We start from the raw sequence: 57,527 nt of genomic DNA, 5'->3' as shown, positions 1-57,527 counted from the left end.
AAAGGCTGAAAATACTCCGACACTGAAACCACCTTCTTTTGGGTTTGGTTTCGGAGATCAGCCAATGCCTACGCAATCTCGCAAAACAATCCTGTTAGCAACGGATCAGCAAAATTCGGCATTGAATGCGCTTGACCCGACCAGAAACCACGCCATTGCGTACACGCCCTACGGTGATACCCCACCAAGAGATCAATTGCAGAGTCAACTTCGATACAACGGCGAATTACAGGAATTACTGACGCACACTTATGCGTTAGGTAAAGGTTATCGAATGTACAATCCGGTATTGATGCGGTTTATCAGTCCTGACAGTTGGAGCCCGTTTGGGAAGGGCGGGCTGAATGCTTATATGTATTGTGCGGGGGATCCGGTGAATAGAACTGATCCGACAGGGCATATGTTCAAATTTTTGAAAACGCTGAGAAGTCCATCGTCTCCACCTATAGCACGGGCGCCTTCTACCGAAGCTGTATCGCTGCCAAGTAGTAAGGCAGCGACACTCAAGCCCTCACTGGAGCCGAGCGACAAGAAAATAGTGGATATTTTCAAGAGTGGCAAAGGCAAACGCACGGTGGTGTATCAAAAGCCCAACGGTGAAGAACTGGTTGCTCCAAATGTTCCAAAAAACAAGCCTGGCATCGAAGGCCTACGTAAAGCCTGGGAAAGAAATCCCGAACTGAAACCCACCCGAAAACCACCACCCACCGTTTCTGAGCCAGGCCCACCAATCTTTCCGTATCCGTTGAACATTGACCTGAGGCGACCAGTGGCAGAGGGTTCTGCTAGAGCCTTTCACAACGAAAATGCGCTGAATGAGGTCATTGCTCATGTCCGCGGTTTGCCTGATTAAACACTTGTGCGGACCGTGTTCAACAATCCGGCTTATCCGCCGTAAACCGCCGAGCAGGATTCACCGCCGCCCCAAACTCACGCAAGGCCTTGGCACCGATCAACAATGGATAGTTGAAGCTGCTGCGGTCGGTCAGGTTGACCTCGACCGTGCGCTTGACGTTGCCCAGGCACAATTCCAGATCAACCACCGGCCGCTTGGTGGGTGCTGCCGCTTCGTCATCCTCTTCCTCTTCGGAGCGGGTCTTGATCTTGCTGATCCGCGCGATCTTGTGCTCGTAGACCTTATTGCTCGCATCCTTGGTAGCGAGGCGGAAACGCACCCAGTCCTCGCCGTCACGCTTGAAGGTTTCAATGTCCTTGGCCGACAGCGACGCGGTCAGGGCGCCGGTGTCCATTTTCGCCTTGAGGACCTGCCCGCCGATTTCCGGCAGGGCGATGTATTCGTAACGCCCATAGAGGGTGGGTTCGGCGGCCAAGACCGGCAGGGCGATGAGGGAGAGCACTGCAAGGAGGGATTTCACGTGATGGGCTTCCATGAGAGTGAACAGCGGGAATTTAGACCGTCGTTCGCTTGATCGTTCCCACAAGGTTACCGGCCCAAAGGTGAAACATTCGTCACCGCCGATTTGGCCTGTCGCCCGAAGCTGCTTATCATTGCGCGCCCAAATGCTGCCAAGAGTTTTTTATGCGCCGCCTGCTCACCGGCTGTTTCGTCACATTGCTGTTGTTGCTCAACACCCTGGTCCTGATCGGACCCTTGCTGGTGTTTGCCCTGCTCAAACTAGTCCTGCGCGGCCGCTTTCGCGATTACGCCTCATGGTCGGTGATGTGGATTGCCGAGACCTGGTCCGAAATCGACAAGCTGATCTTCCGCCTGTGCATCCCCACCCAATGGGATATCCGCGGCGGTGACGATCTGCGCCGTGACACCTCGTACCTGGTGATCAGCAACCATCAATCCTGGGTCGACATCCCGGCGCTGATCCAGACGCTGAACCGGCGTACGCCGTTCTTCAAATTCTTCCTCAAGAAAGAACTGATCTGGGTGCCCTTCCTGGGCCTGGCGTGGTGGGCGCTGGATTATCCGTTCATGAAGCGCTACAGCAAGGCGTTCCTGGCCAAACACCCGGAACTGGCGGGCAAGGATCTGGAGATCACCAAACAGGCCTGCGAACTGTTCAAGCGCCAACCGGTGACGGTGGTCAACTACCTCGAAGGCACTCGCTTCACGGCGGCCAAACGTGCCCAGCAACAGTCACCGTTCAATCACTTGCTCAAGCCCAAGGCCGGTGGAGTGGCCTTTGTGCTGGCGGCGATGGGTGAGCAACTGGACGCGATCCTCGATGTGACGGTGGTTTACCCGCAGCCGAATATTCCGGGGTTCTGGGACCTGATCAGCGGCAATGTGCCAAGGGTCATCATCGATATCCAGACCCGCGAACTCGACCCGGCGCTGTGGCAGGGCGATTACGAAAACGATCCGCTGTTTCGCGAAAAAACCCAGAACTGGGTCAACCAGCTCTGGATCGAGAAGGACCGGCGCATCGACACCTTGCGCACCGAGCGCCGCTGAATCAGCTGCCGTCGCCGATGCCCGTGCCCGTGCCCGTGCCCGTGCCCCAGATGCTGCCCAGACTGCTCAGCAGCGAACCGCCGACGCCCTGCTGACCGAGGTATTGCAGGAGCACCGGGGTAAACAACCCGATCATGCCGTTGTCCATGCCCAGGGCGCTGAACGCATTGTTCAGGTCATTGGTGTTCTTGACGTTACCCAGGGCGTTATTCAGGCCTGCGGCCTTGCCGGTGGAGCCGAGCAATCCGGCGAGCATACCCAGCTCGCCACCGCCGGACAGCATGTCGATACCCGGCACGCTTTTGGCCAGTTCCGAGTAGTCGGTCGAACTCAACTGGTTCTTCGCCAGCCCCAGCATCGCCCCGGCACCGCCGATGGCTTGCTGTGGGGTGATGTTCAACTCAGTGAGCGCGCCCAGCAGGTCCGCCGCTTCCGGGGTCGGCGCGGTATCGGTCGCGGCATTGCCGCCCTTCATGCCAGAAATGGCATTGGCCGCATCGCTCAGGTTGAACTGGGCAAAGGCCGGGCTGACCACCAGGGTCAAGAGCGATGCCAGGACAAAACCGCGTGAAATCTTCATTCAGACATCCTCTATGAACGCCGCCCGCAATGGACGGCGAAAAACTGTGCGTTGGACTGGATTCCCCGGACATTGTTCCCAGCCACCCATCCCCTGTAGGAGCGAGCTCGCTCGCGATGGACGTCAACGATGACGCGGGCTGTCTGGCGAAATGCGGTGCCCTTGCGTCCATCGCGAGCAAGCTCGCTCCTACGGGGATCAGGTTCATCAGAATATTTTCCCGGTGCTGCATCCAGTCCTGCCCCACGCCCGTATATCAAGCACGGACAGACATTCCTGGCCGATTCCCCACCAAAGGATCATCACCATGAAACGCACTACGATCAAAACACCGTTGATTGCCAGCCTGCTGACCCTGGCCCTTGGCGGTGCTTTCGCCCTGAATACCGTGCAAGCGGCAACCATGAGCCATGACAGCGTGACCGTCGGCGGCCAGGCCATGCTGCCGAGCAAGGACATCGTCGATAACGCGGTGAACTCCGCCGATCACACCACTCTGGTAGCCGCCGTGAAAGCCGCTGGCCTGGTCGATACCCTCAAGGGCAAAGGCCCGTTCACCGTATTCGCCCCGGTCAATTCAGCCTTCACCGCCCTGCCTGCTGGCACCGTCGATACCCTGCTGAAGCCGGAAAACAAAGCCACCTTGAGCAAAATCCTCACCTACCACGTGGTCGCCGGAAAACTCGACATGGCAACCCTGGCCGAGAAGATCAAGACTGGGGGTGGCAAGACCGAGCTCACCACCGTCGCCGGCGGCAAGCTATGGGCGATGATGAACGGCCCGCACAACATCACCATCAAGGATGAAAAAGGTGACGTCGCCGATATCACCACCTATGACGTGTACCAGTCCAATGGGGTGATTCAGGTCATCGACAAAGTGTTGATGCCGAAAAGCTGAACCGTGTCGCCGGCCCCGTGCATCGGGGTCGGCGGGTTTGCCGAGGTGTCCGCCTGTGAATGGAACAACTGCGCGCCGTGAACTAACCTCTGCCTGCAACCGGCCCCCTGCTCTGCTTTCCGGGAGAACCGCTATTCCCATCACCGACACCGATCAGCTCAGGCAACTGCTGGCCCAGTGTTCATTGGGTGACCGCCGCGCGTTCGAGACGCTGTACCGCAGTGTCGGACCGCGTCTGCACGGGGTAGCACTGCGCTTCATGAGCCGTCCGGACCTGGCCGAAGAGGTGCTGCAAGAGAGCTTCGTGCGTATCTGGAACAACGCCTCGCGCTACGAAGCACATCTGTCAGCGCCGTTGACCTGGATGATCAACATCACCCGAAATCAAGCCATCGACCAGTTGCGCAAACACCGTGATCGGCCCTTGAGTGATCTCGAAGAACAGATGCTTGTGGATGAAAGTCCATCGGCCCACGAGCAACTGGACAGTGCCCGTGAGGCCAGTGCCTTGAGCCGCTGCCTGGACAGCCTCGAAGGCATGCAGCGCCAGTCGATTACCGTCGCTTATTTCCAGGGGCTGTCGTGCTCCGAGTTGGCCGAACACCTGGCCGCGCCGCTGGGCTCGGTGAAGTCCTGGATCCGCCGCGGCATGGAGCGCCTGCGCAGGTGCCTTGAATCATGAACTATAAAACCCCGACCCTGCGCCGCGCCCTCGCCGCCGACTATGCTATTGGCCTGATGCCCGCCACCGCGCGTCGGCGTTTCGAACAGCTGTTGCTGGAAGATGCGACCTTGCGCGCAGAACTGGCGCAGTGGCAGGAAAGCCTGGTCAGCCTGACCGAAGCCCTGCCGGAGCAGCCGGTGCCGGATCGCGTCTGGCAAGGCATTACCGAACGGATCGAACCACAAGTACTGCACGTGCCGGAGAAGCGTCCGTTCTGGAACTGGCTGCGAGTGACGGCGGCGGTTTGCTCACTGCTGATTGCAGTGATTATCGGAGTTCACTACATCTCCGACGATGCCCGTTACAGTGCCACGCTGGTCAGTGCCGACGCGAAACCAGCGTTGCATGTGCAGGCCCACGAGAATTACCTGCAAGTCGAGCCGCTGACGCTGGCGGCTGTCGAACCCGGGCAAAGTCTGGAGTTGTGGGCGATTCCAGCGGACGGTAAACCGATCTCCCTCGGCGTCATTCCGGCTGGCGGAAAAGGCAAAGTTGAATTGAGCGATACGCAGAAAGCGCTGATCGGCAAGCCGATTGCACTGGCGGTCAGTCTTGAACCCAAGGGTGGCTCACCGACCGGACAACCGACGGGACCGGTGTTGTATCAAGGCGCATTGGCGGCGTTGTGACACTAACAGTTCTGCTAGTAGGCAGGCTTGGTTGATTGCGCGACAGTGAATCCCTGAACTCAAGGATTTTTCAGGGAGTCCTGCCCATGCAACCCAACCGCGAAACCGTACTCTGCCGCTACCACTATGATCCGCTGGACCGCTTGGTCGATTGCACCCCCTCGGCGCAATCCAGTACCCGGCGCTTCTACCTGAAAGATCGCCTGGCCACCGAGGTACAGGGCACGGAGCAGCGATCGATCATGCAGCACGAAGATCAGTTGCTGGCGCAGCAACAACGCCAGAACGGCAACGTGGAAACCCGCTTGCTCACCACTGACCAACAGCGCTCTGTGTTGAATGTGCTCGACACGACCCGGCCTCATCCACTCGCCTACACAGCCTACGGCCACCGCCCTGCGGAAAACGGCTTGCTCAGCCTGCTCGGGTTCAACGGCGAACGACCGGATCCGGTGACGGGGTGGTATTTGCTGGGGAATGGATATCGGGCGTTTAACCCGGTGTTGATGCGGTTTAACAGTCCGGACAGTTGGAGTCCGTTTGGGAGGGGTGGATTGAATGCCTATGCGTATTGTGTAGGGGACCCGGTGAATCGAGCGGATCCAAAGGGTCATACTCCAACGTTCATAAAACCACTCTTAAGATCGTTGAGAATTATAAAAAAGCCAGCACAAACGGTGAGCCTCAACACTCCCATCCCCATGAGCCGATCAACCCCAAACCTGACAGAATCTTCCGGGCTCACTCGGTCCCCCTCGTTTTCCAAGGAGAAATTCGAACTAGCATCAGAAAAACAACGCCTGAACAAAGCAGAGAATAAAATGAAAGAGATAGACAAGCACTTTACAAATAAAGAACAGAAAATAAGAGAACTCAATGAAACAGTAACAACACTTGAATCCAATGGATACGAAATAGGAACAGCCATCCCCGACACAATAAAAATGCATACAGCAGAACTAAATGATCTGCGCACACTAGGAATAAAATATCAAAACAAAATAACATCGCATCAAAAAAATATAACTAACCTCAACAATCGTATCTCGGGACTCCCAGAGTACGAATCCTTGCCGCCACCGTATACACCAGCAACAGCTCAAGCATCCATAAGAAACCGCCCTTAACAAAGTTTTCAGGTCAACGCTGAGCCCATTAACTATGGGAGCGTTTTGATCAATAAATATAAATGATAAAAAACGGCGACCTCAGATCGCCGTTTTTTGTCAAACGCTTACGCCGCACTAAACATCTTATGCGGGTCAATCACAAACTTCTTCGGCACGCCCGCATCAAACTCGCCGTAACCTTCCGGCGCCTGATCCAGGCTGATCACCTGTACGCCCACCACTTCAGCGATGTTGATGCGGTCCCACATGATCGCCTGCATCAGCTGGCGGTTGTACTTCATCACCGGGGTCTGGCCGGTGTGGAAGCTGTGGGACTTGGCCCAGCCCAGGCCGAAACGGATGCTCAGGCTGCCCATTTTCGCGGCGGCGTCCACGGCACCTGGATCTTCGGTCACATAGAGGCCAGGGATACCGATCTTGCCGGCAACCCGCACCACGCCCATCAGCGAGTTGAGCACGGTGGCCGGGGCTTCGTGCTTCACGCCGTCGTGGCCATGACCACGGGCTTCGAAGCCGACGGCGTCGATGGCGCAATCCACTTCGGGCTCGCCCAGCAGCGCGGCGATTTGCTCGTGCAACGGGGTGTCGAGGGACAGGTCGGCGATTTCGAAGCCCTGGGCCTTGGCGTGGGCCAGGCGCACGGTGTTGACGTCACCGACGATGACCACTGCCGCACCCAGCAGGCGAGCGGAAGCCGCAGCGGCCAAACCGACCGGACCGGCACCGGCGATGTACACGCTGCTGCCCGGGCCAACGCCGGCAGTCACGGCACCGTGGTAGCCGGTCGGCAGGATGTCGGAGAGGCAGGTCAGGTCGCGGATTTTTGCCATGGCGCGATCGCGATCCGGCAGTTTCAGCAGGTTGAAGTCCGCGTAAGGCACCATCGCGTATTCAGCCTGACCACCGGTCCAGTCGCCCATGTCGACATAACCATAAGCACCGCCCGGACGCGCCGGGTTAACGCTCAGGCACACGCCGGTGTGCATTTCCTTGCAGGAACGGCAGCGCCCGCAAGCCACGTTGAACGGTACGGACACCAGATCGCCGATTTGCAGGTTTTCGACGTCGCGGCCCTTCTCGATCACTTCACCGGTGATCTCGTGACCCAACACCAGACCGGTTTGTGCGGTGGTACGACCGCGCACCATGTGCTGGTCGGAACCACAGATGTTGGTGGAAACCACACGCAGGATGACCGCGTGTTCAATCTTCCTGCCGCGCGGGTCCTGCATTTTCGGATAGTCGATTTTCTGTACTTCGACCTTGCCCGCGCCGAGATATACCACACCACGATTGCCAGACATGCTTTCACCTCGATGTTGTTTTTATGGAACCGCGTTGCCCAGGCAGGCAGCGCGTTAAGTGCTCGGGTACAGATGCTGTTTCTTGTGTTGCCGGTTATGGCCTCTTCGCTGGCAAGCCAGCTCCTGCAGGAGCTGGCTTGCCAGCGATGGCGATCTAAAGAACGACCGTACGATTGGCGTTCAAAAACACTCTTCTCTCAATGTGATAACCCACGGCCCTCGCCAGGGTCAGCCCTTCAATGTCCCGCCCCTTGGCGATCAGGTCTTCCGGGTAATGGCTGTGGTCCACCGCCTCGACACCCTGGGCGATGATCGGACCTTCATCCAGATCGTTGTTGATGTAGTGCGCCGTGGCGCCCACCAGTTTCACGCCCTTGTTGTAGGCCTGGTGATAGGGCTTGGCACCCTTGAAACCGGGCAACAGGGAGTGGTGGATGTTGATCGCCTTGCCATCGAGCTTGCGGCACAACTCCGGCGACAGCACTTGCATGTAACGCGCAAGGATCACCAGTTCCGCACCGGACTCTTCAATGACCTGCCATACCTGACGTTCTTGCGCCGGCTTGTCGTTCGGGTCCAGCGGGAAGTGGTAGTACGGAATCTGGTGCCAGTCGGCCAGTGGCTTGAGGTCCGGATGGTTGGAAATTACCGCGGCCACGTCCATCGACAACTGACCGATGCGCTGGCGGTAGAGCAAATCGTTGAGGCAGTGATCGGCCTTGGAAACCATGATCACCACTTTCGGCCGATAGTTCGGCGCGATCAGTTCGAAGTTCATGCCAAAGGTGTCACCACGCTCGGCCAGCCCCGCACGGAACGACTGCTCGTCGAAGCCATCCGGCTGGCGGAACTCCACACGAATGAAGAAACGCCCCGAAAGGCGGTCATCGAAGGAGTGGTGTTCAGTGACGTAGCAGCCCTGCTCGAACAGAAAGCGGGTCACCACATCCACCGTGCCGAGCAGGCTTGGGCAGTCGGCGGTCAGAATCCATGTGTCTGGGGCGCGGCTCATGGTGCGGTGACTCCTGTTCGTTTATTGGCAACCGCTTCGCGGTTGATCGCTGGCAAGCCAGTTCCTACAGGGATCGCGGTCAATTGTAGGAGCTGGCTTGCCAGCGAAAACAATCTCAAGCCTGAACGCTGAGGCCGAATTCCGCAGAAGCATCCTGCAACCACAACCACCAGTAATCCGAGAAACTGCGACGAATCAGCAGTTCCCAGGTGTCTTCGGCGGTGTGACGGATCATCAGCTGCGACTTGGCGAACACCGTGCCGACGGCTTTGCCCACCGGGAAGTTGTTCGGGTGCACGTCGTAGCTGGTGGACTTCATCAGTACCTGGCGCACGTTCGGGCCGCTCAATTCGAGGAGTTGCTGGCCGCCGCTGACGTTGACGATTGCAATGTGCAGATCGCCCAGCGCCTTGCGCAGCTTTTGCTCGGCGGCAAGCTCTTCACCGGTCGGCACGATCAGCAGCCACTCATCCGGCCCCATCCATTGCAAACTGGTTTCGCCTTTGACGATGACGCTCAGCGCGCCCGGCAGCTCGATGCCCAGGGCCTTGTGCACGCCCGCGGCGAACGCGGCGTCGTGGCCATCGCCGCGGATGGTCAGGTGGCCGAGGAGTTTTTTCTCACGCACGGTCACGCCGGCGTTCTTGCGGCCCTTGCCCACCAGGCTGGCGAGGTCGGCGTGATGCAGCGACGACTCGGCCTTGGCCCCGGAGGTTGGGCGTTGTTGGTAAACATTGGCTGCGGTCATAAAGCACCTGTCCTGAATTCTGTTGAGAGTGTGGTTGTCATCTGCAGGAGCCGGCTCGCTGGCGATCCAGACGACGCGGTGAATCAGGTGCACCGCGTTATCGTTCATCGCCAGCAAGCCGGCTCCTACAAGCAATCACACGTTCTGCCGTTCGCCTTTCGGATCGAAGAACACCGAAGAAACGATTTCCGCCTCGATCACGCTGCCGTCCGCCAGTGGCGCAAAGACACGCTCGCCCATACGGTTCAGGCCGCCCTTGACCACGCCCATGGCAAACGAATAGCCCAGGGAGTTATGCAGGTAACTGGACGTCACGTGACCCACCATGGTCATCGGGATGGCTTGCTTGGTGTTGAACACCAGTTGCGCACCTTCCGGCAGCCATTTGGTCGGATCGATCGGCTTGAGGCCAACCAGCTGTTTGCGCTGATCACGCACACAGTCTTCGCGGTTCATGCCACGCCAGCCGATCCACGAGAACGGCTTGGTGCGACCGACACACCAGCCCATGTTCAGGTCGTCCGGGGTCATCGAGCTGTCAGTGTCCTGACCGACGATGATGAAGCCCTTCTCGGCCCGCAGCACGTGCATGGTTTCGGTGCCGTACGGCGTCAGGTTGTACTTCTTGCCGGCGTCGACGATTTTCTCGAGCACGCCCATGGCGTAATCGGCCTGCACGTTGACTTCGTACGACAGCTCACCGGTAAACGAGATCCGGAACACCCGCGCCGGCACACCGCCGACCAGGCCTTCTTTCCAGGTCATGAACGGGAAGGCTTCGTTGGCCAGGTCGATGTCGGTGACTTCGCTGAGCAGCTTGCGGCTGTTCGGCCCGGACAGGGTCATGGTCGCCCAGTGGTCGGTCACGGAGGTGAAGTACACCTTCATGTCCGGCCATTCGGTCTGGTGGTACAGCTCCAGCCACTGAAGCACGCGTGCCGCGCCGCCGGTGGTGGTGGTCATGACGAAATGGTTGTCGGCAAGGCATGCCGTCACGCCGTCGTCGAACACCATGCCGTCTTCTTTGCACATCAGGCCGTAACGCGCCTTGCCCACGTCGAGCTTGGTCCAGGCGTTGGTGTAGACGCGGTTGAGGAACTCGCGTGCGTCCGGGCCCTGGATGTCGATCTTGCCCAGGGTCGAAGCGTCCAGCAGGCCGACGCTGTCGCGCACGGCTTTGCATTCGCGCTTGACCGCGGCGTGCATGTCTTCACCGGATTTAGGGAAGTACCACGGACGTTTCCACTGGCCAACATCTTCGAACTCGGCGCCGTTTTTCAGGTGCCACTGATGCAATGCGGTGTAGCGTACCGGCTCGAAGATGTGCCCACAGTGACGACCGGCCACAGCGCCAAAGGTCACTGGCGTGTAGTTCGGACGGAACATGGTGGTGCCCATCTGCGGGATGGTCACATTCAGCGAGCGGGCAGCGATGGCCAGGCCGTTGACGTTACCGAGCTTGCCCTGATCGGTGCCGAAGCCCAGTGCGGTGTAGCGCTTGACGTGCTCGACCGACTCGAAGCCTTCGCGGGTCGCCAGTTCGATGGCGGCGGCGGTGACATCGTTTTGCAGGTCGACGAATTGCTTCGGTGCCCGTGCGGTGTTCTTTTCATGAGGCACCTGGAACAGCGCCAGCGTCGGCTCTTCGAGACGGCTCAGGGCTTTCGGCAGTACGCCTTCGGCTGTCTGGAACCCGGCTTCAGCAGCGGCGCGGGCGCCACCTTCAAAACCGTCGGCCAGAGAATCGCCAAGGCCGTAGACGCCGTTGATGCCACCGACACACACGCGTTTCTGCGGTGCTTCACCCGGTACGAAACCGAGGATGTCTTCGCGCCAGATCGGCTTGCCACCCAGGTGCGAAGCCAGGTGAACCACCGGGCTGTAACCACCGGAACTGGCCACCACGTCGCACTCAAGCCATTCGCCTGGGCTGGTCACGGTGTGGGCTTTGACATCGATGGCGGCCACACGGGCAGCGGTCACACGCTTGCTGCCACGGGCCTCGATCACGGCGCTGCCGGTGAGGATGCGGATACCTTTGGCGCGCGCTTCTTCCACCAGCGCACCACGCGGGTTGCTGCGGGCGTCGGCGATGGCCACCACTTGCAGGCTGGCATCGAGCCAGTCCAGGGCAACGCGGTAGGCGTGGTCATTGTTGGTCGACAGCACCAGCTTCTTGCCCGGCGCCACACCATAACGGCGTACGTAAGTGGAGACAGCGCCGGCCAGCATGTTGCCCGGCACGTCGTTGTTGCCGTAGACCAGTGGACGCTCGTGAGCGCCGGTCGCCAGGACCACGCGCTTGGCGCGAACCCGGTGGATGCGCTGACGCACCTGGCCAATCGGAGCGCGGTCGCCGAGGTGATCGGTCAAGCGTTCGTGAATGGTCAGGAAGTTGTGGTCGTGGTAGCCGTTGACCGTGGCGCGCGGCAACAGCAGCACGTCCGGGGTGTTCTTCAGCTCGGCGATGACGCTGGCGACCCACTCGGTGGCCGGCTTGCCGTCGAGGCTTTCGCGGGAATCGAGCAGGCTGCCGCCGAACTCTTCCTGTTCATCGGCGAGGATCACCCGGGCACCGCTGCGCGCAGCCGCCAGGGCAGCCGCCAGACCGGCAGGGCCAGCGCCGACGATCAGCACGTCGCAGTGCTGGTTCATGTAGTCGTAGGTGTCCGGATCGTTCTCGGTCGGCGAGCGGCCAAGGCCGGCAGCCTTGCGGATGTACTTCTCGTAGGTCATCCAGAACGATTGCGGGTACATGAAGGTTTTGTAGTAGAAGCCCGGTGGCATCAGCTTGCCGCCGACCTTGCCGAGAATCCCCATCATGTCGTTGTTCACGCTCGGCCAGCCGTTGGTGCTGGTAGCGACCAGGCCCTGATACAGCGCCTGTTGCGTAGCACGCACGTTCGGGATCTGCGTGGCTTCGGTGGCGCCGATCTGCAGCACCGCGTTCGGCTCTTCTGCACCGGCGGCGAAGATGCCGCGCGGACGGGAATACTTGAAGCTGCGACCGATGATGTCGACGCCGTTGGCCAGCAGTGCAGCGGCCAGGGAGTCGCCTTCAAAGCCTTTGTAAACCTGGCCGTTGAAGGTGAAGGTCAAGACTTTGTTGCGGTCGATCCGTCCGCCATTGGACAGGCGATTGATCTGGCTCATACCTTCTCTCCCAGAGCCGTGCTGGCCGCTTTCGGGCTATCGGTCTTGTCGGTGAATTGTGGCTTGGTGCCGATCTTGTAGGTTTCGAGAATCTCGTAGGTCACGGTGTCGCGGGTGACGTTGAAGTACTGGCGGCAACCGGCAACGTGATCCCACAGCTCGTGGTGCAGGCCGCGAGGGTTGTCGCGGAAGAACATGTAGTCGCCCCACTCCTCGTCGGTGCAGCTGTTCGGGTCCAGTGGGCGCGGGATGTGCGCCTGGCCGGATGCATGGAATTCCTCTTCGGAGCGCAGTTCGCCGCAGTGAGGACAGAAGATATGCAACATAGGGATTTCTCCTGTTAGTGGGCGACTGCTGCAGCGCCGTGTTCGTCGATCAACGCACCGCTGTGGAAGCGGTCGATGGAGAAAGGTGCAGCCAACGGGTGCATTTCACCCTTGGCCAGGCTTGCGGCAAACACGTTGCCCGAGCCAGGTGTTGCTTTGAAGCCACCGGTGCCCCAACCGCAGTTGAAGAACATGTTCGGTACCGGGGTTTTCGAGATGATCGGGCAAGCATCCGGCGTGGTGTCGACGATGCCGCCCCACTGACGGTTCATGCGTACGCGGGACAGTACGGGGAACATCTCGACGATGGCCTGGATGGTGTGCTCGATCACCGGATAGGAACCGCGCTGACCATAGCCGTTGTAGCCGTCGATACCGGCGCCGATCACCAGGTCGCCCTTGTCGGACTGGCTGATGTAGCCGTGCACGGCGTTGGACATGATCACGCTGTCGATAATCGGTTTGATCGGCTCGGACACCAGCGCTTGCAGCGGGTGCGATTCGATCGGCAGACGGAAACCGGCGAGTTTGGCCATGTGCCCGGAGTTACCGGCAGTCACTACGCCGACGCGCTTGGCGCCGATGAAACCCTTGTTGGTTTCCACGCCGATGCACACACCGTTTTCCTTGCGGAAACCAATCACTTCGGTCTGCTGGATCAGGTCCACGCCCAAGGCATCGGCGGCCCGGGCAAAGCCCCAGGCCACGGCATCGTGACGGGCCACGCCGCCGCGACGCTGGACGGTAGCGCCCATCACCGGGTAGCGAGTGTTCTTCGAGCAGTCGAGATACGGGATCTCGTCGGCAACCTGCTTGGCATCGAGCAGTTCGCCATCCACGCCATTGAGGCGGTTGGCGCTGACCCGACGCTCGGAATCACGGATGTCCTGCAGGGTGTGGCACAGGTTGTAGACGCCGCGCTGGGAGAACATCACGTTGTAGTTGAGGTCCTGGGACAGGCCTTCCCACAGTTTCATCGCGTGTTCGTACAGGTGCGCCGACTCGTCCCACAGGTAGTTGGAACGCACGATGGTGGTGTTGCGCGCGGTGTTACCGCCGCCCAGCCAGCCTTTCTCGACCACGGCCACGTTGGTGATGCCGTGTTCCTTGGCCAGGTAGTAGGCGGTCGCCAGACCATGCCCGCCACCGCCGACGATGACCACGTCGTAGACCTTTTTAGGGGTCGGCGTGCGCCACATGCGCTGCCAGTTTTCATGGTGGCTGAGGGAGTGTTTGAAGAGGCCGAAGCCCGAGTAGCGTTGCATAGTCATTTACTCCAAAACCGCACTCAGCGATAAACCGGGAAGTCCGCGCACAGGGCCGATACCTGCTGGGCGACATTGGCCTCGACATCGGCGTCGCCGAGGTTGTCGAGGATGTCGCAGATCCAGCCGGCCAGTTCGACGCACTGGGTCACCTTGAAGCCGCGCGTGGTCACCGCCGGGGTGCCGATACGCAGGCCGGAGGTCACGAACGGCGACTGTGGATCGTTCGGGACAGCGTTCTTGTTCACAGTGATATGGGCGCGACCGAGTGCTGCGTCCGCCTCTTTGCCGGTCAGGCCCTGACGAATCAGGCTGACCAGGAACAGGTGGTTGTCGGTACCGCCGGACACTACATCGTAGCCGCGTTTGATAAATACGCCGGCCATCGCCTGGGCGTTGTCGATCACTTGTTGCTGGTAGGCCTTGAAGCCTGGCTCCAGCGCTTCCTTGAAGCACACCGCCTTACCGGCAATGACGTGCATCAGCGGGCCGCCCTGGGCACCGGGGAACACGGCAGCGTTGAGCTTCTTCTCGATTTCTTCGTTGGACTTGGCCAGGATCAGCCCGCCACGTGGACCGCGCAGGGTCTTGTGGGTGGTGGTGGTGACCACGTCGGCGTAAGGCAGCGGGTTCGGGTACAGGCCGGCAGCGACCAGACCGGCCACGTGGGCCATGTCGACGAACAGCAGCGCACCGACTTTGTCAGCGATCTGACGGAAGCGTGGGAAGTCGAGGGTCTTGGAGTAGGCCGAGAAACCGGCAACGATCATCTTCGGCTTGTGCTCGACGGCCAGGCGCTCGACTTCGTCGTAGTCGATCAGGCCGGTCTTGGTGTCGATGCCGTACTGCACGGCGTTGTACAGCTTGCCCGAGGACGACACCTTGGCGCCGTGGGTCAGGTGACCGCCATGGGCCAGGCTCATGCCGAGGATGGTGTCGCCGGCTTGCAGCAGCGCCAGGTACACGGCGCTGTTGGCCGAAGAGCCGGAGTGTGGTTGCACGTTGGCGTAATCGGCGCCGAACAGCTGCTTGGCGCGTTCGATGGCCAGGGCTTCAACCTTGTCGACGTGTTCGCAGCCACCGTAGTAGCGCTTGCCCGGATAACCTTCAGCGTACTTGTTGGTCAGGCCACTGCCCTGCGCTTCCATCACGCGCTTGCTGGTGTAGTTCTCCGACGCGATCAGCTCGATGTGATCTTCCTGACGTTGCTCCTCGGCATTCATCGCCGCCAGCAGTGCATCGTCGTAACCCTGGATCTTGTCTTGCTTGCTGAACATCGCGTCTCTCCCAGCGGCGGCGGTGCGCCATTCGTCTCGGTGAGGCACTGGCTTTTCGGCAGTGCCCTTTGATAGCGATGGTATGACCGAGGCAGACAGGTCAAATGCCTAAGGGCGCCACGCAAAGGTGCGTTTACGACATGACGGGAAATGGACAGGCGGAACGCGCCGGCAGGATCGCCACGATCCCCTGTGGGAGCGGGCTTGCCCGCGATAGCGGTGGGTCAGCCACCCTCTCTGTTGGATGTGGCGCCGTCATCGCTGGCAAGCCAGCTCCCACAGGGTCAGCCGATTGCCTGGCGAACAGCGAGCAGCATCAAGAAATGCGCGGGATACAGGGCGTACGCCCAGCGGCGCATCGGTAGTGGTTTTACGCCCCCGGCGTGTCGCAACAAGAACAGCCCGAGCCATGGCGCAATCAGACACGTGACGATGGCCGGAATCGCCGCGATATTGCCCAGGCGAGCGGCGTGATACAGCACCTGCCATTGATTGGCCGCCAGACAGACCAGCCCCGCCAATAACGCGAAATACCAGGGTCGCCGGAGTACTAGCAGCAAGACCAACGGCAACAGAACGCCAAAAAAACCGAACATCAAGCGCTGGGAGAAAAACGCTGCCAGCAGTACTGCACCGACCGCCAGCAGTCGCGATGCAAGCGCCGGTTGCTGCCAGCCACGAACCACCAGCAAACCCAGGGCAAGGGTGGGCAGCACATTCAAGGTGTCGGGATTGGCAATGAACATTCTGTAAGGAACTTCACTCACCGCGCTGAACAGCAACAGCCAAGCCAGATAGCGCCACTGGCCACCGGTCGTCGTAATCCGCACGCGCGCCAGATTGGCCGCCATCGCCAGGCAGAACCACGGAAACGCCAGGCGTCCCGGCACATACAGCAAATCGGCGGAATAACCGACATATCGCAAGTGATCGAGCACCATACTCAAAAGCGCCAGCCACTTGAGCAGATCCAGTGCCCCGTCGCGCTGCTTTAAGTGCATGGCCTTGTGCATGGTCTTGTGCATTGTCGCGTGCATAATTGCCCTTCGACACTGTATTTTCCAAACAGCGACATCCTGTGCGCTCCACCTGACGATCTTAGGTACAGTGCGCACCCTCATTGACCACGGGACGCTTCACCATAGGCATCTCGACCACGGAAGCAGGCCATGACCGACAAGAGCCAACAATTCGCCAGCGACAACTATTCCGGCATCTGCCCTGAAGCCTGGGCTGCCATGGAGCAGGCCAACCATGGCCACCAGCGCGCTTACGGCGACGACGAGTGGACCGCCCGCGCCTCCGACGATTTCCGCAAACTGTTTGAAACCGACTGCGAAGTGTTTTTCGCCTTCAACGGCACCGCCGCCAACTCGCTGGCACTGTCGTCGCTGTGCCAGAGTTACCACAGCGTGATCTGCTCGGAAACCGCCCACGTCGAAACCGACGAATGCGGCGCCCCGGAATTCTTCTCCAACGGTTCCAAACTGCTGATCGCCCGCACTGAAAACGGCAAGTTGACCCCGGACTCGATCCGCGAGGTCGCGCTCAAGCGCCAGGATATCCACTACCCCAAACCCCGCGTCGTGACCCTGACCCAGGCCACTGAAGTCGGCAGCGTCTACACCCCGGACGAAATCCGCGCCATCAGCGCCACCTGCAAGGAACTGGGCCTGAACCTGCACATGGACGGCGCGCGCTTCTCCAACGCCTGCGCCTTCCTCGGCTGCACCCCGGCCGACCTGACCTGGAAGGCCGGCGTTGACGTGCTGTGCTTTGGCGGCACGAAAAACGGCATGGCCGTGGGCGAAGCAATCCTCTTCTTCAACCACAAACTCGCCGAAGACTTCGATTACCGCTGCAAACAGGCCGGGCAGCTTGCTTCAAAGATGCGCTTCCTGTCGGCACCATGGGTCGGCATCCTCGAAAACGACGCCTGGCTCAAATACGCCAACCACGCCAACCGCTGCGCGCAATTGCTGGCCGAACTGGTCAGCGACATTCCCGGCGTGGAACTGATGTTCCCGGTTCAGGCCAACGGCGTGTTCCTGCAACTGTCGGAACCGGCCATCGCCGCACTGACCGCCAGGGGCTGGCGTTTCTACACCTTCATCGGCAACGGCGGCGCACGCTTCATGTGCTCGTGGGATACCGAGGAAGAGCGCGTGCGCGAGCTGGCCAAAGACATCCGCGAAGTGATGTCTCACTAACCTCCCCCTGTAGGAGCGAGCTCGCGATGGACTTGAAGGCGCCGTGTTCATTCTGAAATCACGCGTTTTCGTTAACGTCCATCGTCGGAGCGCCGCCCGGAGCAAGCTCGCCCCTACAAAAAGCCCCTACCCTCCGCTCGTTCGCACCTGAAGTCTTGGTCTACATTGTCTGTCGATCCGTACAGATAACAACAATCAGGAGCGTACGCATGTCATTGCAAGGAAAAACCCTGTTCATCACCGGCGCCAGCCGCGGGATCGGTCGCGAGATCGCTTTGCGGGCCGCGCGTGATGGCGCCAACATTGTGATCGCCGCCAAAAGCGCCGAGCCCCACGCCAAGCTGCCGGGGACGATTTTCAGCGTGGCGCAGGAAGTGGAAGCGGCAGGCGGCAAGGCGCTGGCCTTGCAGGTGGATGTACGTGAAGAGGATGCCGTACGTGAGGCGCTGGCCCGGGCCAACGAACATTTCGGCAATATCGATGCACTGATCAACAATGCCGGGGCGATCAAGCTGACCGGGGTCCAGCACCTTGAACTCAAGCGCTTTGACCTGATGCACCAGATCAACACCCGCGCCGTATTGCTGTGCAGCCAGGCTGCGTTACCCTATCTGAAGAAGTCCGCCGGGCACATCCTCAACCTGTCGCCACCGCTGAACCTGGCCACCAAGTGGTTCGCCCAATACAGCCCCTACACCGTCACCAAGTACGGCATGAGCATGCTGACCCTGGGCATGAGTGAGGAATTCAGGAATTACGGGATCAGCGTCAACTCGCTGTGGCCGCAAACCATGATTGCCACGGCAGCTATCGAATTTCAGCTGGGATCACGGGAGTCGTTCAAGCATGCACGCACGCCTGCGATCATGGCCGATGCCGCCCATGTGATTCTAAGCAGCGCAAATCGCAGCCTGACCGGGCGTTTGCTGATCGATGAGGAAATACTGCGGGAAAACGGTGTGACTGAGTTCGAACACTATCGGTTCGCGCCCGACAGCAGCGACAAGCTGATGACGGACCTGTTTATCGATTGATCACCCCACCCTGCAGGAGCGAGCTTGCTCGCAATGGACGACAGAACAACGCGGGGCATCAGGACGCCAGCGTTACCGTTGACGTCCATCGCGAGCAGGCTCGCTCCTACAGGGGTCGTCGGCGTGGATCAGTACTCGATGCGCACGTCGCCTTTCGGCACGCTGCAGCACGACAGGATGAACCCTTCGGCTTCGTCTTCCTCGGTGATCCCGCCGTTGTGCTCCATCTCCACTTCACCGCCCAGCTTCAACACCTTGCAGGTGCCACAGATTCCCATGCCGCACGCTTTCGGAATCATCAGGCCGACCTTGGCCGCCGCTGCATGCACGGTCTCGCCCGGGGCCACGCGGATGCTCTTGCCGGAGGAGGTGAACTCCACTTGATGCAGATCCGCGGCGTCCACTTCCGGTGCATCAGCCGCTTGTTCGGCATGCTCCTCGGCGTCGGCGCGGGCCTCGGGCGGGGTCGCTCCGAAGGATTCTTCGTGGTAGCGCTTCATGTCGAAGCCGGCATTTTCCAGCAGGCGCTTGACCGCATTCATGTAAGGTGTCGGGCCGCAGCAGAAGACCTCCCGCTCAAGGAAGTCCGGAACCATCAGCTCCAGCATCTTGTGGTTCAGGTAACCGCGATACCCGGCCCAAGGCTCACCGAAACCGTGCTTCTCGCAAATCAGGTGCAGGCTGAAGTTTTCGATCCGCGACGCCATATGCTCCAGCTCGCGGTGATAAATGATGTCTTTCGGTGACCGGGCGCTGTGGATAAACGCCATATCGACTTTGCCGTTGGTGTCGAAGAACCAGCGCGCCATGGACATGCACGGTGTGATCCCCACGCCGCCGCTGAGGTACAGCACTTTCGGGTTCGGGAAGTCGATGGCGTTGAACAGGCCGACCGGGCCGTGCACCGCCAGTTCGTAGCCTTCATGCAGGGTGTCGTGCAACCAGTTCGACACCTTGCCGCCCGGAACCCGCTTGATGGTCACCGAAAAGCTGTAAGGCACCGACGGCGAACTGGAAATGGTGTAGGAGCGCATGATCGGCTGACCTTCGATTTCCAGCTCCAGGGTGACAAACTGCCCCGGCTTGAAGAAGAACATGATCGGCTGGTCAGCCATGAAGCAGAAGGTACGCACATCCCAGGTTTCCTGGATGACTTTGACGCAACGGACGATATGCCGACCATTGGCCCAGGTCTGGGTGGTTACCGGGTTCAGGAAGTTGTTGGACATGCTGATCTCCACGGCCGACTGTCGGCCTTCATGTTGGCGATTCTGCGTATAGCGCGGATCACCCATTTACCTATCTGCGACATTCACATGCTTATCGCGACCAGCCCCCAACTGCCGGGGCTTGCGCGTCGGGAACAGATTGCACCATGTCGCCCATGGATAAGGTTCTGGCCGGCGCCGGCCCCACACTCGCCCCATACCAAGACATAACCTTTACACCTTGCGTAGCAACCCTGAACAGCACACCTGATTAGCCACTTTTCGCCGGCCACACAGAATGGCCTTGAGGATTAAATGATGGAAGTCACCACTACCCTGAGCCTGGGCGATCCGCTGGAACCCGCACGCAAGGCCACCGCGCAGATGCTGCAAGAACGCGAGCGCACGTTTTCGCTGCCGCAGCCTTTTTACTCTGACGAGCGGCTGTTTGATATCGACATGCAGGAAATCTTCCAGAAAGAGTGGTTGATCGCCGGCATGACCTGCGAGATCCCGACCAAGGGCAACTACCTGACCCTGCAAGTCGGCAAAAACCCGATCATCGTGATCCGTGGTGCCGACGGCGTGGTGCATGCGTTCCACAACGTCTGCCGCCACCGCGGTTCACGCCTGTGCACCAGTGAAAAAGGCAAAGTCGCAAAACTGGTCTGCCACTACCACCAGTGGACGTACGAGCTGGACGGTCGCCTGCTGTTCGCCGGCACCGAAATGGGCGCCGACTTCGACATGAAGCAATACGGCCTCAAACCGGTGAACGTGAAGACCGCCGGTGGTTACATCTTCATCAGCCTGGCGGAAAACCCACCCGCCATCGATGACTTCCTGTCGACCCTCAGCCATTACATGGAACCGTACGACATGGAGAACACCAAGGTGGCGGTGCAAACCACCTTGATGGAGAAGGCCAACTGGAAACTGGTGCTGGAAAACAACCGCGAGTGCTACCACTGCGGCGGTTCACACCCGGAATTGCTGAAAACCCTGCTGGAATGGGACGACGTCACCGACCCGCGCGCCGACCAGGCGTTCAAGGACCACGTCGCCGCCTCCGCCGCTGCCTGGGAAGCCGAGAAGATCCCTTACGCCCACGCCAGCTTCGGCCTGCGTAACCGCATCGTGCGCATGCCGCTGCTCAAGGGCACCGTGTCGATGACCATGGACGGCAAACAGGGCTGTGCCAAGCTGATGGGCCGCATCAAGAACCCGGACCTGGGCTCGATGCGCATCCTGCACCTGCCGCACTCCTGGAACCACTGCATGGGCGACCACATCATCGTGTTCACCGTGTGGCCGATCAGCGCCCAGGAAACCATGGTCACCACCAAGTGGATCGTGCACAAGGACGCCGTCGAAGGCGTGGACTACGACGTGGAGCGCATGCGCCAGGTCTGGGACGCCACCAACGACCAGGACCGTCGCCTGGCCGAAGAGAACCAGCGCGGGATCAACTCCACTGCGTACCAGCCTGGCCCGTACTCCAAGACTTATGAGTTCGGCGTAGTGAACTTCGTGGACTGGTACAGCGAGCGCCTGCTGAGCAACCTGGGGGCCGAGCCTGCGCCGTACCTCAAAGGGGTTCCTGTTCAAGGCTAAATGCCCCCTGTAGGAGCGAGCCTGCTCGCGATGGACGCCTGAACACCGCGGATTGCCTGATACCCCGCGTTATCGTTCACGACCTTCGCGAGCAAGCTCGCTCCTACAGGAGTTTGCCCTCTCCTTAAAACTGTACGAAATATGATCTATTCCGTTCAGAGCCATACCCGCCGCACCTCCCAGCCTTCCGCGAACAAGTTATCCACATCTCCACCCACAGCTATTGGGGACAACTGTGGAAATGTCACCCATTTTCTTCGCTGAAACCAAAGAAAAACCGTGACTTATCCAGAAGCATGCCTCCACGGGCGAGCTGGTCGTTTTTTAATCAACAACCTGAAAGCCACGGATTTCATGGCGCTCAGAGGATGGCAAACACCTTATCCACAGAAGCGCCAACAGACTTTGGGGTTAACTTCGCAGGCTCTGTGGAAAACCGCTGAAGCCCGCGGAAATCCGGCGTTTACGTGAAGGCTGACGGCATAAAAACGTCTCTTGATCATTTTTTGATCAAAACCATGCGCGCCGCGGTCTATAAGGCCTACAGACGATAGCAAACATCTTATCCACAGAAGCGCCAACAGAGATTGGGGGCAAGTTACTGTCCACCAAGGCACTTATCCTCAGGAAAAAGCCTTGGGAAACCGCAAGTTAAGCTGATCATTTTTTGATCTTGAGCCTGTAAGCCTTGATTCACATGGTCTTCAGCAAGGGGCAAACATGTTATCCACAGATGCACCAACAGGGATTGTGGGTAAACCTTCTCACCCTGCGACTTATCCAACTTTGTTCAAGCACGACCGCCCCGCCCCGATATCCAGGTACAGCTCGAAGTCATCGAATGCGTGCCACCCCAGCAGGATCGAAGGCACGTAGTGTCCTGATACCCACGACGGGGGAATGGTGAAGCCCGGGTAGTATTTGTAGGTGATGGACAGGCTGTGGCCTGGCAATTTGAGCAGGCCATTGAAAGTTTGATAGCGCGGCTGGCTGCTGGCCTTCGAACTTGAGTGACCGGGCGCCAGGGAGGTCGCGCCATTGACCTGGCTACCCGGTGCTCCCGATGTCAGGTAATCGACATTGCCGGTGTCGAGAATCGCCTGTGTTGCCCGTTTATCCAGCCGTGCGGCGATGACCAGCCGCTGGTTGATGTCCAGGCGAGAATAAACAACCGGCGACTCACAGCGCACGACGGGGGCGGGGTTGAGTTCCAGGGCCCCACGACTGATCTTCAGCCGCCCCAACTTGCTGATCAGATCGAGCCCCAGCAGGTTATCCCGATCACTGACAAACACCAGCACGTTGCGAAATTCGCTGCTGCCTACCTTTATGGAATCGAGAACTCCCAGTCTGGCGGACAGTTCGCTCTCGCCATAAAACGTGCTGTAGGCATAGCGGGAGTCAGTCAACAACCTGATTCCCATCAGCTTCGCGGTTCGGTAATTGACCCGGGTCTGCGGGGCGCCGGTGTCGAGAACGAAACGCGCAGAATGACCGTTGGCGGCGTCGACATCGATGAAAGGCAATACCTCGTCGGCAACGAAAGCGTCACTGGAATAGGGATGTAACTTGAGCACTTCACGGCGCGAACTTGTCTTCACCGTGAAATCACCGGTCGCCCTCAGGGTCGCGAGCGACTGGTCGCCGAACATCGAGAACAACAGTTTCAGCTCGGGATCGGCCTCTATGGCACGAGCGTGTTTGCGCTTGATCGTCAGGTAGTAATCAGGAAGTTGATTGGCAGCTTTGAGTTCGAACATGCGGGCGACCACCGAGACCGAACAGCTCAGGTTGCTGCCGGCATCCTGTACGCGGTCGCAGCGCTGGCGCATTTGCGCCAGGGAAGCTTTCTGTCCTTCCTTCGAATCCAGCCATTGGTAGAAGTCCTGCTCGGACTCATAGCTCTGTTTAACAACGTTCAGCTCCGACGCAGCCATCACTCCCGTCGACACGGCTGTACACCACGCGAGAAGCAATAGAGACCGCATTACAGGTTGCATGGCCAACCCATTCATAAAAACCAGGTGTCATAAGCAAGCGCTGACCGCCCCAGGACCCCGTATACCTTTCTCCCTCCACAGCGCACCGTAGAAAAATGTAGTTCAACGACATCAAGATCGCCTGATATTCACTGCATCAACCTCAGGTGGGACGGGAGCATCAGTACGGATATTCGTGGAGGAAGGAGGTGAAGGTTGCCGATGGGAAATCACAGCGAGGGGAACGTCTGGTTCAATAACCTTTTTTGGTACGGACCAACCCAGAATATTTTTGGCGTTATCTCTGACGGTTTTCCAAAGTACGCCTTTCTGGATGGCAGCTTTTGCTGCAACGGCGCCGCGGATAATAGCGCCACCCAACAGGCCAATTGTCCCCGCGGTGATGACATATGTTCCGGCAGTGAGTCCCGCGGCACTCATGGCTGCCCCGACAGCGGTGCCTACGGACCCTAACAGACTCAAACGCGTGGCCTGTAACGCAACCCCGGAAACCTTGGGCCCAGCTAACATGACCAATGGTACCGTGACGTGTAGCGTTGTAAGCAATGCACGCTGACCGAGCTGAAAAACAGACAGCACGGATTGACCGGACGGGTCCGTGTAGTTCAGCGGATCTCCCATGCTGTAGGCATAAGCGTTAATTCCGCCCTTGCCAAACGGACTCAACCGGTCCGGACTGTGAAACCGCATCAGCACAGGGTTATAGACCCGATGACCATTGCCCAGGTGATAACAGCCGGTCGAACGTTCCATGAGCTGCCCGTTGAAGCCCAGATGCGTCCCGGCCTGACGCGGGCTGCTTCGTAATCCGTAGGGGGAATAGACAAACGGGTTGGGGTTGCTGCTATCCAGTTCCGCGAGAACGCTTTGCTGCTGGTCGGTTGTCAGCAACAGGGTCCGGGAAAACCGCTGCGGGGCTGCAGAGGCTCCGCTCGCACTTTGGTTTTGGTGAGAAAGTGTCATCGGCGGGCTCCGGAATGAGGTCTCTCTGCCCGCCAAGCCACGTCCGCTTCGCGGCTTTTAGCTACTGACATGTCCGGCTGGCGAGTGTGGGTATTGGTTGATCAATACCCTAACAAACCACCGTTAATGCCAACACTAGCAGTTCTGCTAGTTTCGCTCGCCTCAGTGGCGCCCGCTAAGGCCGGTACATCAGGTAAGCCTCACCCGTGACCCGGATCATCGGATGCGGGGTGATCTGGCAGGTATCGACGATACGAAAGCCATGGCGCTCGTAGAAACGCCGGGCGCCGGTGTTGGCGGCGTAGTCGATCAGGCTCATGCCGTTGAGACCAAGCTGGTTGGCACGGTCGTAGGCGAAGGCCAGGAACTGTTTGCCCAGCCCCTGATTGCGCCAGCCTTCGTGCAGCGCCAGGCTGGAAATATAGAGGGTGTCGGGAATTTCCATCGTGGCATAGGGCGCCAGCACTGGATCGGTCACCGGTGCCGCGAACGGATCATGGCGCATCACATAGCTGTGCATCATGCCGATGACCTGCCCGTCCGCTTCGGCGATCAGGCAATTCTGATAAGAAAAATCCACATCGTCGCGGGCGTAGCGAATCGCGCCGACGTCCAGCAGATCCTGGCCAGGCTCGGCGATCTGGCTCCAGATGTAATCGGAACAGCCCTCGGATGAAATCTGAAACAAGCGAGCAATCTCGCGCGCATCCGCGCGCACTGCCGAACGAAACTCAACAGCCATTGAACAGCACTCCATGAAAACAAAAGAGCGCCCGATTTAACGCGGGCGCTCCTGGCACGGCAACGCACCTGATGGAAGGTTGTATATCGGGATGTTGCTACCTGAAGCCCCGCGTCAGCGAACCACGCCTTCCTCGATCAGCAACTTGAGAATGGCTTCAGCTCCAGCTTGCGCCGTAACGCCCTTGAGCACTTGTCCACCGCCGCCACTGGCTTTCGCCGTTGCGGCTTTCATACGGTCGGCGCCGCTCTTGGCCTTGATCACCTTCAGGCGCTTGGGTCGTGGCTTGGCCGGTTGCAGGCTGGCGACCGCGAGCAGCTCATCATCGATGACTTCAACTTCCTGCGCTTGCAGCACGCCGCGTCGGGCCGGGCCGTAAGCGCTCTGGCGAGGCTTGGGCGCTGCGTTATCCACAGTCGCCAGAAACGGCAGGCGTACCTTCAGCCGACGACGTTGACCGCGCGGCAAGGCTTGCAGCACCAGCGCCGAACTGCCCTCGATGGACTCGACCTGCGCCAGCCCCACCACCAGCGGCCAGCCCAGGCTTTCGGCCAGCAGGAAGGGCAACATGCCCGAGCCTTCACCGGTTTCCGCCTGGCTGCCGGTCAACACCACCTGAGCACCGGCATCGCGCAGATATTCGGTCAGCGCCGGTAGCGCATCGGCACCTTGCGGTTGCTCCAGCACATGCAGTTGCTCAAGCCCCATGCCCAGGTAAGCGCGCAATGCAGGCTCGGCAATGTCGCCAGCATGCAGCACTTGCAAGTTATCCCCAGCCAGTTGCAGGCCCAGTTCTACCGCCCGCGCATCCTGTTCCGCGCGACGCGGCCGACCGGATGTCGGGTGGGCGCCGATCGACACCAGGCTGATGATTTTCGTGCTCATAACCCTTTCCTTCCCTTAAGCCGCATCGCGCTTGGCGTCGTTGCGGTAAGCCTCTACCGCATCGATCAAGGCTTGAAGAATCTCGGCGCTCTCGCCGATCACCGACAGGTCGGCCCGTTTGATCATGTCGCAACCCGGATCGAGGTTGATCGCCACCACCTTGTCGCAGGCACCGATGCCTTGCAGGTGCTGGATCGCCCCGGAAATCCCCACTGCCACATAGACCCGCGCGGTGACCCAGGTACCGGACGCGCCGACCTGACGGTCGCGTGCCATGAAACCATCGTCCACCGCCACCCGCGATGCACCTTCGGTCGCGCCCAACGCCTCGGCCGTCCGGTGGAAAAGTCCCCAGTCCTTGACCCCGTTGCCGCCGGAGAAAATGAACTCGGCTTCGGCCATGGGGATGGCCGCTGGATCGACTGCCACCGCGCCCAGATCTTCGATCCGCGACAGGCTGCGCGCCACGGTTGTGGATAACTCCACGGGCAGCGCTTCGTGACGGGTTTCGCTGACCGGTTCGGCGCATTCGGCAGCCGCCAGAATCAGTCGCGCCAGTGGACGGGCAAGGTCTTGCAGACCCGCGCCGGCGCGGCCGATGCACTCCTGATCCTTGACCTGCCAGACCCGCGTGGCCGGGCGCTCGCCCAGTGCCGCGGCAAAGCGCCGACCCAGTTCGCCGCCACCGCTGCGGCTGTCCGGCAGCAACCAGTGACGCGGGCTGAACTGGTTATCCACAGCCCGCAGGCCCTGGACGCGTTGTTCCGGTGCATAACCGCTGAATTCGTCGCCTTCCAGTACCAGCAAGCGGTCAACGCCCGCCGTGGCAAAGGCGTTTTCCTTGTGCTCACCGAACACCACGGCCAGTACCGCACCGTCCTTGCCGGCCAACTGATGGGCCAGGCCGAGCAAATCGCGGTCGTGGCTGCTCAAGCGACCGCCGACCATGTCCGGCACCACGCTGATATAGAACGCGGGTGCAGCCACTTGATGCAGCGGCAATTGCACTTCAACCGCGGCCGAGCGTTTAGTCGTCCCGCCCTGCTGAGCACCACTGCGGTCGATCCGTTTGATCCCATTGGGACCGATAAAACCGATCCCGTGAGGATTCTTGCGGATGACGCCGTTAGGCCCCATCCAGCTGTGTTGCGCCGGTTGCATGGCCGCGTGCAGCGGGTGCAAGCGGTTGCGGGCGATCCATTCAGCGCGAGGGTCGCGGCGGATAATGTCGCTCATCAATGCACCTCCGCAGTTTCACGTTTGGCCGGTGCCGAAGGCTTTCCCGGCGCGGCGTCTTCGAGCAGCGCATCAGCCACCAGTTCGGCGATGTCCTTGATCAGCGGACGCGGTTCGACCACGCCTTCAAGCATCGCGGTGCACTGTGGACAACCCACGGCCACCAGTTCGGCGCCGGTTTCGCGGATGTCTTCCATGCGCATGTCGGGGATCCGTTGCTTGCCCGGAATGTCGGTGATCGGCGCACCGCCACCACCGCCACAGCAGCGGGAGCGGAAGCCGGAGCGCTGCATTTCTTTCACTTCAATCCCGAGGGCGCGCAGTACCTGACGCGGTGCCTCGTATTCGCCGTTATAGCGGCCGAGGTAGCACGGGTCGTGGTAGGTCACGCTGTCGCCTTTGTGCTGACCGAGATTGAGCGCGCCAGCATCGATGATTTCCGCCATGTAGGTGCTGTGGTGCTGCACCAGGTAGTTGCCATCAAATGCGCCGTACTCGTTTTTCAGCACGTGGAAGCTGTGCGGGTCGCAGGTGACGATGCGGTTGAAACTGTATTTGGCCAGGGTCTGGATGTTGCGTTTGGCCAACAGCTGGAAGGTCGCTTCATCGCCCAGGCGCCGCGCCACGTCACCGCTGTCGCGTTCTTCGAGGCCGAGCACGGCGAAGTCGATTTTCGCCGCCTTGAGCACTTTGACGAACGCACGCAGGGTGCGCTGGTTACGCATGTCGAAGGCACCGTCGCCAACCCAGAACAGCACGTCGGTGGATTTCTTTTCACTGAGCAGGTTGAGGTTCAGGTCAGCCGCCCAGTTCATCCGCCCGCCCGGCGCGAAGCCGCCCGGGTTGTCGGTGGCGATCAGGTTTTCCAGGACTTCCGCGCCCTTGTTCGGGGTCGCGCCTTTTTCCAGGGTCAGGTGACGACGCATGTCGACGATGGCATCGACGTGCTCGATCATCATCGGGCATTCCTCGACACAGGCACGGCAGGTGGTGCACGACCACAGGGTCTCGGCGTCCACCAGGCCGTTGACGATCGGCTGATGCGGATTACCCGCATGCTCACCAATCGGTTTGCCCGGATACGGACTGCCGGCGAACTTCGCATCGGTGCCGCCAGCCAGGCCGACGACCATGTCCTGAATCAGTTTTTTCGGGTTCAGCGGCTGGCCGGCAGCGAAGGCCGGGCACGCCGCTTCGCATTTACCGCACTGCACGCAGGCGTCGAAGCCGAGCAACTGGTTCCAGGTGAAATCCTTGGGTTTTTCCACGCCCAGTGGCGCGTTCGGATCGTTCAGGTCGAGCGGTTTCAACCCCGTGGAACGACCGCCGCCAAAGCGTTCGGCGCGACGGTGCCAGGCCAGGTGCAAGGCACCGGCAAAAGCGTGCTTCATCGGCCCGCCCCAGGTCATGCCGAAGAACAGCTCCGACACGCCCCACAACACGCCAACCCCGAGAATCGCCGCCACCAGCCAGCCGCCAAAGTTTTCCGGCAGGATCCCGGCCACCGGCAGGGTCACCAGGAAGAACGAGGCCGAGAACGCCAGCAGGCTTTTCGGCAGGCGCATCCACGGGCCTTTCGACAGGCGCGACGGCGGGTTGCGCCGACGCAGGTAAACAAAGATCGCGCCGACGAACATCACCGCCGACATCAACAACAAGGCATAGCCGAGATAGCGGTTATGCAGGCCAAAACCGTGCACCAGTATCGCCAGCACGGCGGACGCTACCGCACCGCCAGCCGTGGCAACGTGGGTATTGGCAATGTATTTGTCCCGCGCCACCACATGGTGCAAATCGACCATGTAGCGCTTGGGCATGGCGAACAGGCCGCCGATCAGGTCGACTTTAGAAGCGCGGCCTCGGCGCCACATGGCCACCCGCCGCAACGCACCCAGAACCGCAAGGCCCAGGGCAGCGAACAACAGGATTGGAAGAAGGGTGTTCAACATAGGTGTTGCTCCCAAAGACCTCGGGGTCTTGCATGGGCCTTGTAGGAGCCGGCTTGCTGGCGATTCAGACGCCTCGGTGAATCAGGCAGTCCGCGTTATCGTTCATCGCCAGCAAGCCGGCTCCTACAGGAGGTTGGCTTAGAAATCCTTGCACAGCCGCAGCGCGTCATAGATCGCCGCGTGTACGTTACGCTGGGCCACGCAGTCGCCGATGCGGAACAGCAGGTAGCCGTCACCGCTCTGCTCCAGGCATGGCTGCGGCTTGATCGCGAACAAGGCTTCGACGTCGATCTGGCCTTTGTTGCGCGAGCCTTCCTTCAGCGCGTAGTAGATTTCTTCGTCCGGGCGCACGCCGTTTTCAACGACCACCTGGTCCACCACCCGCTCCTCTTTGGCGCCGGTGTATTCGTTCTCCAGCACCGCCACCAGCTTGTCGCCTTCGCGGTAGACCTTCTCCAGCATCATGTCGCCAGTCATGATCACTTCTTTCGGATACATGCTGCGGTAGTAAGTCGGGAACGACGTACCGCCAATCGCCACGCCAGGCTTGATGTCGTCGGTGACGATCTCGACCTGACTGCCCTTGTCGGCGATGAAGTCGGCGGTCGACATGCCGGTGAATTCACAAATGGTGTCGTAGACCAGTACGTTCTTGCCCGGTGCCACCTTGCCATCGAGGATGTCCCAGCTGCTGACCACCAGGCCTTCAGCCGCGCCCCAGTGCTCGTTCTGCTCGATGAACGGATGACCACCGACCGCCAGCACCACCACATCCGGACGCAGGTCCATGATGGTCGGCGCATCCGCCGCAGTGCCCAGGCGCAGGTCGACTTTCAACCGTGCCAGTTCCAGCTGATACCAGCGGGTGATACCGGCGATCTGGTCACGCTGCGGCGCTTTCGACGCCGTGGTGATCTGCCCGCCGATGAATTCCTTCTTCTCGAACAGGGTCACGTCGTGACCACGTTCGGCAGCCACACGAGCGGCTTCCATCCCCGCCGGGCCGGCACCGACCACCACCACCTTGCGTTTTTTACCGGTGGTTTTTTCGATGATGTGCGGCAGGCCCATGTATTCACGGGAGGTCGCCGCGTTCTGGATGCACAACACATCCAGGCCCTGATACTGACGGTCGATGCAGTAGTTGGCACCGACGCACTGTTTGATCTGGTCGACCTGGCCCATCTTGATCTTGGCGATCAGGTGCGGGTCGGCAATGTGCGCGCGGGTCATGCCGACCATGTCGACGTAACCGCCTTCCAGAATACGGGTGGCCTGGTTCGGGTCCTTGATGTTCTGCGCGTGCAGCACGGGAACCTTGACCACTTCCTTGATACCGGCCGCCAGGTGCAGGAACGGCTCCGGTGGATAACTCATGTTCGGAATCACGTTGGCCAGGGTGTTGTGGGTGTCGCAACCCGAACCCACGACGCCGATGAAATCAAGCATGCCGGTGTCGTCGTAATACTTGGCAATCTGCTTCATGTCCTCGTGGGACAGGCCATCGGGGTGAAATTCGTCACCGCAGATACGCATGCCCACGCAGAAATCGTCACCGACCTCGGCGCGCACGGCCTTGAGCACTTCCAGACCGAACTTCATGCGGCCTTCGAAGGTACCGCCCCATTCGTCGGTACGCTTGTTGACCCGAGGGCTCCAGAACTGGTCGATCATGTGCTGGTGCACGGCCGACAGTTCAACGCCGTCCAGGCCTCCGGCCTTGGCGCGACGCGCAGCTTGCGCGTAGTTGCCGATCACCCGCCAGATTTCTTCCGGCTCGATGGTTTTGCAGGTGGCGCGGTGCACCGGCTCGCGCACGCCAGACGGCGACATCAGCGTCGGCCAGTTGAAGCCGTCCCAACGGGAGCGACGGCCCATGTGGGTAATCTGGATCATGATCTTGGCGCCGTGCTTGTGCATGGCGTCGGCCAGATTCTGGAAGTGCGGAATGATGCGATCGGTGGACAGGTTCACCGAACTCCACCATTCCTGCGGGCTGTCGATGGCGACCACGGACGAACCGCCGCAAATCGCCAGGCCGATCCCGCCCTTGGCCTTCTCTTCGTAATACTTGACGTACCGATCGGTGGTCATGCCGCCGTCGGTCGCGTAGACCTCGGCGTGCGCGGTACTGAGCACGCGGTTGCGGATGGTCAGTTTGCCGATCTGGATCGGCTGGAACATTGCTTCGAAAGCCATGGCGGGTTCCTCGACTTACAACGGCTTGACGATGAACAAGCCGTCTTCGTGGCCCTCTTCGGAGCCACCGTAGACTTGCTCGGCCACGGTGCGGATCTTGCTGCCGCGAGCGGCGAGGATCTGATCCATCGCGCCTGCAAACCAGCCGGTGAACATGTAATCGACCTTGCGCCCGACCTTGCCGTACACGTAGACGAACGCCGAATGTTCGAGCTTGACGCTGCAGGTGCCTTTGTCGAGGTCGATGTCCTGGATCTTGAACAGGCCCCAGCCGCGCTGCGACAGGCGCTTCATGTAGTGCTCGAACACTGCGACACCTTCCAGGCCATGGCATTCGGCTTCTTTTTCACACCAGTGCCAGGCGGACTTGTAGCCGGCCTTGTAGAGGATTTCGGCGTAGGCTTCTGCGCCCAGCACTTCCTCGATGCCCATGTGGTTGTTGACGAAGAAATGGCGCGGTACGTACAGCATCGGCAGGGCGTCAGAAGTCCAGACACCGGTTTCGCTGTCGACTTCGATAGGCAATTGCGGGGCGATCTTGGCCATGGAAACTTAACTCCAGAAAAATTTTGGTGTTGCCCCCGGCACGGATGGCCGGGGGAAAGGATTCAGAGGTGCGGCGGCTTATTCGCCCCAGACATCTTTCAAGACGTTGACCCAGTTCTCGCCCATGATCTTGCGCACCACGCGCTCGGAATGGCCGCGCTTGAGCAGGGTTTCGGTGAGGTTCGGGAACTCGCCGACGGTGCGGATGCCCAGCGGGTTGATGATCTTGCCGAAACTGGTCAGACGACGGGCGTAGCCCTTGTCGTGGGTCAGGTACTCGAAGAAGTCCTGGCCGTGACCCTGGGTGAAGTCGGTGCCGATGCCGATGGAATCTTCGCCGACGATGTTCAGGGTGTATTCGATGGCTTCGGCGTAGTCGTCGATGGTCGAATCGATGCCCTTGGCCAGGAATGGCGCGAACATGGTCACGCCGACGAAACCACCGTGATCGGCAATGAACTTCAGTTCTTCATCGGACTTGTTGCGCGGGTGCTCCTTGAGCCCCGACGGCAGGCAGTGGGAGTAGCAGACCGGCTTTTTCGACTCGAGGATGACCTCTTCGGAAGTCTTGGAACCGACGTGGGACAGGTCGCACATCACGCCGACACGGTTCATCTCGGCGACGATCTCACGACCGAAGCCCGACAGGCCGCCGTCACGCTCGTAGCAGCCGGTACCGACCAGGTTCTGGGTGTTGTAGCACATCTGCACGATACCGACGCCCAGCTGCTTGAACACCTCGACGTAACCGATCTGGTCTTCGAAGGCGTGGGCATTCTGGAAGCCGAAGAGGATGCCGGTCTTGCCCTGCTCCTTGGCCTTGCGGATGTCGGCGGTGGTACGCACCGGAATCACCAGGTCGCTGTTCTCGCGAATCAGCTTCTGGCTGGCGGCGATGTTGTTGACGGTGGCCTGAAAGCCCTCCCACACCGACACGGTGCAGTTGGCTGCGGTCAGACCGCCCTTGCGCATGTCTTCAAACAGCTCGCGGTTCCACTTGGCAATAATCAGCCCGTCGATAACGATGCTGTCGGCGTGCAATTCGGCTGGGCTCATCAGGCTGTCCCCTTATTAGCGATTCATGCGCCGAATCGTCTGCCGGCGCTTTGGGGCCAGCATATGCCTGAGGACCGGGGGAGCCGGGTGCAAAAACGACAGAGGGTTTGCCGAAAGCGTCAATCCGCGACAAAGGGTCGTAGTCAGGCACAATAACCGACCTGTTCAAGGCCCTCGGCTTGGGCCAGAATTCGCCGCATCACTGGAATAGAGCGGCGACCTGAATGAAATCCATCCTTCTGGCTTTGGCACTGATTGCGACCGGCGTACACGCAGCGGAGGTGTCCGACGACAACCCGTGCGACAAAGTCGAAAACGACGTCCAGACCCTCGAGTGCTCGGCCTTCAGCAAAACCACCGCCGAAGACCTGCTCAAGGAAAACCTCCAGGGCCTGACCGAGCGCATGCAGTCGCATTACGGCAAAAACCCGTCGCAACTGGCCGACATCACGGCCAAGCTCAAGGCCGCCCAACAGCAATGGCTCAAGACTCGGGATGCCGACTGCGTCGTCGAAGCCTTCCCGGCCACCAGCGGCAGCAAGGCGTTCACCATTGCCCAGAACGATTGCATTGCGCGGATGAGTGACGAACGGTCGGAGTTTTTGGAATCGATTGGGCAGGAGTAACCGCAAAGGATGGAAAACATGACGATCCCTCACGAAGTTGTCAGTCGCTATTGTTGATGGCGCACTACCGGTACGCGCCTGGCGCGAACACTTGAACCTTACACAGGATGAAGTGGCCAAACGCATGGGCATTACCCAGCCCGCTTTCGCCCAGCAAGAAACGGTCGCCAAGCCTCGCAAGGCCACCCGCGAAAAAATCGCTGCGGCTTTCGGCATCAACGCCAGTCAACTTGAGCTGTAAGCTGCTCACCTTCTGTCACTAACGGGATTCAACATGAAAGTCTGCGGCATCGAAATCAAGGGCAGCGAAGCGATCATTGCCGTGGCCACCCTGGACGGCCAGGCATTGAGCCACGCTGCGCTGACCACCAAAAAAATTGCCCTGGACGATGACGACGAAGCCGCCAACGTCAAAGTGTTCGCCGCTCAGGTCGCTTCGTTTGTCCGTGAGAATTCCATCGACCGCATTGCGATCAAGAAGCGCAGTAAGAAAGGCGAATTCGCCGGCGGGCCGACCACGTTCAAGATCGAAGGGGTTTTCCAGCTGCTGGAGAATTGCGAAGTGACCTTGCTGTCGCCACAGACCATCAATGCGCAGGCGAAGAAGCACGGGTTTGAGCTACCGGCGACGCTGAACAAGTATCAGCATGAGGCTTACAAGGCTGCCTGTTCGGCGTTACTGAAAAAGTAACCTTCAACCCTGTAGGAGCGAGCTCTGCTCGCGATGGACGTTAACGATTACACGTGCTGCCTGAATGAACGCGTTGCCCAGGCGTTTTTCGCAAGCAGGCTCGCTCCTACAGGGTTCTCAGTTGTTCATGCTTTCGCGGTACGCCGATCCTCCCGCGGGCACCGCTCAAACTTCGCCCGATAACTGCGGGTGAAATACGACGGCGACTCAAACCCGCAGGCAATGCTCACTTCCAGCACGCTCATGTCGGTCTGACGCAACAACTGCCGGGCCTTTTCCAGCCGTAAGCGCAGGTAGAAATTGCTCGGCGTATCGTTCAGGTACAACCGAAACAGGCGCTCCAGCTGCCGCCGCGTCACCTTGATCGATTCCGCCAGTTCCAGCGTACTCAGCGGCGGTTCGCTGTGCTGCTCCATCTCGCCGATCACGTGCACCAGCTTCTTGTTGCTGATGCCATAACGCGTGGCGACCTCCATGCGCTGGTGGTCTTTGCGCGGGCGGATGCGGCCGAGCACGAATTGTTCGCTGACCTGGATTGCAAGGTCAGGGCCGTGGGCCTGGGCGATGAGGTCGAGCATCAGGTCGATGGACGCTGTACCGCCGGCCGAGGTGATGCGCCGGCGGTCGATCTCGAACAATTCCTGGGTGACGCTGAGCTGTGGATAGGATTCCTTGAAGGCGTCGATGGCTTCCCAGTGCAGGGTCAGGCGATGGCCATCGAGCAAACCCGCCTCGGCGAGGATGAAGCTGCCGGTGTCGATGGCGCCGAGGGTCACGCCTTCGTTGTCCAGGCGACGCAACCAGTGTTCCAGCGCCGGGGTGGCGAACTTCAGGGGTTCGAACCCGGCGACCACCAACAGCGTCGCGCCTTTTTTCAACGGTTCCAGCGCCGCATCGGCGTTGACCGACATGCCGTTGCTCGCCAGTACCGCCCCGCCGTCGGCGCTCAGCACATGCCAGCGATAGAGTTCGCCGCGAAAGCGATTGGCGACCCGCAACGGCTCGATGGCCGAGATAAATCCAATGGCCGAGAAACCCGGCATCAACAAGAAGTAGAAATCCTGGGACATGGAGCGCACTCGGTTGCCGGTAGCGTGAGGATGTTGATACGCCACTTGCAACCGGCATTCAAGAGCACAGGTCGCTGCAGTGCAAGAGTCGGTCGCCGCAGTGCGCTTTCATGGGCGCTTAGCTGCGTAACTTGGCATCACCGGCGCATCAGACACCGGAACTCACAATAAACGAACTGCCGAGGAACCCGAGATGAAACGACTGATCAGCAGCTGTGTTCTTGCACTCAGTGGTACCGCTTTGCTGAGCGCCAGTGTCATGGCCGCCGAACCCGCCGCGTGCCAGAACGTGCGCATGGGTGTAGTGAACTGGACCGACGTGATCGCCACCAGTGCCATGACCCAGGTACTGCTCGATGGCCTCGGCTACAGCACCAAACAAACCAGCGCCTCCCAGCAAATCATCTTCGCCGGGATCCGCGACCAGCGTCTGGACCTGTTCCTCGGCTACTGGAACCCGCTGATGACCCAGACCATCACCCCGTTCGTCGACGCCAAACAGGTCAAGGTGCTTGAAGCGCCAAGCCTGCAAGACGCCCGGGCGACCCTCGCCGTGCCGACCTACCTCGCCGACAAGGGCCTGAAAACTTTCGCTGACATCGCCAAATTCGAAAAAGAACTGGGCGGCAAGATCTATGGCATCGAGCCCGGCTCGGGCGCCAACACTCAGATCAAGGCGATGATCGCCAAGAACCAGTTCGGCCTCGGCAAGTTCCAGCTGGTCGAGTCCAGCGAAGCCGGCATGCTCGCCGCGGTGGATCGCGCCGTGCGTCGCAACGAAGCCGTGGTGTTCTTCGGCTGGGCGCCACACCCGATGAACGTCAACGTGAAAATGACCTATCTCACCGGCAGCGACGACGCCCTCGGCCCGAACGAAGGCAAGGCTACCGTGTGGACCGTCACCGCTCCGACCTACGCCGAACAATGCCCGAACGTCGGTCGCCTGCTGAGCAACCTGACGTTCACCGCCGAAGACGAGAGCCGGATGATGCAGCCGCTGCTGGATCACAAGGACGCTTTCGAGTCGGCCAAACAATGGCTCAAGGATCACCCGCAGGACAAAAAACGCTGGCTTGAAGGCGTCACCACCTTCGATGGCAAACCGGCCGCTGAAAACCTGCAACTGACCAGTAAATAAACCCGAACGAACCACCGTCTCGCAGCCCAAACGGGCTGCGAACGGGACCACCACGCCTGGCCAAAAACCCAAAACTCGCCTGTAAGGAACCGCCAAATGAACCACGACGTCATCATCACCTGCGCACTCACCGGTGCTGGCGACACGACCGCCAAGAGCCCACACGTGCCGGTCACCCCGAAACAAATCGCGGCCGCCGCCGTGGAAGCCGCCAAGGCCGGTGCCACCGTGGTTCACTGCCATGTGCGCGACCCGCAAACCGGCAAGTTCAGCCGTGACGTGGCGTTGTATCGCGAAGTGATGGAGCGCATCCGCGAGGCGGATGTGGACATCATCGTCAACCTCACCGCCGGTATGGGCGGCGACCTGGAAATCGGTGCTGGCGAGAATCCGATGGAGTTCGGCCCGAACACCGACCTGGTCGGCCCGCTCACCCGCCTGGCCCACGTCGAGGAGTTGCTACCGGAAATCTGCACCCTGGATTGCGGCACCCTGAACTTCGGCGACGGTGACACCATTTACGTCTCCACCCCGGCCCAGCTGCGTGCTGGCGCCAAGCGCATTCAAGAGCTGGGCGTGAAAGCCGAGCTGGAAATCTTCGACACCGGTCACCTGTGGTTCGCCAAGCAAATGATCAAGGAAGGCCTGCTCGACAACCCGTTGTTCCAGCTGTGCCTGGGTATCCCTTGGGGCGCGCCGGCGGACACCACCACCATGAAAGCCATGGTCGACAACCTGCCGGCCGACGCGGTCTGGGCCGGCTTCGGTATCGGTCGTATGCAGATGCCGATGGCCGCGCAAGCGGTGTTGCTCGGCGGCAACGTGCGGGTCGGGCTGGAAGACAACCTGTGGCTGGACAAGGGCGTGCTGGCGACCAACGGCCAACTGGTCGAGCGTGCCACGGAAATCCTCAGCCGCCTCGGTGCCCGCGTCCTGACGCCGGCTGAAGGCCGCAAGAAAATGGGTCTGACCCAGCGCGGCTGACCGTTACCTGCAACCCCTGTAGGAGCCGGCTTGCCGGCGAAGAAGTCGGTACATCCGCCGCAGCGCTCTGCGTTGCTGGAATCGTCTTCGCCGGCAAGCCGTTACCTACAGGGTTCACCGAACCTACCAGGAAATCGCCATGAGCTTTATCACCGAAATCAAAACCTTCGCTGCCCTCGGCAGCGGTGTCATCGGCAGCGGTTGGGTATCCCGCGCCCTCGCCCATGGCCTGGATGTAGTGGCCTGGGACCCGGCCCCCGGTGCCGAAGCAGCCCTGCGCAAGCGTGTCGCCAACGCTTGGGGCGCACTGGAAAAACAAGGCTTGGCACCGGGTGCATCGCAGGATCGCCTGCGCTTTGTCGCGACCATCGAAGAGTGCGTGCGCGATGCCGACTTCATCCAGGAAAGCGCCCCGGAACGACTGGAGCTGAAACTGGATCTGCACAGCAAAATCAGCGCGGCAGCCAAGCCCAATGCGTTGATCGGTTCCAGCACCTCCGGCCTGTTGCCGAGCGAGTTCTACGAAAGCGCCACGCACCCGGAACGCTGCGTGGTCGGTCACCCGTTCAACCCGGTTTACCTGCTGCCACTGGTGGAAGTGGTCGGCGGCAAGAACACCGCGCCTGAAGCGGTGCAAGCGGCGATGAAAGTCTATGAATCCCTGGGGATGCGCCCGTTGCACGTGCGCAAGGAAGTACCGGGTTTCATCGCCGACCGCCTGCTCGAAGCGCTGTGGCGCGAGGCGTTGCACCTGGTCAACGACGGCGTGGCGACTACCGGTGAAATCGACGATGCAATCCGCTTCGGCGCCGGTTTGCGCTGGTCGTTCATGGGCACGTTCCTGACTTACACCCTGGCCGGTGGTGATGCCGGCATGCGCCACTTCATGGCGCAGTTTGGTCCGGCATTGCAGCTACCCTGGACTTACCTGCCGGCGCCGGAACTGACCGACAAGCTGATCGACGACGTGGTCGATGGCACCAGCGATCAACTGGGTAAACACAGCATTTCGGCGCTGGAGCGCTATCGTGATGACTGCCTGCTGGCGGTGCTGGAGGCAGTGAAGACCACCAAAGAGAAGCATGGGATGGCCTTCGCCGAATAAAGACCGCCGCCCTTTGTAGGAGCTGGCTTGCCAGCGAAGGCGGTGTGTCGGTCACACCGCGTCGTCCCATTCGCCGGCAAGCCGGCTCCTACAGGTTTTCATGACTTCAGGACTTGATGACATGCCCACCCTCACCACCTACCAGACCACCATCATCCCCGACTGGGTCGACTACAACGGCCACCTGCGCGATGCCTTCTACCTGCTGATTTTCAGCTACGCCACCGACGCGCTGATGGATCGCCTGGGCCTGGACAGCAACAGCCGGGAAGCCAGCGGCAACTCGCTGTTCACCCTCGAACTGCACCTGAACTACCTGCACGAAGTGAAGCTCGACGCCCAAGTCGAAGTGCACACCCAAATCATCGCCCACGACAGCAAGCGCGTGCACCTCTATCACAGCCTGCATCTGGTCGGTGATGCCCAGGAGCTTGCAGGCAACGAACAGATGCTGCTGCACGTGGATCTCGCCGGGCCACGTTCGGCACCGTTCAGCGCGCAGTCCCTGAGCCGACTGCAAGCCATCGTCGCCGAACAGGCGGACCTGCCAACACCCGAATACATTGGCCGAGTGATCGCATTACCCGCAAAAAAATAACAAGGAGATCGCCATGAACACCGCCGCTGCCTTTGCTGACTTTCGTACCTATCCGTTGATCAGCGCGCTGACGGGCGTGCAGACCCTGGCGGACCGTGTTCTGGTGAGGTGGGCCGACGATCGCGTCAGCCCTTTCCACCATCAATGGCTGCGGGACAATTGCCCGTGCCCGCAGTGCGTCTACACCGTGACCCGCGAGCAAGTGCTGGAAATCGTCGATGTGGCTCAGGATTTGATGCCCGATAACGCCAGTATCGATAGCGATGGCTGCCTGACAGTTGATTGGCAGGACGGCCACTGCAGCCGCTTCGACCCCGGCTGGCTGCGCGCCCACGCCTATGACGATGAATCCCGCGCCGAGCGCCAGCAACGCAAGCCTGTAGCCAGGCTCTGGCACAGCGATTTGCAGTTGCCGGTGTTCGAATATCAAGCGCTGATGAACGACTCCGACGCCTTGTTGCAATGGTTGTTGGCGGTGCGGGATATCGGATTGACCCAGGTCCGTGGCGTGCCCACCGAGCCCGGCTCTCTGAAGCTGATCGCCCAACGGATTTCCTTCATCCGCGAGAGCAATTTCGGCGTGCTGTTCAACGTGCAATCCAAGGCCAATGCCGACAGCAACGCCTACACCGCCTTCAACCTGCCGCTGCACAGCGATTTGCCGACCCGGGAGTTGCAACCGGGGCTGCAATTCCTGCACTGCCTGGTCAATGACGCCGAGGGTGGCGAGAGCATCTTCGTCGACGGTTTTGCCATTGCCGACGCCTTGCGCCGGGAAGACCCCGAATCCTTCAAAAGCCTCTGCGAAATCCCCGTGGAGTTTCGCAACAAGGACCGTCACAGCGACTACCGCTGCCTCGCGCCGATCATTGCCCTGGATGCGTTGGGGCAGGTGTCGGAAATCCGCATGGCGAACTTTCTGCGCGGGCCATTCGATGCCTCGGTAGAGCAGATGCCCAGGCTGTACAAGGCCTACCGGCGCTTTATCGCGATGACCCGCGAGCCTCGATTCAGGTTGATGCAGCGGCTCAATCCCGGTGAGCTGTGGTGCTTCGACAACCGCCGCACCCTGCATGCCCGCAACGCTTTCGACCCCGCCACCGGGGCACGGCATTTCCAGGGCTGCTATGTCGACCGGGATGAGTTGTTGTCACGGATCCTGGTGTTGCAGCGCTAGACCGCGTCGCAACCAATCGCTGGCAAGCCAGCTCCTACAGGTTTACGCGAACGTCGTAGGAGCTGGCTTGCCAGCGATTGCGTATGTGCCGACAACCAAAATCCATCTGATTCACAGACAAAAAAAGCCCCGATCAAGCCGTGACAGGATCGAGGCAGAGGGTACTGTTGAGGAGCTGCCGTTCGAGGGTGACCAAACCTTCGTGAAGCGAGCTGAGTCCAGTGTGCCCACTCCCCTGCGGGCCAGGTTAGCCGAAAACGACATGTTCATAACCAATTGAGCCATTGCGACAAATCGTCCTTGCCGACACCCGGTACCCCCACCAGAATCGAACCACGACACCGTTCCCTGAAGAAGGATTGCGTCATGATGCACGCCGATTTGATAGACCAGGAAGACCTGTTGGGCCAGCTCAAGTCATTGGGTTTCGAAGTGCCCACTGGCGCCACCGCAGAGCAAGCCTGCGAGTGTGCGGTACGGGGTTTGAACGATGTACGGGCGATGACCTTGCGGACCATGGTCAAGCAGATGTACACCAGCAGCGCGACCATCCTGCCGGCGGTGCGCCAGGCGATCGACAAGCAGTTGTTGCCGGCCCTGGCGGAGTATCAGCAGAGCCACACAGGCCGATAAATCCAATCGCGGGCAAGCCCGCTCCCACAGGGTTCTTTGTCGATCACGTAATTGGGGCTTCGACTCAGGACCTGTGGGAGCGGGCTTGCCCGCGATGAAAACGCCTCGGTTTAAAGCCTTACGCTGGCGAAAGTCGACTCGTTACGCGCCTGGCTCAATGCCGACAACGGCCCGGACAACGGCGACAGCACCAGCGCTTGCGGCAGCGGCATCATCGCCACTTGCTGAGTAGTGTTGGAGCCAACGCGCTCATCACGCGGCGGAATGCCGAAGTACTCGCGGTAGCACTTGGAGAAGTGCGGCGTGGACACGAAACCGCAGACCGACGCCACCTCGATGATCGACATCGGCGTTTGCTTGAGCAATTGCCGGGCGCGGATCAGGCGCAGTTTCAGGTAGTAACGCGACGGCGAGCAGTGCAGGTACTTCTGGAACAACCGCTCGAGCTGACGACGGGACACCGCGACATACACTGCCAGTTCGTCGAGGTCGATCGGCTCTTCGAGGTTGGCTTCCATCAGCGCAACGATTTCCTGCAATTTTGGCTGGTTGGTGCCGAGCATGTGCTTGAGCGGCACACGCTGGTGATCCTGTTCGTTGCGGATGCGCTCGTAGACGAACATCTCCGAAATGGCCGCCGACAGTTCGCGACCGTGATCGCGACTGATCAGGTGCAGCATCATGTCCAGCGGCGCGGTGCCGCCCGAGCTGGTGAAACGGTTACGGTCGAGGGTGAACAGGCGGGTGCTCATGGCTACCCGGGGGAAAGCTTCCTGCATCGCTGCCAGACATTCCCAGTGCACACTGCAATCGAAACCGTCGAGCAGGCCGGCGCAGGCCAGGGCCCAGCTGCCGGTGCACACCGCGCCAAGGCGGCGGGACTGACGGGCCTGGCTTTGCAGCCATGACACGTGTTCCCGGGTAACAGTGCGTTGAATACCGATACCGCCGCAGACGATGACAGTGTCCATTGGCGGGGCTTTGTGCATGGAGGCGTCGGGGGTGATCTGCAGACCGTCACTGGCCCAGACCTGACCGCCATCGACGGTGAGGGTGGTCCAGCGATACAGCTCGCGACCGGACAATTGGTTGGCCATGCGCAGGGGTTCCACTGCGGAGGCCAGAGAAATCAGCGTGAAATTGTCCAGCAGCAGAAAGCCGATGGATTGAGGCGCACGGTTCTGGGGTTGGGCCCCGGAGTTGAACGTCGTCATCGCGGTATCTCCTCACACAAAGCGGGTGATGGCCTCAGGCGGAGGCTCTTTTTATTGCCATCGTTCTCGCGTGGGAGACGGGCTTTGTAATGACAGAGCAATTGCCATGCCTAAATTTGAATGCGCGTTCAATAACTCCTAAAAACGACGTCGGAATGTGTCTATATATGACATGCAGGGAGTAGGGATTTAAATGGCCATCAGGGCTGGCAAGCGCCCCGGCCCACAAGCTGTGAGCAATTCGGTAGCACTTGTGGGAACAGGGCTACGAGCAGCTGGAAAAGAGTGTCACCGCAGGCACGGGTGACGAATGGTCGAGGTCTTGAATGACTCCGACCGCTGGCAAGACGATTTATCTATGAGCGACGCACTAAAAGGCGGCGCGGTTTCGAGCGAGTGTTCACTTGGCGCGCAGTTTTGACTGGTCTGTCTGTGCGTAGGAGCTGGCTTGCCAGCGAAGAGGCCGGAACATCCGACACCTCTTCAGCGGTAGAATCACCGCTTTCGCTGGCAAGCCAGCTCCTACGGGGACAGGGGTGTCAGCACTCCACCGCACTCACCGCCAACCCGCCCCGCGATGTCTCCTTATATTTGTCATGCATGTCGGCACCGGTATCGCGCATGGTGCGGATCACCCGGTCCAGCGAGATAAAGTGCTGGCCATCGCCGCGCAAAGCCATTTGCGCCGCATTGATCGCCTTGACCGCCGCAATTGCATTGCGCTCGATGCACGGCACCTGGACCAGCCCGCCCACCGGGTCGCAGGTCAGGCCGAGGTTGTGTTCCAGACCGATTTCCGCCGCGTTGCACAGTTGTTCTGGCGTGGCGCCAAGAATTTCCGCCAACCCGGCCGCGGCCATGGCGCAGGCCGATCCGACTTCACCCTGGCAACCGACTTCAGCACCGGAGATCGAGGCGTTCTTCTTGCACAGGATTCCCACCGCCGCCGCACCGAGGAAGTAGTCGACGACATTCGCGTCGGTCACCGCTTCGCTGAACTTCATGAAGTAATGCAACACCGCCGGAATGATCCCCGCCGCGCCATTGGTCGGCGCCGTTACCATGCGCCCGCCGGCGGCGTTTTCTTCGTTGACCGCCAGGGCGAACAGGTTGACCCATTCCATGGCGCTCAAGGTCGAGCCGATCACGTTGGGCTTGTTCAACTCCTGCAAGCTGCGGTGCAGCTTGGCCGCGCGGCGGCGCACGTTCAGCCCGCCGGGCAGGATGCCTTCGTGTTTCAGGCCTTGTTCGACGCAATCCTGCATGGCGCGCCAGAGCTTCATCAGGCCGCTGCGGATTTCCTCTTCGCTGCGCCAGACTTTCTCGTTGGCCATCATCAATTCAGCCACACGCAGGTTGTGTGTTTTGCACAGCTCCAGCAGCTCGGCGGCGCTGGAAAAATCGTAGGGCAGCACGGTGCGATCCAGGTCCACCACGCCGCTGGAGGCTTGTGCCTGATCGACGACAAAACCGCCGCCGACCGAATAATAGGTATCGCGATGAAACTCACCATGGTCATCTTCGACAATCAGGGTCATGGCGTTGGGGTGGTACGGAAGGTTTTCGTCGATCAGGCGCATGTCCCTGGCCCAGATGAATGGCACCGACAGCCGACCGTCTAGCAACAGCGTGTGGGTTTCGCGCAGGGCCTGGATCCGGATGCCGATTTGCGACGGATCGATTGCATCCGGCCACTCGCCCATCAAGCCCATGATCACCGCATTGTCGCTGCCGTGGCCGATGCCGGTGGCCGACAACGAGCCGAACAGCTGGACTTCGACACGCTGCACCCGCTCCAGCAAACCACGCTCGCGCAAGCCCTGCACGAACAACGCCGCCGCCCGCATGGGCCCCACGGTGTGCGAACTGGAAGGACCGATGCCGATTTTGAACAGGTCGAAAACACTGATAGCCATTACTGCCGAACTCCTGGATGGGCCCACTGCGCACGCAAAAGCGCGCGGTAACGGAGCTGCTACGCTCAAGCTGCAATCCGCCGAGATGACCGCATCATCAAGCTTTTATCGTGTTGTTCGACGTCTCTAACCGACGCACTCATGCCCACCAGCGCCGCGTGTCTTTTACGCCGTGTTTTCGCCGTTTTTTTGCGATTCAGAGGGAGAAAATGGGCTGAAAAAATCTGTAAACGACGTCACCGACACTGGATGCGACCATCCCTGTACTGGATACGACGCACCCTGTAGGCGTCAGATTTTCACTGGTACATGATCATATCGACTCGATTGCAAGGCGCCGTGGTAGAGCTGTCTCCAGAACGCCATCCAACCGCAACCTATAAGTGCGGTGGTCCAGTCGGAACACTGCCAAAAAAAACACCAAGGAGTCCATCCATGAAAGGTTCCCCGTCGTTGTTGTTGGCCGCCATGCTTAGTCTGCCGGTTCTGGCGCAAGCCGCAGAACCGGCGCAGTGCAGTACCGTAAACTTCTCCGATGTCGGCTGGACCGACATTACCGCAACAACCGCGACAACCAGCGTCGTGCTCAACGCCCTCGGCTACAAGACCAAGACCACCATGATTTCCGTGCCAGTGACCTACAAGTCCCTGGCCGACGGCAAGAACATGGACATATTCCTCGGCAACTGGATGCCGACCATGGAAAACGACATCAAGGCCTATCGCGATGCCGGCACCGTGGACACCGTGCGCACCAACCTCAAGGGCGCCAAGTACACCCTCGCCGTTCCCCAGGCCCTGTACGACAAAGGGCTGCATGACTTCGCCGACATCGCCAAGTTCAAGAAAGAGCTCGACGGCAAGATCTACGGCATCGAGCCTGGCAACGACGGTAACCGCCTGATTCAGACGATGATCGACAAGAACGCCTTCGGCCTCAAGGACGCAGGCTTCAAGGTCGTTGAGTCCAGCGAAGCCGGCATGCTGTCGCAAGTCGACCGCGCTCAGAAACGCGACACCGCCGTGGTCTTCCTCGGCTGGGCGCCGCACCCGATGAACAAGCGCTTCAAGATTCAATACCTGACCGGCGGCGACGATTTCTTTGGCCCGGATTTCGGTGCTGCCACCGTGGCGACCAACACCCGCAAGGGTTACGCCGAGGAATGCAGTAACGTGGGCCAACTGCTGAAAAACCTGGAGTTCACTGTCGACATGGAAAGCGAACTCATGGGCAACATCCTGGACGACAAGATGAAGCCTGACGCGGCCGCCAAGGCCTGGCTGAAAAAGAATCCACAGGTGCTCGATACCTGGCTCGCTGGCGTGACCACCACTGACGGTAAACCTGGCCTGGAAGCCGTGAAAGCCAAGCTCAACCAGTAATCGCTTATGCCGGACGGCTCCGGCCGTCCGGGCTGTTTATTTCCTTGCATGCGGACGTTCACTACCATGCTGATTGATCAGAAAATCCCTTTAGGCCAGTACATCGCGGGCTTCGTTGAATGGTTGACGCAACACGGCGCCAGCACCTTCGACGCAATCGCCGTGTCACTGGAAACGATGATCCACGGCGTGACGTTTGCGCTGACCTGGTTCAACCCGCTGGCACTGATCGGCCTGATCGCGCTACTGGCTCACTTCATTCAACGAAAATGGGGCCTGACTGCGTTTGTCGTTGCCTCCTTTCTGCTGATCCTCAATCTGGGGTACTGGCAGGAAACCATGGAAACCCTCGCCCAGGTGATGTTCGCCACCCTGGTCTGCGTGGTCATCGGTGTACCGCTGGGCATCGTCGCGGCGCACAAGCCGATGTTCTACACTTTAATGCGTCCGGTACTCGATCTGATGCAGACCGTACCGACCTTCGTTTACCTCATTCCTACCCTGACCCTCTTCGGGCTGGGTGTGGTCCCGGGCCTGATCTCCACGGTGGTGTTCGCGATTGCCGCGCCCATCCGCCTGACCTACCTGGGTATCCGCGATGTCCCGGAAGAACTGATGGACGCCGGCAAGGCCTTTGGCTGCTCGCGTCGCCAACTGCTGACGCGGATCGAACTGCCTCACGCCATGCCGAGCATCGCGGCCGGCATCACCCAGTGCATCATGCTGTCGTTGTCGATGGTGGTGATCGCGGCACTGGTAGGCGCCGACGGATTGGGTAAACCGGTGGTCAACGCACTGAATACCGCTGATATCGCCCTGGGCTTCGAAGCGGGCCTGGCGATCGTACTGCTGGCGATCATGCTCGACCGTATCTGCAAACAACCCGAAGCCAAAGTAGGGGGTGACGCATGAGCATTATTCGCTTCGATAACGTCGATGTCATTTTTTCCAAGGATCCGCGCGAGGCTCTCAAGCTGCTGGATCAAGGCATGACGCGCAACGAAATCCTGAAAAAGACCGGGCAGATTGTCGGCGTTGAAAAAGCCAGCCTGGATATCGAAAAAGGTGAAATCTGCGTGCTGATGGGCCTGTCCGGCTCCGGCAAGTCCAGCCTGCTGCGCTGCATCAACGGCCTCAACACCGTCAGCCGCGGCAAGCTGTTCGTCGAGCACGAAGGCAAGCAGATCGATATTGCTTCCTGCTCCGCCGCCGAACTGAAAATGATGCGCACCAAGCGCATTGCGATGGTGTTCCAGAAGTTTGCCCTGATGCCTTGGCTCACCGTGCGCGAAAACATCAGTTTCGGCCTGGAGATGCAAGGCCGTCCTGAAAAGGAACGCCGCAAACTGGTAGATGAAAAGCTTGAACTCGTGGGCCTGAGCCAATGGCGCAACAAGAAGCCCAACGAGCTGTCCGGTGGTATGCAACAACGCGTAGGCCTGGCCCGTGCGCTGGCGATGGACGCCGACATCCTGTTGATGGACGAACCGTTCTCGGCACTCGACCCGCTGATCCGCCAAGGCCTGCAAGACGAACTGCTGGAACTGCAACGCAAGCTGCACAAGACCATCGTCTTCGTGAGCCACGACCTTGATGAAGCGCTCAAACTCGGCAGCCGTATTGCGATCATGAAAGACGGCCGGATCATCCAGTACAGCAAACCGGAAGAAATCGTCCTCAACCCTGCGGACGATTATGTACGGACCTTCGTGGCCCACACCAATCCGCTGAACGTACTGTGCGGTCGCAGCCTGATGCGCACCCTGGACAACTGCAAACGCATCAACGGTTCGGTATGCCTCGATCCGGGTGGCGATTCGTGGCTTGACCTGGCTGAAGGCAACACCATCAAAGGCGCACGCAAGAACGGCTCGAGCATGGACCTGCAGAACTGGATGCCGGGGCAGGCCGTCGAAGGCCTGGAACGCAAGCCGACTCTGGTGGACTCCAACATCGGCATGCGCGACGCACTGCAGATTCGTTATCAGACCGGCAACAAGCTGGTGCTGCACGATAACAACCATGTGGTGGGGATTCTCGGCGACAGCGAGCTGTATCACGCACTGCTCGGCAAGAACTTGGGGTAAGGCAACAGATGCAAAAACGCCGCGAGAGTATCGCGGCGTTTTTGTTTGAACGCGTTATTTGTATCGACGCTATCTCTGTAGGAGCTGGCTTGCCAGCGAAAGCGGAGTGTCAGGCACTCCGTGGTGCAACATTCGCTGGCAAGCCAGCTCCTACAAGATGATGCTGTGTGTCAGGCATACCGAAGTGCAACATTCGCTGGCAGGCCAGCTCCTACAAGATGATGCGGTGTGTCAGGCATACCGAAGTGCAACATTCGCTGGCAAGCCAGCTCCTACAAGATGATGCGGTGTGTCAGGCATACCGAAGTGCAACATTCGCTGGCAAACCAGCCCCTACAAGATGATGCGGCGCTTCAGGCAGAAGCACCGCGCCACTCACAACTTAGCTGTAAACCCGGCCAAGGAGCTGCCGATGGCTTTCAAACTGGTCGAGCACGTCACGGGTGATCTGATCCTGGGTGAAGCCCATCAAGTCGTAGTCCTGGCTGCCGTTGTGCAGGTACACCTCAGCGCGGTAGTAACGCTGACGCGCCTCATCGGACTGAGCCGATTCGGTTGGCGTGGCCAGGTAGCCGTCCAGACTCACTTCGTAGACAAACGGGTTGCCCTCTTCCATCTCGACCCGTACGCCCATGCAACGCTTGGACTTGCCCAGCAGCGTCTGAACTTCCAGACCTTGAGCACGCATTTGCGTCGTCGCATCTTGCAATGCCGGGCTGACATGCTTGTCCATGAAACGCTGAACGACCGACTGGCTCGGTTGCAGGTCCAACTGAGTCAAACGCTCAGTGAAACCACGGCGACCGCGTGCCGCCAGTTCCGCTTGTTCCTGTTCGATCTGTACGTCCTGGCGCATGGCCTTGTGCAAGCCGAACATGAAGAACACCAGCACCACCGAGAACGGCAGACCTGCCAGTACCACCATGGTTTGCATGGCTTCGAAGTTGCCGGCGAACAGCAGGCCGATGGTCACCAGGGTGATCACCACCGACCAGAAGATCCGCAGCCAGTGCGGTGCGTCTTCATCGACGGTACCGCCCTTGCAGGACAGGTTGGCCATCATCACCGCGCCGGAATCCGCCGGGGTCAGGAACAGCACGAAACCGACAAAGATCGACACGCCGATCACCACTTTCGACGCCGGGTAATGCTCAAGCAACTGGTAGATCGCCATGGACGGCTGTTCCAGCGCGGTCTTCCCGAGCTCTACCGCCCCATGGTTCATCACCAGGTCCAGGGCCGAGTTACCGAAGATCGACAGCCACGCCAGGGTAAAGCCCAGCGGAATCAACAGCACGCCGGCGACCAGTTCGCGCACGGTGCGACCACGGGAAATACGCGCGATAAACATGCCCACGAATGGCGCCCAGGAAATCCACCAGGCCCAGTAGAACAGGGTCCACAGGCCCAACCAGCGGTCGGACTTCTCACTGTCGCCTTCGTAAACATAGAGATCGAAAGTCTTCAGCACCACGCCGTTCAGGTAGTCACCGACGTTCTGCACGAAGCCGTTGAGCAGGTGCAGGGTCGGGCCGAACAACAGGACGAAAATCAGCAGGCCGCTGAACAGCACGATGTTCAGGTTGGACAGGCGACGGATGCCGTTTTCTACGCCCGACACAGCAGCGATGGTCGCCACGGTGCTCATCACAATGATCACGATCAGCAGGTTGGTGTTGCTGTGTTCCATGCCGAACAGGTTTTCCAGCCCCGACGACACTTGCAGCGAACCAATCCCCAGGTTGGTCACCAGACCCAGCAGGGTCACGAACATGCCGAAGCCGTCCACCGCATGCCCGGCCGCGCCCTTGACCCAACGCTCGCCTACCAGCGGATACAGTGCCGAACGCAACGCCAGCGGCTGGTTATGACGGTAAGCAAAGTAGGCAACAGCCAGGCCGACCAGCGCATAGATCGCCCAGCCGTGCAGACCCCAGTGCAGGAAAGTCAGTTGCACGGCCTGACGGGCGGCAAGGTTGCTGCCGGCCACGCCTTCCGGCGGGTTGAAGTAGTGGTCCAGCGGCTCGGATGCACCGAAGTACAGCAGCGAAATACCGATACCCGAGGAGAACAGCATCCCCGCCCAGGCGCCGTAGCTGAAGTCCGGGGTGTCGTCCTTGCTGCCGAGCTTGAGTTTGCCGTAGGACGAAAACGCCAGGCCGACGACAAAAATCAGGTAGGCGGCAATCACCACCATGTAGTACCAGCCGAAGCTGCGGGACAACCAGGCTTGCGCCATACCCAGCATTCTGCCGGCCTCTTGCGGGGCGATGATCAGAATGGCGGTCAACAACAGAATCAACGCGGTAGAGGTGTAGAACACCCAACCGTTGACCGTCACCTTCTCGGGTGGGGTCTTTATTAGCGAGGCAGAACTCATGGCACAGATGCTCCGGGCAGTGCGAGAGAAGAACGCAAGACAAACGAGTTACCCGACCAATCGGTTAGTGGGCAGCCGACCGGTGGGTGATATAAAGACAGCCCGAAAAAAGCCCGAAGCCCATGAGACGCCGTGGCGTACAGGCTTCGAGCCGTTTCGGATGTCGGTTTGCCGCCATTTACACGTAGGAAAAATCTGTAAGCAGCGACGATTTGTCGCAGATCTTATTCTTTGTTGATTGAACGTTCAATCAAAACAAAATAGACTGGCCCTCAAGCCGGTAGCCGTATGACGTCTGCCGGAAGGCCTAAGGAGATGTGCAAGATGCCCAAGGTCGGTATGCAACCCATCCGCCGCCAGCAATTGATCGAAGCCACATTGCTGGCCGTCGATCAGGTCGGAATGGGGGACGCCAGCATTGCGCTGATCGCCCGTTTGGCCGGTGTCTCGAACGGCATCATCAGTCACTACTTTCAGGACAAGAATGGCCTGATCGCCGCCACCATGGGGTACCTGATGACCGTCCTGAGCGAGAACGTCACCGCGCGCCGATTGGCGCTGACAGATGACAGCCCGCGGGCGCATCTGCAGGTGATCATCGAAGGCAACTTCGACGCCAGCCAGGTCAATGGCCCGGCAATGAAAACCTGGTTGGCCTTCTGGGCCACCAGCATGCACCAGCCGTCTTTGCACAGGTTGCAGCGGATCAACGATCACCGTCTGTATTCCAACCTGTGCTGCCAGTTCCGCCGTGTGCTGCCGCTCAATGATGCGCGCAGCGCCGCCCGTGGCCTGGCAGCGTTGATCGACGGATTGTGGTTGCGCGGCGCGCTGTCGGGAGATGCTTTCGACACCGGGCAGGCGCAACAGATTGCTTACGAATACATGGATACCCAACTGGCCAAGCGGGTGAGTTAGAGCACACATAAACGCTCAACCCCTGAACCGCGCCAATCACTTAATGCTCTTGCGAGGACTTTATGGCCCGTTTCGAACTGCAAAAACTCTACATCGACGGCGCGTACACCGACGCCAGCAGCGACGCCACTTTCGAAGCCATCAACCCGGCTAACGGTGAAGTCCTCGCAAAAGTACAACGTGCCACCAAGGAAGACGTCGAGCGTGCTGTGGTCAGCGCCGAAAAGGGCCAGAAAATCTGGGCTGCGATGACCGCCATGGAGCGTTCGCGCATCCTGCGTCGCGCCGTGGAAATCCTGCGTGAGCGCAACGACGAACTGGCCGCCCTGGAAACCCTGGACACCGGCAAGGCCTACTCCGAAACCCGCTACGTCGACATCGTCACCGGCGCTGACGTGCTGGAGTACTACGCAGGCCTGGTACCGGCCATCGAAGGCGAGCAGATTCCGCTGCGCACCACCTCGTTCGTCTACACCCGTCGCGAGCCGCTGGGCATCGTGGCCGGTATCGGCGCGTGGAACTACCCGATCCAGATCGCCCTGTGGAAATCCGCACCAGCCCTGGCGGCCGGTAACGCGATGATCTTCAAGCCAAGTGAAGTCACCTCGCTGACCACCTTGAAACTGGCCGAGATCTACACCGAAGCCGGCCTGCCGAACGGCGTGTTCAACGTCCTGACCGGCAGCGGCCGTGAAGTCGGCACCTGGCTGACCGAGCACCCGCGCATCGAGAAAGTCTCCTTCACCGGCGGCACCGACACCGGCAAGAAAGTCATGGCCAGCGCCTCGGCTTCCTCGTTGAAAGACGTGACCATGGAACTGGGCGGCAAGTCGCCGCTGATCATCTGCGACGACGCCGACCTCGATCGCGCCGCCGACACCGCGATGATGGCCAACTTCTACAGCTCCGGCCAGGTCTGCACCAATGGTACTCGCGTGTTCGTTCCGGCCCACCTGAAAGCCGCCTTCGAAGCCAAGATCGTTGAGCGCGTTGCGCGCATCCGCGTTGGTAACCCGGAAGACGAAAACACCAACTTCGGCCCACTGGTCAGCTTCGCCCACATGGAAAACGTGCTGGGCTACATCGCCAAGGGCAAGGAAGAAGGCGCCCGCGTGCTGTGCGGCGGTGAGCGTCTGACCGACGGCGAATTCGCCAAAGGCGCGTTCGTCGCGCCGACCGTGTTCACCGACTGCACCGACGACATGACCATCGTGCGTGAAGAAATCTTTGGCCCGGTGATGGCGATCCTCACCTACGAAACCGAAGAAGAAGTGATCCGTCGCGCCAACGACACCGACTTCGGCCTGGCCGCCGGTATCGTCACCCGCGACCTGAACCGCGCTCACCGCGTGATTCACCAACTGGAAGCCGGTATCTGCTGGATCAACGCCTGGGGCGAGTCCGACGCGAAGATGCCGGTTGGCGGCTACAAGCAGTCGGGTGTTGGCCGTGAAAACGGCATCAGCTCGCTGAACAACTTCACCCGCATCAAATCGGTACAGGTCGAGCTGGGCGATTACGTCTCGGTGTTCTAAGACCCCGGGCTCTGTATTGCCTGCCAGGCCGTCTTCGCGGGCAAGCCCGCTCCTACAAGGTCGCTTAATACCTGTAGGAGCTGGCTTGCCAGCGAATCGAGCGCGAAGCGCTCGCCTTGAGACAGCCTGACCTGAACCAACTTCAAAGAGGGTGCATTCAATGTCCCAAGAATTCGATTACATCATCATCGGTGCCGGCTCCGCCGGTAACACCCTGGCGACCCGTCTGACCGAAGACGCAGGCGTCACCGTCCTGCTGCTTGAAGCCGGCGGTCCGGACTACCGCATGGACTTCCGCACGCAGATGCCGGCCGCCCTGGCGTTCCCGCTGCAAGGCCGTCGCTACAACTGGGCCTACGAAACCGATCCGGAGCCATACATGGACGGTCGCCGGATGGAATGCGGCCGCGGCAAGGGCCTGGGCGGCTCCTCGCTGATCAACGGCATGTGCTACATCCGCGGTAACGCGATGGACTACGACGGCTGGGCGAAACTGCCAGGTCTCGAGGACTGGTCGTACCTGGACTGCCTGCCGTATTTCCGCAAGGCGGAAACCCGCGACATCGGCCCGAACGACTACCACGGTGGCGACGGCCCGGTGAGCGTGACCACACCGAAAGCCGGCAACAACCCGCTGTTCCACGCCATGGTTGAAGCTGGCGTGCAAGCCGGTTACCCGCGCACTGAAGACCTCAACGGCTACCAGCAGGAAGGCTTCGGCCCGATGGACCGCACCGTGACGCCCAAGGGTCGTCGTGCCTCCACCGCCCGCGGTTACCTCGACGTGGCCAAGAAGCGTTCGACCCTGACCATCGTCACCCACGCCCTGACCGACAAGATCCTGTTCGAAGGCAAGCGTGCGGTCGGCGTGCGTTACCTGGTCGGCGCCGCTGAAGAACGTGTTGAAGTCAAGGCGCGCAAGGAAGTGCTGCTGTGCTCCGGCGCCATCGCTTCGCCGCAGATCCTGCAACGCTCCGGCGTAGGTCCGGCAAAACTCCTGCAAAGCCTCGACATTCCGGTGGTCCACGACCTGCCTGGCGTCGGTGAGAACCTGCAGGACCACCTTGAGTTGTACCTGCAATACGCTTGCACCCAACCGGTCTCGCTGTACCCGTCGCTGCTGTTGCACAACCAGCCGGCCATCGGTGCCGAGTGGCTGTTCAACGGCACCGGCATCGGCGCCAGCAACCAGTTCGAAGCCGGCGGTTTCATCCGTACCCGTCCTGAATTCGAATGGCCGAACATCCAGTACCACTTCCTGCCGGTGGCGATTAACTACAACGGCAGCAACGGTGTGAAAGAGCACGGTTTCCAGGCGCACATGGGCTCCATGCGCTCGCCTAGCCGTGGTCGCATCCAGGTCAAGTCCAAGGACCCGCGCCAGCACCCGAGCATCCTGTTCAACTACATGGCCACCGAGCAGGACTGGCAGGAATTCCGCGACGGCATCCGCCTGACCCGTGAAATCATGCAGCAACCGGCACTGGACGCTTTCCGTGGTCGCGAGATCAGCCCGGGCATCGAGGTGCAAACCGACGAGCAACTGGACAAGTTCATCCGCGAACACGCTGAAACCGCGTTCCACCCGTCCTGCTCGTGCAAGATGGGCACCGACGAAATGGCCGTGGTCGATGGCCAGGGTCGCGTGCATGGCATGCAGGGCCTGCGTGTGGTCGATGCCTCGATCATGCCGATCATCACCACCGGCAACCTCAACGCGCCGACGATCATGATGGCCGAGAAAATCGCCGACAAGATCCGTGGCCGCAAGCCGTTGCCGCGCAGCACAGCCACTTACTATGTGGCGGCTGGAGCACCGGTGAAGGGCAAGCCGGTGCGGGAAGTGACTCAGACCGCATAACACCGCGTAGCGGCCAATTGCGGGCAAGCCCGCTCCCACAGGATATGCGCGATTTCAAGATTGGCGCATGACCTTGTGGGAGCGGGCTTGCCCGCGATGAGGCCCTTACAAACAACACACCTCTACCGCTCCAAACTTGATACTCCCCCCTCGCAGGCCTAATCTAGCGCCACGTAATCGTTTCACCTCTCCCCCCTCGCAACACCGCTGCGTCGCCACTCCATACCCAGGAGGTTCACGAATGTTCGATTTCTACCCCCAGCTCAAGCAGCGCTTCGCTGCCTTGCGCACGGGTGCTGAATTCTTTTCCCTGCGTTATGTGCGCGAGTCCGGGCAGTACCTGTCGGTACGCAAGAACGTCGCCGAACCGCCAAGCCTGAGCCGTGACGAAGGGGCGATGCTGACCGTGCGGGTCAATGGCGTCGAGGCCTATGCGGCGACCAGTGATTTGTCGCAACAAGGCCTGCAAGCCGCCCTCGAACGCGCCGAGCTCCAGGCCCGTCGACTCAAGCCCCACGCCTTGCTGGACCTGCGCGAGCAGACGGTTTCCAGCGACCGCGCCGATTACTTTTCGCCCAACCTCGACCAGGTCTTCCCGTCCCTGAGCGACTGCTACGCGTTACTCGGTGCCGAATCCGCCGCCGTGCCCAGGGACGAACGCCTGGTGAACTGGCAAGTCAGCCTGGGTATCACCCACGTCGAGCAGATTTACCTCAATAGCGCCGGTGCCGAACTGCGCCAGGCCCAACGCTTTGTGTACCCCGGCCTGGATGTCACGGCCTACGACGGCAACGACAGCCAGACCCGCAGCCTGGGCCGCGAGAACTTCGGCCAGCAAGGCGCGGCGGACGTCATCAGCCGCTGCGGGCTGATCGGTGCCGGTGCTCAGGTGGCCGATCAGGCCCTGCAATTGCTGCTGGCGCCAAACACCCCGCAAGGCAAGCGCGATCTGCTGCTGATGCCCGACCAGATGATGCTGCAAATTCACGAATCCATCGGCCATCCGCTGGAGCTGGACCGCATCCTCGGTGACGAGCGCAATTACGCCGGCACCAGTTTCGTTAAAGCCGAAGATTTCGGCCGCCTGCAATACGGTTCCGGCCTGCTCAACGTGACCTTCGACCCGGAGATCCCCGAGGAGCTCGCCAGCTACGGCCATGACGACGACGGCACGCCCGCCAGCAAACAGTTCCTGATCCGCGAAGGCTTGTTGCTGCGTCCGCTGGGCGGCGCGCTTTCGCAATTCCGCGCCGGCATGGACGGCGTCGCCAACAGCCGTGCCTGCGGCTGGAACCGTCCGCCGATCGACCGCATGGGCAACCTCAACATCGAGCCCGGCGATCAGTCCATTGAACAACTGATCGGCGGCATCGAACACGGCGTGCTGATGTCCACCAACCGTTCCTGGTCGATCGACGATGCCCGCAACAAATTCCAGTTTGGTTGCGAATGGGGCCAACTGATCGAAAACGGCGAACTCAAGGGTGTGGTGAAGAATCCCAATTACAGGGGCATCTCCGCGCAGTTCTGGAAGAGCCTCAGCGCCGTCGGCGATGCCAGTACCTTCAAGGTCCTCGGCACACCGAACTGCGGCAAGGGTGAACCGAACCAGGTGATCCGCGTCGGTCATGCGTCACCGGCCTGCGTGTTCAGCAACGTTGATGTATTCGGAGGAGACGCCTGATGAATCCTTCAAACAGTTCGTCCGCGTCGTTCAAGGCGCTGGTCAACAGCCTGCGTCAAGCGCTTCGCGAGCCCGAGCAGTTCACCCTCAGCTACGCAGCCGAATCGTCGGCCTTCGTGCGTTTCAACCACGCCAAGGTGCGTCAGGCCGGTCAGGTGCAGCAGGCGAGTATCGGCCTGAAGCTGATCAACGAAGGCCGCCATGCCGACCTGAACATCACCCTGGCCGGCGATCCCCAGGTTGATCTGCAACGCTTGAACGAAGGCCTGCAACAGTTGCGGGAAACCTTGCCGCTGCTGCCCCAGGATCCTTATCTGCTGCTCAACCACAATGGCTGGCAGAGCAACAACGTGCAGTCGCATCCACTGCCGGACACCGAGCAGGTGGTCGCGCAGATTACCCAGGCCGCCGAAGGACTGGATCTTGTCGGCTTTTACGCTGCCGGGCCGATCAGCCGTGGTTTTGCCAGTTCTTCGGGTGCCTTCGGCTGGCATCAGGCCAACAGCTTCAATTTCGACTTCAGCCTGTTCCACGAGAACGGCCAGGCCGTGAAAGCCAGCTACGCCGGGCACGACTGGAGCACCGAAGGCTTTGCCAAACGCTTTCGGCAAGCCCGTGAGCAGCTTGAGTTCCTGGGGCGACCGCTGCGCACTTTGGCGCCTGGTCAGTACCGCGCTTACCTGGCACCGGCGGCGCTGGAAGAAATCATGGGCATGCTGTGCTGGGGTGGTTTCTCGGCACAGTCGATTGCCAGCAAAAGCAGCCCGCTGCAAAAGCTCTACGGTGGCGACAGCGCTTTCAGCCCGCTGGTCTCGCTGGATGAAAAAGTCAGCGGCTCGCTGAGCCCGGCGTTTTCCGATGAGGGTTATCCACGCAGTGATCTGAGGTTGATCGTCGATGGCAAGGTCGGGGCACAACTGGTCAGCTCGCGCAGCGCAGCGGAATACGGTTTGACCGCCAATGGCGCCAGCGGCGGTGAGTCACCGAGTGCGCTGAACATGAAAGCCGGGGTATTGCCTGACACTGACATCCTCAAGCAACTGGGTACGGGGTTGTACATCAGCAACCTGTGGTACCTGAACTTCTCGGATCAACCGGCCGCACGCCTGACCGGCATGACCCGTTTTGCCACGTTCTGGGTCGAGAATGGCGAGATTCAGGCGCCGGTCAGCACCATGCGCTTTGATGACAGCGCCTTCAGCCTGCTCGGTTCGCAGCTGGAAGCGTTGACCGCGGAGCGGGAGTTGTTGCTGTCGGCGAGCACCTATAGCCAGCGGGCGACGGCGTCGGCGTTGTTACCGGGGGCGCTCGTCAACCGACTGACCCTGACCCTGTAAACACAACACCCTGTAGGAGCTGGCTTGCCAGCGAATGGGCCATCAAGGCCGCCAAAAGCTTCGCTGGCAAG

The 57,527-nt window shown here is 60.2% G+C and carries 49 protein-coding genes and 1 pseudogene; 26 read left to right on the top strand and 24 right to left on the bottom strand.

Translation table 11 applies throughout. The annotated features are described in order from the left end of the window. Positions 1–64: 64 nt before the first annotated feature. Positions 65–853: an RHS repeat-associated core domain-containing protein gene (locus PMI31_RS30075; protein ID WP_008019525.1), complete on the top strand. Its 789-nt coding sequence runs from the start codon at positions 65–67 to the stop codon at positions 851–853. 19 nt (positions 854–872) lie between these two features. Here PMI31_RS30075 and rloA2 read toward each other — a convergent pair whose 3' ends face one another. After that, positions 873–1,376: a retropepsin-like aspartic peptidase RloA2 gene (rloA2, locus tag PMI31_RS17500; protein WP_043302452.1), complete on the bottom strand. Its 504-nt coding sequence runs from the start codon at positions 1,374–1,376 to the stop codon at positions 873–875. A gap of 164 nt (positions 1,377–1,540) precedes the next feature. Here rloA2 and PMI31_RS17495 point away from each other — a divergent pair, with 164 nt between their 5' ends. Continuing rightward, on the top strand, positions 1,541–2,428 hold the full coding sequence (locus PMI31_RS17495; protein WP_008019523.1) for an acyltransferase: 888 nt from the start codon (positions 1,541–1,543) through the stop codon (positions 2,426–2,428). A gap of 1 nt (position 2,429) precedes the next feature. Here PMI31_RS17495 and PMI31_RS17490 read toward each other — a convergent pair whose 3' ends face one another. Further along, a complete protein-coding gene (locus tag PMI31_RS17490; protein WP_008019522.1) occupies positions 2,430–3,008 on the bottom strand; it encodes a DUF2780 domain-containing protein in 579 nt (192 codons plus the stop codon). 307 nt (positions 3,009–3,315) lie between these two features. Here PMI31_RS17490 and PMI31_RS17485 point away from each other — a divergent pair, with 307 nt between their 5' ends. The 4 genes from PMI31_RS17485 (at position 3,316) to PMI31_RS30065 (ending at position 6,389) form a co-directional block, all read left to right on the top strand. Then, entirely contained in the window at positions 3,316–3,909 is a 594-nt protein-coding gene (locus PMI31_RS17485) for a fasciclin domain-containing protein (RefSeq protein ID WP_008019521.1), read from the top strand. A 55-nt stretch (positions 3,910–3,964) separates the two neighbouring features. Then, positions 3,965–4,591: a sigma-70 family RNA polymerase sigma factor gene (locus PMI31_RS17480; RefSeq protein WP_008019520.1), complete on the top strand. Its 627-nt coding sequence runs from the start codon at positions 3,965–3,967 to the stop codon at positions 4,589–4,591. Then, entirely contained in the window at positions 4,588–5,262 is a 675-nt protein-coding gene (locus tag PMI31_RS17475) for an anti-sigma factor (protein WP_008019519.1), read from the top strand. Before PMI31_RS17480 ends, PMI31_RS17475 begins: the two co-directional genes overlap by 4 nt. Positions 5,263–5,348: 86 nt before the next feature. Then, a complete protein-coding gene (locus PMI31_RS30065) occupies positions 5,349–6,389 on the top strand; it encodes an RHS repeat-associated core domain-containing protein (protein WP_008019517.1) in 1,041 nt (346 codons plus the stop codon). A gap of 107 nt (positions 6,390–6,496) precedes the next feature. Here the strand turns inward: PMI31_RS30065 and fdhA are convergent, their stop codons facing one another. The 8 genes from fdhA to PMI31_RS17430 all read right to left on the bottom strand — a co-directional run bounded on the left by fdhA (position 6,497) and on the right by PMI31_RS17430 (position 16,514). Beyond that, the gene (fdhA, locus tag PMI31_RS17465; RefSeq protein WP_008019516.1) at positions 6,497–7,696 is read right to left on the bottom strand and encodes a formaldehyde dehydrogenase, glutathione-independent; all 1,200 of its coding nucleotides are present in this window, start codon (positions 7,694–7,696) and stop codon (positions 6,497–6,499) included. A 154-nt stretch (positions 7,697–7,850) separates the two neighbouring features. Beyond that, positions 7,851–8,708 carry a formyltetrahydrofolate deformylase gene (purU, locus tag PMI31_RS17460; protein ID WP_008019514.1) on the bottom strand — a complete coding sequence of 286 codons (858 nt, stop codon included), beginning with the start codon at positions 8,706–8,708 and terminating at the stop codon, positions 7,851–7,853. A 115-nt stretch (positions 8,709–8,823) separates the two neighbouring features. Then, positions 8,824–9,456 (bottom strand): sarcosine oxidase subunit gamma, encoded by a 633-nt coding sequence (locus tag PMI31_RS17455; protein ID WP_043302458.1) that lies wholly within the window; start codon positions 9,454–9,456, stop codon positions 8,824–8,826. Positions 9,457–9,591: 135 nt separating this feature from the next. After that, positions 9,592–12,609, bottom strand: a complete 3,018-nt coding sequence (locus PMI31_RS17450; RefSeq protein WP_008019512.1) for a sarcosine oxidase subunit alpha — start codon at positions 12,607–12,609, stop codon at positions 9,592–9,594. Beyond that, the gene (locus PMI31_RS17445; RefSeq protein ID WP_007980417.1) at positions 12,606–12,935 is read right to left on the bottom strand and encodes a sarcosine oxidase subunit delta; all 330 of its coding nucleotides are present in this window, start codon (positions 12,933–12,935) and stop codon (positions 12,606–12,608) included. The genes PMI31_RS17450 and PMI31_RS17445 overlap by 4 nt, the downstream gene beginning before the upstream one ends. Before the next feature lie 14 nt (positions 12,936–12,949). Beyond that, positions 12,950–14,200 (bottom strand): sarcosine oxidase subunit beta, encoded by a 1,251-nt coding sequence (locus PMI31_RS17440; RefSeq protein ID WP_007936415.1) that lies wholly within the window; start codon positions 14,198–14,200, stop codon positions 12,950–12,952. 23 nt (positions 14,201–14,223) lie between these two features. After that, positions 14,224–15,477 carry a serine hydroxymethyltransferase gene (gene glyA / locus PMI31_RS17435; protein ID WP_008019509.1) on the bottom strand — a complete coding sequence of 418 codons (1,254 nt, stop codon included), beginning with the start codon at positions 15,475–15,477 and terminating at the stop codon, positions 14,224–14,226. Positions 15,478–15,761: 284 nt separating this feature from the next. Further along, positions 15,762–16,514 carry a TraX family protein gene (locus PMI31_RS17430; RefSeq protein ID WP_008019508.1) on the bottom strand — a complete coding sequence of 251 codons (753 nt, stop codon included), beginning with the start codon at positions 16,512–16,514 and terminating at the stop codon, positions 15,762–15,764. A gap of 132 nt (positions 16,515–16,646) precedes the next feature. On the opposite strand from PMI31_RS17430, the gene PMI31_RS17425 reads away from it, so the two are divergent. Beyond that, positions 16,647–17,687 carry a threonine aldolase family protein gene (locus PMI31_RS17425; RefSeq protein ID WP_008019507.1) on the top strand — a complete coding sequence of 347 codons (1,041 nt, stop codon included), beginning with the start codon at positions 16,647–16,649 and terminating at the stop codon, positions 17,685–17,687. Positions 17,688–17,896: 209 nt separating this feature from the next. Then, positions 17,897–18,721, top strand: a complete 825-nt coding sequence (locus tag PMI31_RS17420) for an SDR family oxidoreductase (protein WP_008019506.1) — start codon at positions 17,897–17,899, stop codon at positions 18,719–18,721. Between the two features lie 128 nt (positions 18,722–18,849). Here PMI31_RS17420 and gbcB read toward each other — a convergent pair whose 3' ends face one another. Beyond that, entirely contained in the window at positions 18,850–19,950 is a 1,101-nt protein-coding gene (gene gbcB, locus PMI31_RS17415; RefSeq protein ID WP_008019505.1) for a glycine-betaine demethylase subunit GbcB, read from the bottom strand. Positions 19,951–20,247: 297 nt separating this feature from the next. Between gbcB and gbcA the strand changes: the two genes are divergently transcribed. Then, positions 20,248–21,543: a glycine-betaine demethylase subunit GbcA gene (gbcA, locus tag PMI31_RS17410; RefSeq protein ID WP_043302457.1), complete on the top strand. Its 1,296-nt coding sequence runs from the start codon at positions 20,248–20,250 to the stop codon at positions 21,541–21,543. A 776-nt stretch (positions 21,544–22,319) separates the two neighbouring features. Here gbcA and PMI31_RS17405 read toward each other — a convergent pair. From PMI31_RS17405 to PMI31_RS17365, 9 genes are all read right to left on the bottom strand, one after another. Further along, positions 22,320–23,558, bottom strand: coding sequence for a retropepsin-like aspartic protease family protein (locus PMI31_RS17405; RefSeq protein WP_043302451.1), 1,239 nt, complete (start codon positions 23,556–23,558; stop codon positions 22,320–22,322). 96 nt (positions 23,559–23,654) lie between these two features. After that, positions 23,655–24,506 carry an RHS repeat-associated core domain-containing protein gene (locus PMI31_RS29455; RefSeq protein WP_008019501.1) on the bottom strand — a complete coding sequence of 284 codons (852 nt, stop codon included), beginning with the start codon at positions 24,504–24,506 and terminating at the stop codon, positions 23,655–23,657. Positions 24,507–24,681: 175 nt separating this feature from the next. Next, positions 24,682–25,248, bottom strand: coding sequence for a GNAT family N-acetyltransferase (locus PMI31_RS17395; RefSeq protein ID WP_008019500.1), 567 nt, complete (start codon positions 25,246–25,248; stop codon positions 24,682–24,684). Positions 25,249–25,362: 114 nt separating this feature from the next. After that, positions 25,363–26,133 carry an electron transfer flavoprotein subunit beta gene (gene etfB, locus PMI31_RS17390; RefSeq protein WP_008019499.1) on the bottom strand — a complete coding sequence of 257 codons (771 nt, stop codon included), beginning with the start codon at positions 26,131–26,133 and terminating at the stop codon, positions 25,363–25,365. Positions 26,134–26,148: 15 nt separating this feature from the next. After that, positions 26,149–27,369, bottom strand: coding sequence for an electron transfer flavoprotein subunit alpha (gene etfA, locus PMI31_RS17385; RefSeq protein WP_008019498.1), 1,221 nt, complete (start codon positions 27,367–27,369; stop codon positions 26,149–26,151). After that, positions 27,369–29,318 carry a dimethylglycine demethylation protein DgcB gene (dgcB, locus tag PMI31_RS17380; RefSeq protein ID WP_008019497.1) on the bottom strand — a complete coding sequence of 650 codons (1,950 nt, stop codon included), beginning with the start codon at positions 29,316–29,318 and terminating at the stop codon, positions 27,369–27,371. The genes etfA and dgcB overlap by 1 nt, the downstream gene beginning before the upstream one ends. A 138-nt stretch (positions 29,319–29,456) precedes the next feature. Next, entirely contained in the window at positions 29,457–31,517 is a 2,061-nt protein-coding gene (gene dgcA, locus PMI31_RS17375; protein WP_008019496.1) for a dimethylglycine demethylation protein DgcA, read from the bottom strand. A gap of 15 nt (positions 31,518–31,532) precedes the next feature. Continuing rightward, complete coding sequence (locus PMI31_RS17370) at positions 31,533–32,063, bottom strand: DUF5943 domain-containing protein (protein ID WP_008019495.1); 531 nt, start codon at positions 32,061–32,063, stop codon at positions 31,533–31,535. Between the two features lie 78 nt (positions 32,064–32,141). After that, the gene (locus PMI31_RS17365; protein WP_008019494.1) at positions 32,142–33,119 is read right to left on the bottom strand and encodes a dipeptidase; all 978 of its coding nucleotides are present in this window, start codon (positions 33,117–33,119) and stop codon (positions 32,142–32,144) included. A 224-nt stretch (positions 33,120–33,343) separates the two neighbouring features. On the opposite strand from PMI31_RS17365, the gene PMI31_RS17360 reads away from it, so the two are divergent. The 3 genes and pseudogenes from PMI31_RS17360 to PMI31_RS17350 all read left to right on the top strand — a co-directional run bounded on the left by PMI31_RS17360 (position 33,344) and on the right by PMI31_RS17350 (position 34,436). After that, positions 33,344–33,745: a lysozyme inhibitor LprI family protein gene (locus tag PMI31_RS17360; RefSeq protein ID WP_008019493.1), complete on the top strand. Its 402-nt coding sequence runs from the start codon at positions 33,344–33,346 to the stop codon at positions 33,743–33,745. Between the two features lie 18 nt (positions 33,746–33,763). Further along, positions 33,764–33,986 (top strand): annotated as a pseudogene (locus PMI31_RS17355) (helix-turn-helix domain-containing protein); the annotation flags it as partial. Between the two features lie 33 nt (positions 33,987–34,019). Next, positions 34,020–34,436 (top strand): DUF3010 family protein, encoded by a 417-nt coding sequence (locus PMI31_RS17350; protein ID WP_008019492.1) that lies wholly within the window; start codon positions 34,020–34,022, stop codon positions 34,434–34,436. 125 nt (positions 34,437–34,561) lie between these two features. Here PMI31_RS17350 and PMI31_RS17345 read toward each other — a convergent pair whose 3' ends face one another. After that, a complete protein-coding gene (locus PMI31_RS17345) occupies positions 34,562–35,506 on the bottom strand; it encodes a GlxA family transcriptional regulator (RefSeq protein WP_008019490.1) in 945 nt (314 codons plus the stop codon). 193 nt (positions 35,507–35,699) lie between these two features. On the opposite strand from PMI31_RS17345, the gene PMI31_RS17340 reads away from it, so the two are divergent. The 6 genes from PMI31_RS17340 (at position 35,700) to PMI31_RS17310 (ending at position 41,141) form a co-directional block, all read left to right on the top strand. Beyond that, positions 35,700–36,644: a choline ABC transporter substrate-binding protein gene (locus tag PMI31_RS17340; RefSeq protein ID WP_008019489.1), complete on the top strand. Its 945-nt coding sequence runs from the start codon at positions 35,700–35,702 to the stop codon at positions 36,642–36,644. Positions 36,645–36,740: 96 nt separating this feature from the next. Then, positions 36,741–37,628 (top strand): 3-keto-5-aminohexanoate cleavage protein, encoded by an 888-nt coding sequence (locus PMI31_RS17335; protein ID WP_008019488.1) that lies wholly within the window; start codon positions 36,741–36,743, stop codon positions 37,626–37,628. A 139-nt stretch (positions 37,629–37,767) separates the two neighbouring features. Then, a complete protein-coding gene (locus PMI31_RS17330) occupies positions 37,768–38,733 on the top strand; it encodes an L-carnitine dehydrogenase (protein WP_008019487.1) in 966 nt (321 codons plus the stop codon). Between the two features lie 121 nt (positions 38,734–38,854). Beyond that, complete coding sequence (locus tag PMI31_RS17325) at positions 38,855–39,331, top strand: thioesterase family protein (RefSeq protein ID WP_008019486.1); 477 nt, start codon at positions 38,855–38,857, stop codon at positions 39,329–39,331. Between the two features lie 13 nt (positions 39,332–39,344). Continuing rightward, a complete protein-coding gene (locus tag PMI31_RS17320; protein WP_008019485.1) occupies positions 39,345–40,508 on the top strand; it encodes a gamma-butyrobetaine dioxygenase in 1,164 nt (387 codons plus the stop codon). A 366-nt stretch (positions 40,509–40,874) separates the two neighbouring features. Continuing rightward, complete coding sequence (locus PMI31_RS17310) at positions 40,875–41,141, top strand: hypothetical protein (RefSeq protein ID WP_007995656.1); 267 nt, start codon at positions 40,875–40,877, stop codon at positions 41,139–41,141. Positions 41,142–41,251: 110 nt separating this feature from the next. Here PMI31_RS17310 and PMI31_RS17305 read toward each other — a convergent pair whose 3' ends face one another. Further along, positions 41,252–42,355, bottom strand: coding sequence for a GlxA family transcriptional regulator (locus PMI31_RS17305; protein ID WP_007975492.1), 1,104 nt, complete (start codon positions 42,353–42,355; stop codon positions 41,252–41,254). Between the two features lie 539 nt (positions 42,356–42,894). Then, entirely contained in the window at positions 42,895–44,271 is a 1,377-nt protein-coding gene (locus PMI31_RS17300) for an L-serine ammonia-lyase (protein WP_008019484.1), read from the bottom strand. Positions 44,272–44,706: 435 nt separating this feature from the next. On the opposite strand from PMI31_RS17300, the gene PMI31_RS17295 reads away from it, so the two are divergent. From PMI31_RS17295 to choV, 3 genes are all read left to right on the top strand, one after another. Beyond that, positions 44,707–45,654 (top strand): choline ABC transporter substrate-binding protein, encoded by a 948-nt coding sequence (locus tag PMI31_RS17295; protein WP_008019483.1) that lies wholly within the window; start codon positions 44,707–44,709, stop codon positions 45,652–45,654. Between the two features lie 66 nt (positions 45,655–45,720). Next, complete coding sequence (gene choW / locus PMI31_RS17290) at positions 45,721–46,566, top strand: choline ABC transporter permease subunit (protein WP_008019482.1); 846 nt, start codon at positions 45,721–45,723, stop codon at positions 46,564–46,566. Beyond that, a complete protein-coding gene (gene choV, locus PMI31_RS17285) occupies positions 46,563–47,741 on the top strand; it encodes a choline ABC transporter ATP-binding protein (protein ID WP_008019480.1) in 1,179 nt (392 codons plus the stop codon). Before choW ends, choV begins: the two co-directional genes overlap by 4 nt. A gap of 382 nt (positions 47,742–48,123) precedes the next feature. Here choV and PMI31_RS17280 read toward each other — a convergent pair whose 3' ends face one another. Further along, a complete protein-coding gene (locus PMI31_RS17280) occupies positions 48,124–50,064 on the bottom strand; it encodes a BCCT family transporter (RefSeq protein ID WP_238539296.1) in 1,941 nt (646 codons plus the stop codon). Between the two features lie 381 nt (positions 50,065–50,445). Between PMI31_RS17280 and betI the strand changes: the two genes are divergently transcribed. The 5 genes from betI (at position 50,446) to PMI31_RS17255 (ending at position 57,456) form a co-directional block, all read left to right on the top strand. Continuing rightward, positions 50,446–51,039: a transcriptional regulator BetI gene (gene betI, locus PMI31_RS17275; protein ID WP_008019478.1), complete on the top strand. Its 594-nt coding sequence runs from the start codon at positions 50,446–50,448 to the stop codon at positions 51,037–51,039. Between the two features lie 62 nt (positions 51,040–51,101). Continuing rightward, positions 51,102–52,574, top strand: a complete 1,473-nt coding sequence (gene betB, locus PMI31_RS17270; protein ID WP_008019477.1) for a betaine-aldehyde dehydrogenase — start codon at positions 51,102–51,104, stop codon at positions 52,572–52,574. A gap of 160 nt (positions 52,575–52,734) precedes the next feature. Next, entirely contained in the window at positions 52,735–54,435 is a 1,701-nt protein-coding gene (gene betA, locus PMI31_RS17265) for a choline dehydrogenase (RefSeq protein ID WP_008019476.1), read from the top strand. 241 nt (positions 54,436–54,676) lie between these two features. After that, the gene (locus tag PMI31_RS17260; protein ID WP_008019475.1) at positions 54,677–56,119 is read left to right on the top strand and encodes a TldD/PmbA family protein; all 1,443 of its coding nucleotides are present in this window, start codon (positions 54,677–54,679) and stop codon (positions 56,117–56,119) included. Then, on the top strand, positions 56,119–57,456 hold the full coding sequence (locus PMI31_RS17255) for a TldD/PmbA family protein (RefSeq protein WP_008019474.1): 1,338 nt from the start codon (positions 56,119–56,121) through the stop codon (positions 57,454–57,456). Before PMI31_RS17260 ends, PMI31_RS17255 begins: the two co-directional genes overlap by 1 nt. Positions 57,457–57,527 lie beyond the last annotated feature (71 nt).

The sequence above is a fragment of the Pseudomonas sp. GM55 genome (assembly GCF_000282395.1).
GTDB classification, from domain to species: Bacteria; Pseudomonadota; Gammaproteobacteria; order Pseudomonadales; family Pseudomonadaceae; genus Aquipseudomonas; species Aquipseudomonas fluorescens_CC.
This window is presented reverse-complemented; position numbering and strand designations above follow the sequence as displayed.

What these genes read in the sequence shown, in the direction of transcription:
- PMI31_RS17310 (WP_007995656.1), top strand. Translation starts at nt 40,875, where the DNA reads ATGATGCACGCCGATTTGATAGACCAGGAAGACCTGTTGGGCCAGCTC.
- PMI31_RS17475 (WP_008019519.1), top strand. Translation starts at nt 4,588, where the DNA reads ATGAACTATAAAACCCCGACCCTGCGCCGCGCCCTCGCCGCCGACTAT.
- PMI31_RS17490 (WP_008019522.1), bottom strand. Translation starts at nt 3,008, where the DNA reads ATGAAGATTTCACGCGGTTTTGTCCTGGCATCGCTCTTGACCCTGGTG.
- PMI31_RS17440 (WP_007936415.1), bottom strand. Translation starts at nt 14,200, where the DNA reads ATGCAACGCTACTCGGGCTTCGGCCTCTTCAAACACTCCCTCAGCCAC.
- PMI31_RS17425 (WP_008019507.1), top strand. Translation starts at nt 16,647, where the DNA reads ATGACCGACAAGAGCCAACAATTCGCCAGCGACAACTATTCCGGCATC.
- PMI31_RS17325 (WP_008019486.1), top strand. Translation starts at nt 38,855, where the DNA reads ATGCCCACCCTCACCACCTACCAGACCACCATCATCCCCGACTGGGTC.
- PMI31_RS17295 (WP_008019483.1), top strand. Translation starts at nt 44,707, where the DNA reads ATGAAAGGTTCCCCGTCGTTGTTGTTGGCCGCCATGCTTAGTCTGCCG.
- PMI31_RS17370 (WP_008019495.1), bottom strand. Translation starts at nt 32,063, where the DNA reads ATGGCCAAGATCGCCCCGCAATTGCCTATCGAAGTCGACAGCGAAACC.
- gbcA (WP_043302457.1), top strand. Translation starts at nt 20,248, where the DNA reads ATGGAAGTCACCACTACCCTGAGCCTGGGCGATCCGCTGGAACCCGCA.
- glyA (WP_008019509.1), bottom strand. Translation starts at nt 15,477, where the DNA reads ATGTTCAGCAAGCAAGACAAGATCCAGGGTTACGACGATGCACTGCTG.
- PMI31_RS30075 (WP_008019525.1), top strand. Translation starts at nt 65, where the DNA reads ATGCCTACGCAATCTCGCAAAACAATCCTGTTAGCAACGGATCAGCAA.
- betA (WP_008019476.1), top strand. Translation starts at nt 52,735, where the DNA reads ATGTCCCAAGAATTCGATTACATCATCATCGGTGCCGGCTCCGCCGGT.
- etfB (WP_008019499.1), bottom strand. Translation starts at nt 26,133, where the DNA reads ATGAGCACGAAAATCATCAGCCTGGTGTCGATCGGCGCCCACCCGACA.
- PMI31_RS17300 (WP_008019484.1), bottom strand. Translation starts at nt 44,271, where the DNA reads ATGGCTATCAGTGTTTTCGACCTGTTCAAAATCGGCATCGGTCCTTCC.
- PMI31_RS17395 (WP_008019500.1), bottom strand. Translation starts at nt 25,248, where the DNA reads ATGGCTGTTGAGTTTCGTTCGGCAGTGCGCGCGGATGCGCGCGAGATT.
- PMI31_RS17450 (WP_008019512.1), bottom strand. Translation starts at nt 12,609, where the DNA reads ATGAGCCAGATCAATCGCCTGTCCAATGGCGGACGGATCGACCGCAAC.
- PMI31_RS17430 (WP_008019508.1), bottom strand. Translation starts at nt 16,514, where the DNA reads ATGCACGCGACAATGCACAAGACCATGCACAAGGCCATGCACTTAAAG.
- purU (WP_008019514.1), bottom strand. Translation starts at nt 8,708, where the DNA reads ATGAGCCGCGCCCCAGACACATGGATTCTGACCGCCGACTGCCCAAGC.
- etfA (WP_008019498.1), bottom strand. Translation starts at nt 27,369, where the DNA reads ATGAGCGACATTATCCGCCGCGACCCTCGCGCTGAATGGATCGCCCGC.
- PMI31_RS30065 (WP_008019517.1), top strand. Translation starts at nt 5,349, where the DNA reads ATGCAACCCAACCGCGAAACCGTACTCTGCCGCTACCACTATGATCCG.
- PMI31_RS29455 (WP_008019501.1), bottom strand. Translation starts at nt 24,506, where the DNA reads ATGACACTTTCTCACCAAAACCAAAGTGCGAGCGGAGCCTCTGCAGCC.
- PMI31_RS17365 (WP_008019494.1), bottom strand. Translation starts at nt 33,119, where the DNA reads ATGAGCCCAGCCGAATTGCACGCCGACAGCATCGTTATCGACGGGCTG.
- dgcB (WP_008019497.1), bottom strand. Translation starts at nt 29,318, where the DNA reads ATGTTGAACACCCTTCTTCCAATCCTGTTGTTCGCTGCCCTGGGCCTT.
- PMI31_RS17360 (WP_008019493.1), top strand. Translation starts at nt 33,344, where the DNA reads ATGAAATCCATCCTTCTGGCTTTGGCACTGATTGCGACCGGCGTACAC.
- PMI31_RS17420 (WP_008019506.1), top strand. Translation starts at nt 17,897, where the DNA reads ATGTCATTGCAAGGAAAAACCCTGTTCATCACCGGCGCCAGCCGCGGG.
- PMI31_RS17330 (WP_008019487.1), top strand. Translation starts at nt 37,768, where the DNA reads ATGAGCTTTATCACCGAAATCAAAACCTTCGCTGCCCTCGGCAGCGGT.
- choW (WP_008019482.1), top strand. Translation starts at nt 45,721, where the DNA reads ATGCTGATTGATCAGAAAATCCCTTTAGGCCAGTACATCGCGGGCTTC.
- PMI31_RS17405 (WP_043302451.1), bottom strand. Translation starts at nt 23,558, where the DNA reads ATGAATGGGTTGGCCATGCAACCTGTAATGCGGTCTCTATTGCTTCTC.
- dgcA (WP_008019496.1), bottom strand. Translation starts at nt 31,517, where the DNA reads ATGGCTTTCGAAGCAATGTTCCAGCCGATCCAGATCGGCAAACTGACC.
- PMI31_RS17320 (WP_008019485.1), top strand. Translation starts at nt 39,345, where the DNA reads ATGAACACCGCCGCTGCCTTTGCTGACTTTCGTACCTATCCGTTGATC.
- PMI31_RS17350 (WP_008019492.1), top strand. Translation starts at nt 34,020, where the DNA reads ATGAAAGTCTGCGGCATCGAAATCAAGGGCAGCGAAGCGATCATTGCC.
- PMI31_RS17445 (WP_007980417.1), bottom strand. Translation starts at nt 12,935, where the DNA reads ATGTTGCATATCTTCTGTCCTCACTGCGGCGAACTGCGCTCCGAAGAG.
- PMI31_RS17335 (WP_008019488.1), top strand. Translation starts at nt 36,741, where the DNA reads ATGAACCACGACGTCATCATCACCTGCGCACTCACCGGTGCTGGCGAC.
- PMI31_RS17255 (WP_008019474.1), top strand. Translation starts at nt 56,119, where the DNA reads ATGAATCCTTCAAACAGTTCGTCCGCGTCGTTCAAGGCGCTGGTCAAC.
- betI (WP_008019478.1), top strand. Translation starts at nt 50,446, where the DNA reads ATGCCCAAGGTCGGTATGCAACCCATCCGCCGCCAGCAATTGATCGAA.
- fdhA (WP_008019516.1), bottom strand. Translation starts at nt 7,696, where the DNA reads ATGTCTGGCAATCGTGGTGTGGTATATCTCGGCGCGGGCAAGGTCGAA.
- PMI31_RS17340 (WP_008019489.1), top strand. Translation starts at nt 35,700, where the DNA reads ATGAAACGACTGATCAGCAGCTGTGTTCTTGCACTCAGTGGTACCGCT.
- PMI31_RS17485 (WP_008019521.1), top strand. Translation starts at nt 3,316, where the DNA reads ATGAAACGCACTACGATCAAAACACCGTTGATTGCCAGCCTGCTGACC.
- PMI31_RS17305 (WP_007975492.1), bottom strand. Translation starts at nt 42,355, where the DNA reads ATGACGACGTTCAACTCCGGGGCCCAACCCCAGAACCGTGCGCCTCAA.
- choV (WP_008019480.1), top strand. Translation starts at nt 46,563, where the DNA reads ATGAGCATTATTCGCTTCGATAACGTCGATGTCATTTTTTCCAAGGAT.
- PMI31_RS17455 (WP_043302458.1), bottom strand. Translation starts at nt 9,456, where the DNA reads ATGACCGCAGCCAATGTTTACCAACAACGCCCAACCTCCGGGGCCAAG.
- PMI31_RS17495 (WP_008019523.1), top strand. Translation starts at nt 1,541, where the DNA reads ATGCGCCGCCTGCTCACCGGCTGTTTCGTCACATTGCTGTTGTTGCTC.
- gbcB (WP_008019505.1), bottom strand. Translation starts at nt 19,950, where the DNA reads ATGTCCAACAACTTCCTGAACCCGGTAACCACCCAGACCTGGGCCAAT.
- PMI31_RS17260 (WP_008019475.1), top strand. Translation starts at nt 54,677, where the DNA reads ATGTTCGATTTCTACCCCCAGCTCAAGCAGCGCTTCGCTGCCTTGCGC.
- PMI31_RS17345 (WP_008019490.1), bottom strand. Translation starts at nt 35,506, where the DNA reads ATGTCCCAGGATTTCTACTTCTTGTTGATGCCGGGTTTCTCGGCCATT.
- betB (WP_008019477.1), top strand. Translation starts at nt 51,102, where the DNA reads ATGGCCCGTTTCGAACTGCAAAAACTCTACATCGACGGCGCGTACACC.